Genomic DNA, 57,671 nt, shown 5'->3' with positions numbered 1-57,671 from the left:
GCTAAAGAATCTTCTCGCTCTTTAGCTGTAGAAAAAGTTGCGACATATAATACTCAATATTCAGGTCCAAAAAGCCCAATATCAATAGGGAAATTCGATAATCGTTCTAGTTATATGAATGGTATTTTCTCTGATGGTGTAGATCGTTTAGGTAATCAATCTAAAACCATTTTGATGACACATTTACAGCAAACAGGTCGTTTTAATGTATTAGACCGTGCAAATATGCAAGAGCTTAAAGAAGAAGCTGGCATTAATGGTCAGTCTCAACAGTTAAAAGGTGCAACTTATGTGATTACTGGGGTGATGTTACTGAATTTGGACGAAAAGAAGTTGGGGATCGCCAGTTATTCGGTATTTTAGGTCGTGGTAAATCACAAGTAGCATATGCCAAAGTCAATTTAAACGTTGTTAATGTTCAAACATCTGAAGTGGTATTTTCTTCACAAGGTGCTGGTGAATATGAATTATCAAATAGGGAAGTGATTGGTTTTGGTGGTACCGCTAGTTATGACTCAACATTGAATGGAAAAGTATTAGATTTAGCCATTAGAGAAGCTGTAAATAACTTAGTTTCGGGTATTGAAAGTGGTGCATGGCAGCCAGCTAAATAAGGAAATACGATGAAAATTAAATTATTGGCAGTTATGGCCGGTGCGATTTTATTAAATGGCTGTGCCAATGAACCAAAACCATTATATAACTGGGATGGTTATCAAACAACGGTTTACCAATATTATCAACAAACAGAAACTAGCCCCCAAGAACAAATTCAAGCTTTGAAAAAGAATTTGGAAATGAGCAAAGCAAAAGGTTTGGCAACTCCGCCAGGGTTACATGCACATTTAGGGTTATTGTATTCAACAACCGGAGCGGTTGATCTTGCAATGCAAGAATTCACTGCAGAAAAAGCATTGTATCCAGAATCTGCGGCTTACATGGATTTTCTCATGAAAAATAAAGGAAAAGTAAAATGAAACATTTACTTATAGTCTGCGGATTGGTGATGACATGGTTATTAACGGGATGTGCTCAGCCAACTAAAGTTGATTACACGGCATTTAATCAAAGTAAACCAAAAAGTATTCTGGTGCTATTACCACAAAATAGTTCACCAGAGATACAGGCAAGTCATGGTTTATTATCACAAGCGACCTTTCCTTTAGCTGAGGCGGGTTATTATGTGTTCCCTGTTGCTGTTGTTGAGGAAACTTTTAAGCAAAACGGGATGACAAATGCGGGTGATATTCAGGCTGTTCCTCCAGCAAAATTACGTGAAATTTTTGGTAATGATGCGGTACTTTATTTGAATATCACTGAATACGGAACAAGTTATCAGGTTATTTCCAGTGATACTCGCGTTACAGCGGATGCAAAATTGGTTGATGCTAGAACAGGGGCGTTACTATGGAGTGGCTCCGCAACTGCATCGAGTGCTGAAAATAATTCCTCGTCAAATGGTATTATTGGGGCGTTAGTGTCTGCTGTTGTTAACCAAATCGTAGATACAATGACAGATAAAAGCTATGCAATTGCAGGTATAACAAGTGTTAGGTTATTATCTGCTGGTAAGCCTAATGGTATCTTATATGGGCCTAGATCACCTAAATACGGTAAAGATGCTCAGTAATTATTAATTATTTGAATAATGGGTAAAATAGGATAAAACTATTTTACCCATTTTATTTAAGTTAAATTAATGTATTTAATTATGTTGTTATATTAAGTATATGTATTTTTTACTAATGTAGTTAAACTAAACTTAATAAAATTAAACTCTTATTTAATAAATAAATTAAGACTGTGACTTGAGTCAAGTTGTTCCAGCCTCTCTTACTAATAATGTGATAGAGGTACAATATTATGACAATAGCGATTACTTTAGTAATACAACTGTTATATATATAATAGTTGTCGGTTGTACTAATTCCTCGTTGATAGGAGTCATAGTATGTTCTTGTTAAACGAATCTCTTATTTCAAGGTATTTCTTCTATATGAAGAAATGGTTCAATATTGATATCTCTTTAGCCTTCTTTTTCCCAAATAAATAACCTTTCTATTTTCCTTTCTTAAAGTTTTTTTAACTTATTTCACTATGGGTTAAATCTCTATTATTTAATGAAAAATTAAAGGTATTATCATGGCTAAAAGAATCGTAGAACCATTCCGTATTAAAATGGTAGAAAATATCCGTATTCCATCAAGAGAAGAACGCGAAGCGGCGTTAAAAGAAGCAGGATATAACCCATTTTTACTACCAAGCAGTGCGGTTTATATTGATTTATTAACTGACTCAGGTACTAATGCGATGAGTGACCACCAGTGGGCAGCAATGATTACTGGTGATGAAGCGTACGCAGGATCTCGTAACTATTATGATTTAAAAGATAAAGTGAAAGAGATGTTTGACTATGATTATGTCATTCCTGCTCACCAAGGTCGCGGTGCTGAAAATATGTTATTCCCTGTTTTATTGAAAGTAAAACAGGAACAAGGCGGTGCTAAAAAACCGGTATTTATTTCTAATTTCCACTTTGATACAACAGCAGCACACGTTGAATTAAACGGTTGTAAGGCAATTAATATTGTTACCGAAAAAGCCTATGACTCGGATACTTATGATGATTGGAAAGGCAATTTTGATATCCAAAAATTAAAAGATAATATTGCTGAGCATGGTGCAGAAAACGTTGTTGCAATTGTATCTACTGTAACTTGTAATAGTGCGGGCGGTCAGCCAGTATCAATGGCGAATTTGAAAGAAGTTTATGAGATTGCTAAACAACATAATATCTTTGTTGTCATGGACTCGGCTCGTTTTTGTGAAAATGCGTATTTTATTAAAGAGCGTGATCCTAAATATAAAAATTCGACAATTAAAGAAATTATTCTTGATATGTACAAGTATGCTGATGCATTAACGATGTCAGCGAAAAAAGACCCACTATTAAATATCGGCGGGTTGGTTTGTATTAAAAATGACGAAAAAATCTTCACACTGGCAAGACAACGCTGTGTTCCAATGGAGGGTTTCGTGACCTATGGTGGCTTAGCGGGTCGTGATATGGCCGCAATGGTACAGGGTCTTGAAGAAGGGGCTGGTGAAGAATATCTGCATTATCGTATAGGGCAAGTTAAATACTTAGGCGACCGCTTACGCGAAGGTGGTATTTCAATTCAATATCCTACAGGCGGGCACGCAGTATTCGTCGACTGTAAAAAACTGGTTCCACATATTCCAGGTGACCAATTCCCTGCGCAAGCTGTTATAAACGCACTTTATTTGGAGTCTGGTGTTCGTGCGGTTGAAATTGGTTCATTCTTATTAGGCCGTGATCCTGAAACGGGCAAACAAAAACATGCAGACATGGAATTTATGCGATTAACTATTGCGAGACGCGTATATACCAATGACCATATGGATTACATTGCAGATGCTCTCATTGGGTTAAAAGATAAATTCGCAACTCTGAAAGGTCTTGATTTCGAATATGAACCACCAGTATTAAGGCACTTTACTGCAAGATTAAAACCAATTAAATAATAGGTCGTTCTTATGGTTCCCGTGCAATGCGGGAGCCTCATCCTTATTCTTAAGGTAAACACCATGAATAATTCGGCAGCCAAAAAAGAACCCTCCATAATGGTAGGGGGTTTTGTGCTAGGCGGTGCCATGATAGGGGCGGGTATGTTTAGTTTGCCCACTATTATGGCTGGAGCTTGGTTTATTAACTCTGTAGTTATCTTGTTAGTTGTTTGCTTTTTTATGTTTCATTCAGGGATTTATATTTTAGAATGTATATCGAAATATGGATCAGGAACGAATTACTTTTTCATATCTAAAGAATTATTACCAAAATGGGCATGCTATATAGCTAATATGGCATTAATATTTGTACTCTACATATTAATATATGCCTATATATCAGCCGCAGGTTCAGTGATTAAAGAAGCCGCCGCCATTTATGGATACAACATCAACTTAAGGTTAATATTTATTATCTTTACATTAATATTAGGTGCGAGTATTTGGTGGAGTGGCGTTGGAGCAAGCCGTTTAACATCATTATTTTTATTTATTAAAATAGTTTTATTTATTTTGGCTTTCTCTGGGTTATTTTTTATTGTAAAAACAGATTTGTTATTAACTTCACCGGTTGAGGGCGGACAAACAGCATTGCTACCTTTTGTCTTTATTATTATCCCCTATGCAATTACTTCTTTTGGTTATCATGGGAATGTTTGTAGTCTATATAAGCTTTATCATGAGAATGAAAGAAAGGTTGTTAAGAGTTGTGTTATCGGTTGTGTATTAGCACTGGTTCTCTATTTTCTTTGGATCATGGGGACAATGGGAAATCTACCACGGGCAGAGTTTTTAACAATTATTAATAAAGGCGGTAATTTAGACGCATTTATTGAATCATTATATGCAGTGCTGAATAGCAAAAATATTGCGACATTCTTACTGTGGTTTTCTATTAGTGCTGTATTCTGTTCATTCTTAGGTGTCGCAATTGGGTTATTTGATTACATTCTTGCTTCGCTAAATTTTAAAGATAACCCATCAGGTAGAATGAAATCTGCATTATTATGTTTCTTGCCTCCTCTTATTCTTTGCATGTTATTCCCAAATGGTTTTTTGATCGCAATAGCTTATGCAGGTATGGCGGCATGTATATGGGCGATTATTTGCCCTGCAGTTATGGCATTAAAGGTAAGAGAGCGTTTTCCTGAATCTAAATTTAAAGTGTGGGGCGGAAAGGGGTTAATCTATGCCGTAATCGCTTTTGGTGTCTTTGGTATTATTTGCCAATTGTTAGCGCAGTTTAATTTGTTACCGATATACCGTTAATTTTTCAAAATACAAGCTGTAAAATAACTGCAAAGGTACAGTGAGGGTTCGCTGTACCTTTTTTCTGTCCAACAATATGGCTGACTGTAAGCTAGTATTGAAATATGACCGTTTTTTTAAAGTACATTTTAATATTTTGTCCTTGATAAATAATGGGTTTAAAGGTCATTTTTTTAATCGCTTTCACCGCTTCTTCTTTAAAACCTAAATCAGGGATCTTGTTGTTTAATATTTCAACGGATTCAACTTGGCCATCTAATCCAACTAATAACCGAATTTGTATTTTAACCACTTTTGTATAGCCTAAGGAGCGAGCCTCTTTTGGATACTTAGGGGTCGCATCCTGTAAAATTGTATAGGAAATACCACTCGAACCGAGTGCGGTATAACTTCCATCACCATTAGCCGCGAATTGGTTATTACCCGATAATATATTATTCCCTTTACCACCTTGACTACTTTCTGAAGTTGATGAGGTGGTGACAGAATGATTTTTAGCAGCTGAATTGGATGGTGTTTCTTTAGCTGTTTCTAGTGAGTCTTGCTGTGTTTTATGGCTTATTTTATTGGCAATAAGCTGATTTTCTGTGTTATTTCGAGTGTCATTGTTCAGTAATTTACTTTGTTTTTCTTGTTTTTTTCCTTGTACGGGCTGACTGATCTCCGGTTTTATATTTACTTTGGTTTTCTGTGTGAGCAAAGGTGATTCAATTGTATTATCAACGGGGACATTAACAGGAGTTAATGAATTTTTAAGTTGGGTTTTTGAGGGTATTTTACTTTCATTAGGTTGAGACTTGCTAAGCTGCTTCAATTGCGAAGCAGCTTCAGCCTTCGAGGAGGATTCTGATATAACTTCTTGTAATTGCGCTTGTCTCTTACTACTCTGCTCTCCTGAGCCCCCAGCGGAGCCCATTGGTCCCCCTAGAGATAGCGTTATCGTTTCCTCACCTTCGACCATAGGTACCGCCCTACCTGCTTGTAGGGCGATAAACATAATGGCAATGATATGGATAACGAGTGACAGTGCTAAAGCAAGTTTATAACGAAAAAACGGGTTTATAGTCACTGAAACATTTCCTGTTTAAATCAATAGGTGGCTTTGATACCTGCAAAGAATGAGCGCTCATTTCCAGGAATCAATGAGCCGTAGCCTGCAGTAACATAGTCGTAGTAAGTTTTATTCATTAAGTTAGTGACCCCACCATATAATTCAATGTGTTCAATCGGTGTGTAACGAACACTCAGGTCAATGAGCTCACGTGATTTAACAACGCCATCTTCTTCTTTATTGGCATCAGAAAGGAAGTTATTGTACGAACCATAATAGGTGTACTGAATATCTCCTGATAAATCCTCAGTAAAGTCGTATTTTACTTTTAGTTTAACGGAGTGCTCTGGCACTTTAGTTAAACCACTTTTCGTGTAATCAATGGTGTTTTTGCCGTTTTCTTCCAAGAATTGGCGGCCATGGTTGTTATAATCAGAACGTCCTCTGAGCCATGAATATGATTCTTGGAAGGTGAAATCACCGAGCGTTTGCTGGAAGTCAACATCGGCTCCCCAGCGGCGAGTTTTCAACAAATTCATTGTCTTCGCATCATTGACGCTAGTGAGATAAATGCGATTTAACTGATTATTTGTATTGGATGTCCAGAACGTGACATTGACAGTACTAAACGCTAATTTGTCTCTTAAGCCGACCTCAAATAAGTCATATTTCTCATCTTCTGCCTTAGTCGGCGTGTAAATTTTTTCACCATTAACGACCGATTGGTCACTGATTTGCAAGCCATCGGGAAGGGTGTAGCCTCGTTCATATCGCCCATAAACTCGACCTGTATCGCGATAAAGGTAAGCGAGAGAAAGTTCTGCAGCGGTATTCCAACGGTCTGAAGTACCTGATCCATTTACAGTACCGCTTTTATCAAATGACCATTCAGCCAATTCACGTCTTAGCCCTTGAGTAAAAACAAATTGATCTGATTTCAGGCTGTTAAGGACATAAATTGCCTTTGTGGTTTTATCATAATCGAAATTATGAGGAACCCCATAATATCGGCCTTTACTGTCCTTTTTATAGCTTCCAATATAATGAATAGAAGCCTTTTGTTTGGAATAATCTATGCCCAAAAGTAGGTTACTATCATCAAGATAGCCGATATCTAATTTGATTTTTGTTCCGTGGCTTTTTTGATTAACTTTTTGTTCCCAGTTGGCATTGTTAGTATAAAAACCATCAGTGTAGAAAACATCAGTAGCAAAATTGAGTTTATCCGTAAATGCATTTTGGTAACTTAAATTATAGCTATCGACCTCGCGGTCACCAGTCAAATAACCGCTGATTGTTTTTTTAATTAACTTACCATTTTCATCAATACCGACAGTGACGGTTTTGTCTGGTGGAACGTAGTCTTTACCATACTTTTTGATATTACGTGATGTGAGCGTTTTTACGTATTGGGAACTTTCAGTGAGATGGCTTCCTCGCAACATCAGGCTTTGATCTGAAGTGAGATCCCATCTTCCACCTAATGAATAATATTCTGAATTACGGTAGGTATCTTTATAGTAAAGGTCACGATTTAGTTTACTGGCTGTGCCTAAAATTGAAAATTTATCATTAACCCGCGCTCCCAAATTAGCATTTAAACGGTATCCTTCTGAGTTCCATTCAGATAAAACACTTGTTTTGGGATTAGCCATACCTCTCAGGTTAGACGTGATATTAATGACTCCACCTGCAGTCCCTGAGCCGTAAATAACGCTTCCACCACCGGGAATGATTTCAATACGCTCAAGTTGTTCAACGGGAATAATATCGTAGTTAGTGGTGTAAGGGTGATTTGCTAATGTGGTAATTGGAGCCCCATCAAGTAATACTTGTAGGTTACGTTGTGAGGTTTCAGCCCCTTGTCCTCGCAAGTCTATATTACCTTGCCCAGAGGTATCGACACTAATACCAGGAACGGATTTAAGCACATCAGAGATTGTGCGATTTCCTTTACCTTGAATATCTTCTTTTGAAATAACAATAATTTGCTTGGTATCTCGTAAACGTTCTATTTCAACGTAGTCAGGCCTTGCATAACTATCTTGTAGCTCAATTGCATCGGTAGCATCTTGAAGCTGCGATGATTTAAGCTCTTTATTGGCTGCATGAGTTGTAAAAGAAAGTGTTGATAAAATAATGAAACAAATAAAATCTGGCTTAAATTTAACCATATTGTTTCCAACGGAGGAAATGTTTTTCATTGGAGTCGGTTTGCCTTTTTGTAATGATAATGCAAATGATAATCAATCTTATTATATTATTATTGATTTCAAGATCAATTAATTTAAACCAATTTATTCTATGCCTAATTATTTGATTTAAGTGGAAATAAATTGTTGACTTAGGTGGTATATGTTACTGAGGGGATGGTAGCTTTTACGTCAGGATAGACATGAAAATAGTATTCTAGATGGTTCATTTACTCAGGTTGGATTCTTGTATTTAGCGATCTACTTCAAATTACTCACATTAATCTCAAATTTTTAATTTTCTCTGATTCCCAAAATCAAATAGTAACCCCCTTGAAATATAAGTATTTTTACCTATTTAGGATAAAGAACAACCAAATCTAGCGGTTAAAATATTTTCCTATAACGCCGATAAAGTTAAATATTGTCAGATTATCCCACCAAAAGAGAAATTCTATGCAGAAACTTCGAAATTACTCAATTCGCACTGTGGTCTTCGTATTGTTAAGTATTTTGTGTCTGATCTTGGGGGGAACGAATGTATATAGTGGTTGGTCACTATCACGCATTGCTGATGGAAACGATATTGATAGGCAATTAGTACAACAAATGACGGTGATCAGTCAGGGAAATGACCAATATTTCCGTTTTGTTACACGGTTAACCCGGGTAATGGAAAGTAAAGGTGAAGGAAAAACAGTGGACTATGGCCCCGTCAGAGAGGCAATGTCCAATATGGAAAAATATTTAGAGCAGATGAAATTGATTTCCCCAGGGCCAATGACTCCTGAAATTGCAGAGCAGGTAATTAGCAGTTGGCAAGCACTACTTTATGATGGGGTAAAGCCTCAATTAGCCCTTAGTATGGAAAGTGATACCAATAAATATTTGTCCCACGCCCATAATGTCACTCCCGCATTGAGCCGAGCTTTTGGTTCTTCAATTCAAAAATTCAACCAGACAGCAGAAGAGTTGATTAGCCAAGCTCGAAATCATGTTGATAACGTGATGGATATTACGCGAGTGGTTATGATCATTACTGCAATATTAGGGATCTTCATGCTCATTTTTACGGATCGCTATATGGCAGAGATGATGCAAAAACCACTAGGTTTACTGAGACAGCATTTTATTGATATCGCAAAAGGTGATTTAAGCCATCCTGTACAGTCATTTGGAAATAGCTGTGTAGGAAAATTATTTCCAATACTTGAAGGGATGAGAAAAGATTTAAGTGAATCGGTCAATACAATCCGGCAAGGAAGTGACAATATTTATTTGGGAGCAAGTGAAATCTCAAACGGTAATAGCGACCTTTCATCTCGAACAGAAGAGCAGGCCGCTGCGTTAGAAGAGACGGCAGCGAGTATGGAGGAAATTACAGCAGCAGTTCAACTGAATATGGAAAACACACTTCAAGCTAATCAGCTAGTCGGTGAAGCGTTCGTGGTCGCTAATAAAGGGAATAGCATTGTTGATTCAGTTGTCGTTACTATGAGCGAAATATCCCAAAGTTCACAAAAAATCGCAGATATCATCAACATGATTAACGATATCAGTTTCCAAACTAATATTTTAGCGCTCAATGCTTCTATCGAAGCGGCTCGTGCGGGTGTGCATGGGCGCGGTTTCATGGTGGTCGCTGCAGAGGTACGTAAGTTAGCGAGCCATAGTGCAGAAGCAGCGATGGAAATTGAACGGTTAATTGCAGACTCAGGAACTTGTGTACAAAAAGGAACTGGTTTGGTGAACGAGATGGGCAAAACGATGGAGCATATTTTACAAGGAATCAATGAGGTGACAGCAATTATGGAGCAAATCACCGTAGCTTCAGAAGAGCAGAGCAAAGGAATCGCCCAAGTTGGAGTCGCTATTACACAGATGGACAGTGTTACGCAGCAAAATGCCTCTTTAGTTGAGCAAGTGGCTACAGCAGCCAACTCATTAGCACAGCAAACTCAAGACCTACAACAAGCGGTTCAGAAGTTTAATCTATCTGCGGCTTGATAATAAAAAGCCCTCACTGCATTACAGTGAGGGCTCACAAAAATACTGCATTAACCGACTAGGATTAGTTCATGCCGTATTTTTTCAGTTTCTTACGCAGAGTGCCGCGGTTGATACCCATCATCAGGGCTGCACGGGTCTGGTTCCCACGGGTATATTGCATAACCATGTCCAACAAAGGCTGTTCTACTTCAGCCAATACCAGCTCATATAAATCATTAACATCTTGATTATTTAATTGAGCAAAATAGTTCTTCAGTGCTTGCTTGACTGAGTCACGTAACGGTTTTTGAGTTACTTGATCTTGTGAATTTACAGTAGCAACGGTTAGTACGTCAGAATTTACGCGTTGTTCGAACATAGTTCTGTCAGCTCTTATCTTTATTTACGCAAAAATTTTCAAAAAATGCCTCCAACACCTCCAGCTGTTCGCTGGCATCCTCAATGGTGTTGAATGAGCGCCGAAACTGGTCATCAGGTGCATGTTCTTTCAAGTACCAAGAAACATGTTTGCGCGCAATACGGGCTCCTTTGCCTTGACCATAAAAGTCGTGCAATTCCTGTACATGCGCTAGCATAATACGTTGTACCTCTGCCATAGGCATCGGTGGCAATATTTCACCTGTGTCCAGATAATGCTGGATTTCCCGGAAGATCCAGGGTCTTCCCTGAGCCGCTCTGCCTACCATCAAGGCATCCGCCCCTGTGTAGTCTAAAACAGCTCTGGCTTTTAGCGGGTCAGTAATGTCGCCATTGGCAATAACCGGAATGGTAACAGTCTGCTTAACTGCCCGAATATTGTCATATTCAGCTTCCCCATTAAACAGACAGGCTCTAGTTCTGCCATGAATAGTGAGAGCTTGAATGCCGCAATCTTCGGCCAATTTGGCAATCTCTATGCAGTTTCGCTCTTCAGGTGACCAGCCTGTGCGGATCTTAAGGGTAACTGGCACATCCACTGCTTTGACGACACCTTCAAGAATCGATTTCACGATTTCTGGGTAGCGTAGCAGTGCCGAGCCTGCAAGCTTACGATTCACTTTTTTAGCTGGACAGCCCATGTTGATATCGATGATTTGAGCGCCACTCTCAACGTTGATTTGAGCCGCGGCAGCCATTTCATCGGGATCATTGCCAGCTATTTGCACTGAACGAACCCCAAGTTCATCGCGATGAACCATTCTGAGTCTAGATTTGTCGGTCTTCCAAACTTGAGGATTAGAAGAAAGCATCTCTGATACTGTCATCCCAGCACCCATGTCATAACAGAGTGACCTAAACGGTTTATCTGTAATGCCTGCCATGGGGGCAGCAATAAGACAGTTTCTCAACTGATATTGTCCGATTCGCATAACTAAATGGGGGCCATACTGTGACTGCAAGGGCGCGTATATTACGCATTTTTTACGAGATATGAAAGGACAAACTTTGAGCAAACGGTTATTTATCACTAATTTTTTTATCTTGCAGGTTTGCAATTATAAAATTAGTTATATTTAACAAATAGTTAAGTTGGTTCCATAACGATTTATTAAAATAACTGTTGTGCTGTTCAAATCTCGTGCAGAACAGATTATCGCCAGCTATTGAGCAATATTTGAGCTATAAGATAATCTATTCTGGCGTTGTTTTCAAAGAAATTATTCTCTGATTTTAATAAAAAAAATCACTAAAAATGCTTGACACCCGTAATCCGGCACCATTCTTCTTTTTCAGCGACAGGGTCAATGTCAAAAGTTGAACGGTATGCATCCGCAACACTTTCAGCTTGACTGGCGAGTACACCAGAAAGACCTAATAACCCACCCGGACGTGGTAGTACACTAATCATAGGGGCAAGTTCGCGTAATGGGCCAGCAAGGATGTTAGCAACCACGACATCGGCTTGTAAGTCATTAGGTTGGTCTTTCGGTAAGTATAGGGATAAACGCTCTGAAACACCGTTACGTTGCGCATTATCGCGGCTTGCGGTGATAGCTTGGGGGTCGATGTCGATCCCAATCGCATGAGCGGCACCTAATTTTAATGCAGCGATCGCTAAAATTCCGGATCCACAACCAAAGTCGATCACGGTTTTACCTTCGAGATCAAGGCCGTCTAACCATTGAAGACATAATGAGGTGGTTGGATGTGTTCCAGTACCAAAGGCGAGACCAGGATCTAACATCACATTAACCGCTGTTGGATCGGGTACATCACGCCAGCTTGGGCAGATCCATAAACGTTCTCCAAAGCGCATTGGATGAAAATTATCCATCCACTCTCTTTCCCAATCTTTGTCTTCTAATTGTTCGATTTTATGGATAAAACCCGTGCCCAGTAGAGGACTATTTTCTAGTTGAGCGACGACAAGTTTCATGTCGGTTTCTGCATCGTAGAGCCCGATAACATCGGTATCACCCCAAAGACGTGTTTCCCCTGGAAGTGGCTCAAACACGGGTGTGTCATGGCTATCTTGAAAAGTGACGGATACCGCCCCTGTTTCGATTAACTCATCGCCAAGGTTTTCAGCATCTTTTGCAGTTGAGTTTAGTCTTATTTGTATCCAAGGCATTGTTTTTTCTCTTCTAAAATGCTCGTCATTCTTCACGCCATAGCGTTGTTGGCTGCGCTCACTAACCCTAGTCACATACTGGTGTATGCTCCTAGGGATTAGCTCGTTTGCCGCCTATCTATGACGCGAATTATCTAGAGCATTGCATTTGTTCATTTACATTAGGTAACGCCAAATTCACCTATCAGTAGATAGGAATCAGTGAGTGCTAGTTACCTGTTCGTTTGCTGGTGATTGTACTGGATTTTTGCCAAAAAGATTACCGACAAAAAAGGCAATAAGACTAAAAATCAGTGATGGGACGATAGCGTGAAAGCCCATGATTTCAATTTTAAAACTTGCCAATATGGCATAGCTGACGCCACCGACGACCATACCACTGATTGCACCTGTTCCATTGGCTTTTTCCCAATAGAGCCCGAGGACTAATGGCCACAAGAAAACGGCTTCTAAACCACCAAAAGCCAGTAAGTTCAGCCAGATAATCATTTGAGGCGGGTTCCATGCTGCAACTAAAAGCAACGCACCTAAGACCAAAGTGGAAAGGCTAGAGATCCGCGCAAGACGCTTTTCATTTTTGATTTGCTTTGGCACAGTGTTCAGATAGATATCTTTTACGATGGTCGCTGAGGATTGCAGCAGTTGTGCGTTGATCGTCGACATAATCGCAGCCATTGGTGCTGCAAGGAAGATCCCTGCTGCGAAAGGTGGCAGAACTTGTACCATCAAGGTCGGGATCACTTGGTCTGGGATCGTGAGGTCAGGTAAAATTGCGCGACCGAGAGCGCCTGCAAAGTGCATACCAAACATCAGCACTGCCATGACGATAGTTCCCAAAATAATGCCGCGGTGAACCGCTTTACTGTCTTTATATGAAATACAACGTACTGCGGTGTGAGGTAAGCCTATCACCCCAAAACAGACCAAAACCCAAAATGACGCTAAAAATGGCCCGCTTAAAATGTCATCTGCACCTTCAGGCGATACCAATTTCGGGTCTATGCTATGCATTTTTTCTATTGCAGAGGGTAGACCACCGGCATGGTAAATAATCGCCACTAGTAGGATCACCGTGCCTAATAGCATCACTAGCCCTTGCAGTGCGTCATTTAATACGCTAGCTCTAAACCCACCAATTGCGGTGTAGAGTGCGATGGAAACCCCAAAAATTATTAACCCGTAAGTATATGGAATACCTGCTGCTGTTTCTAATAAGCGCGCACCACCAATAAATTGCACTGTCATGGCACCAAAAAAGGCAATGAGCAGGCTAACACTGGCAAACCACACTAAAAATCGGCTTTGGTAGCGTGCATACAGCATATCGTTGAGCGTAACGGCATTATAGCGACGCGCCAAAATAGCAAATTTTTTACCAAGTACGCCGAGAGAAAGCCAAATAGCAGGCAGTTGGATCATCGCCAATAGCACCCAACCTAGGCCATATTTATAGGCAGCTCCCGGCCCACCAATAAAAGAACTCGCACTAATATAGGTAGCGGTAATGGTCATCGCAAGGACAAAGCCGCCCATTGAACGATTACCTAAAAAGTATTCATTTAAAAACTCGCCTTTTGTTCGTTTTTTATATGCATAAATGGATAGCAAAAAGACGAGAGCTAGGTAGCCGACGAGAGGCAGGAGAACTTCAATCTGCATCATTCTCCTCCAGAGAGATGTCTTTAAAAATCAGTTTAACCATCATAATGCAGAGCAAAATAAAAATGATGGGTAAGATGAGACAAGACCATTCAAACCACAGTGGTAGCCCTGTAACTCCAAGTGTATTGTCCGGCAGGTAGGCACTAATAACCCAGCCGACTAGATAGGCGATAGTCAAATAAAATGACCAGCGTGCTTCTTTATTTGATTGAAGAAAACGTTTATCCACCCGTTATTCCCCTTCATTTCCATAAAAAAATAATCAGCAATTGTACGATAATCCGTGGGCTGAGTGTGAAAAATAGCAGAAGAAAAGTGCAATAAAGCGTATTTAGCATAAAAAAATACCGTAACGCAGCGCGTTACGGTATCGATTAACGATGAGTTAAACAGGTTATCGCTGACTTATTCAGCAATACCCAGTTTTTTCTCTAAATAGTGGATGTTAGTTCCGCCTTTTTGGAAATTTTCATCGCTCATAATCATTTGGTGCAGTTCAATATTGGTTTTAATACCATCGACGATAAGTTCGTTTAACGCATTTTTCATACGAGAAATAGCGATTTCACGAGTTTCACCATAAGTAATTAATTTACCAATCATTGAGTCATAATACGGAGGTACAGTGTAGCCTGCGTAAATATGAGATTCCCAACGTACGCCAAAACCACCAGGAGAGTGGAAACGGGTGATTTTGCCCGGGCTTGGGATGAAGGTATTCGGGTCTTCTGCGTTGATACGGCATTCCACAGCATGGCCGTGAACCACAATATCTTCCTGCTTCACTGATAATGGTAACCCAGATGCAACACGCAGCTGCTCTTTAATCAAGTCTACACCAGTGATCATTTCAGTGACTGGGTGCTCAACTTGAATACGGGTATTCATTTCGATGAAGTAGAACTCACCGTTTTCAAATAAGAATTCGAAAGTACCTGCACCGCGATAACCGATTTCAATACACGCATTGGCACAGCGCTCACCGATATTGCGGCGAATTTCAGGTGTAATACCTGGAGCTGGTGCTTCTTCAACCACTTTTTGGTGGCGACGCTGCATTGAACAGTCACGCTCAGCCAAGTAAACCGCATGGCCTTGGCCATCAGCCATGACTTGAATTTCAATATGACGTGGGTTTTCAAGGAATTTTTCCATGTAAACCATATCATTATTAAAAGCGGATTTCGCTTCAGCACGCGTTAGGTTGATAGAAGATTCTAAATCTTTCTCATTACGTACCACACGCATACCACGACCACCACCACCACCAGATGCTTTGATGATGACAGGGTAGCCGATACGTTTCGCGATGGCTTTATTTTTTTCAGTGTCGTTCCCTAATGGGCCATCAGAACCCGGAACGCAAGGTACACCGGCTTTTTTCATCGCGTTAATGGCAGAAACTTTATCACCCATTAGGCGGATGGTTTCAGCTTTTGGACCGATAAAAACAAAACCTGAGTTTTCAACTTGTTCTGCGAAATCTGCATTTTCAGCCAAGAAACCATATCCTGGGTGAATTGCTTGCGCACCTGAAATTTCCGCTGCTGAGATAATCGCAGGGATATTTAAGTAACTTTTCGCTGATGCTGCTGGGCCGATACAAATTGTTTCATCAGCCAGTAACACGTGTTTTAGATCGCTATCTGCCGTAGAGTGAACCGCTACTGTTTTGATGCCAAGTTCTTTACAGGCACGCAAAATACGTAATGCGATTTCTCCACGGTTAGCAATAACAATTTTTTCCAGCATGGAAACGCCTCGTTATTCGATGACAACTAATGGCTCGTCAAATTCTACTGCATCACCGTTTTGCAACAGAATGGCTTTAACAACGCCTGCTTTATCTGCTTCGATTTGGTTCATCATTTTCATCGCTTCAACGATGCAAAGTGGATCACCAACGCTGACCGTTTGACCAACTTCGACAAATGGCTTCGCTTCTGGGCTTGGTGCGCGGTAGAAAGTACCGACCATTGGTGAGCGAACTTGGTGACCTGCAACTGCGGCTGGTGCAGCTGGCGCTACCATTGCTTCAGATGGTGCAACTGCATTAGCCAGAGCAGGTTGTTGTGCAACCGGTGCTGAGTAATACTGTTGAGGTGCAGCCATAACCTGAGCAGCAGGTGAAACGCGGCTGATACGTACTGACTCTTCCCCTTCAGAAATTTCCAGTTCAGAAATGCCAGACTCTTCGACCAGCTCGATCAGCTTTTTAATTTTACGAATATCCATGGATATGATTCCGTACTCTTATATTTGGATTGAATTAATTAGGCGCAGACGGTTAACCGCTGCCTGTAAAGCAAAACTATAACCATCAGCACCTAGACCACAAATTACACCGATAGCTTTATCGGAGAAATAAGAATGTTGGCGAAATGATTCCCTAGCATGCACATTAGACAGGTGGATCTCGATAAACGGGATACTCACCGCGAGTAATGCATCACGTAGTGCAACACTGGTATGTGTGAATGCAGCCGGATTGATGAGGATAAAATCAACATCATGACGTGCAGCATGAATTTTATCGATGAGTTCAAATTCTGCGTTTGACTGAAAATGACTCAGTTTTACTCCTAGCGGGTTTGCCTCTGCCTCGAGCTTGGATACGATATCAGCAAGAGTTTGGTTGCCGTATTTATCAGGTTCCCGTGTACCTAGCAGGTTCAGGTTTGGCCCATTCAAGAGTAAAATGTGAATATCTTCTGCCATTATGCTGCTAACTCCGACGATATTATCAATAGCCCGACAACATAACGCGATGCTAAGCGTTTGTCATCTTTTATCATAAAAATAAATGGATTTTCTACTGACAAAGTCCGTCATTATAATTATTTCGTGACATATAGCAGCAAAATACTGGTCTTATCAGAGAAATTACCCGAATTTATTTTTGAAAATGTGCGGTAATCCCTATTTAGGCGGGAGTACCGCAATAAATGCGTTACTCCGCTAGTAGGTTAACTAGCGTACGCCCAGTGACTTCATTTTTTAAGAGTTTTTTTGCATATTCGACACAATCTTCTAATTTAATCTCATTGCTGACTTGCTCATAGAAAGCCGCGGGGAGAGTATCTGCAAGGCGCTGCCATACTTTAGCGCGACTTGCAGCAGGGTAGTAAACAGAATCCACACCTTGAAGGCGAACATTACGTAAAATGAATGGCATGACGCTAGTTGGTAAGTCGAAGCCACCGGCTAAACCGCAGGCAGCAACAGTACCATTATAGTGCGTTTGTGCAAGAAGATTGGCGAGTAATTCACCGCCTACAGTATCAATCGCCCCTGCCCATAGCTGTTTGTCTAATGGCTTAGCAGGGTGAGTGAAATCACTGCGAGGTAATACTCTCTTGGCACCTAAACTTTGCAGGTAACTGCTGTTTTCTTCTCGACCTGAAATCGCGACAACCTCATAACCCAGTAGAGACAGTAATTGCACGGCAGTACTACCAACACCACCGCTAGCGCCACTCACGATGACTTCGCCTTTATCTGGCGTCACACCCGCTTCTTCTAAAGCGTTTACGCAAAGCATAGCGGTAAAGCCAGCAGTGCCAATAACCATCGCTTGCTTTAAAGATAAATTCTCTGGAAGAGGCGTTAAATATTTAGCCGGAACCCTTGCTTGAGACGCTAAACCCCCCCAATGCGTTTCACCAACCCCCCATCCAGTCAGTAGCACATGTTGGCCAACTTGGAAGCGTGGGTCTTCACTGTGGTGGATCACGCCTGAAAAATCGATACCAGGTACCATCGGATATTGGCGAACAACTCCCGCCTTTCCACAAATGGCTAACCCATCTTTATAATTGAGTGTGGACCAATGAATATCGACTATAATATCACCGGCCGGGAGCATTTCTGTCGTTAGAGGTTGAATGCCAGAGATAATTTTATCTTCCGATTGTTGCAGGATGAGAGCTTTCATCTTTCACTCCTAATAAAATGATTAAATATGTACTTTAAAAGTGCCTAAAATTTGCGGGTAATTCATTGACGTAGTGACAGTGTTTAAGCTATTAATATTGTAATTAATTTGTAAAAAATAATTTTTTTCTGGCATAAATAGGCTTTTATCATGCAAAATATCGCATCTCGACGGATTCATTTTGCGTATTGACATAAATTTGCCGCGTTTTTGGTAGATAATAGAGCGAACACCCAGCGAATTCACCCAATTTGTATTGGAAATAGCCAGTGTGTAGCAATAATAAAAAGAACTAAATAATATTTGAACTTGTTGCCCCAATAACTTGTCACACTGGGAAGAAAAAGATGGAGTATATAACAACCAAAGAGTAGATGTTTTTCTGTATAATTTTATCCTGTAGGTAAAGAATACAATTAATATCTATTTTTGGGGTTTTTATCTGCTTCGTTTACATAAGAAGCATGTACAGTACGGTACGTGAAAAATAGATGAATTAACCATATTTATAGAAGCAGCTCATTAACGCCTTGAGGCAGCTTCAAGTGGTTGGTAGAGTAGACGGGTTTAAATTCGTCCCCAGCTTGCAGGATAACTCTTTCGTTATGTTTAAAAAATTTCGTGGCATGTTTTCTAATGACCTGTCTATTGACTTGGGTACGGCCAATACCCTTATTTATGTCAAAGGACAAGGCGTAAAATTAAATGAACCCTCTGTAGTTGCTATTCGTCAAGACCGCTCTGGATCGCCAAAAAGCGTTGCTGCAGTCGGTGGTGAAGCGAAGCAGATGCTGGGACGTACACCAGGCAATATTTCGGCAATCAGGCCAATGAAAGACGGTGTTATCGCTGACTTTTTCTTGACTGAAAAAATGTTACAGCACTTCATCAAACAAGTTCATAGTAACAGTTTTTTACGCCCTAGTCCGCGAGTCCTTGTTTGTGTGCCTGTTGGTGCAACACAAGTTGAGCGTAAAGCCATTCGTGAGTCCGCGCTAAGTGCGGGTGCGCGTGAAGTCTTCTTAATTGAAGAGCCGATGGCTGCAGCTATTGGTGCTGGGTTACCTGTATCAGAAGCTACAGGCTCAATGGTTGTTGATATTGGTGGTGGTACGACAGAAGTCGCTGTTATTTCTTTAAATGGCGTTGTTTACTCTTCTTCGGTACGTATTGGTGGTGACCGTTTCGATGAGTCTATCATTAACTATGTACGTCGTAATTACGGCTCGCTGATAGGTGAAGCGACAGCAGAACGCATCAAACATGGAATTGGTTCTGCTTTCCCAACCGATGAAGTTTACGAGATTGAAGTTCGCGGTCGTAACCTTGCTGAAGGTGTGCCTCGCGGATTTAAAATGAATTCCAATGAAATTTTAGAAGCATTGCAAGAACCCCTGACAGGAATTGTCAGTGCGGTAATGCTAGCACTTGAACAGTGTCCTCCTGAACTAGCCTCAGATATCTCAGAACGCGGTATGGTCTTAACGGGTGGTGGCGCGCTTCTTCGTAATTTAGATCGCTTATTGATGGAAGAAACGGGTATCCCGGTTATTGTTGCAGAAGATCCACTAACTTGTGTCGCGCGTGGCGGCGGTAAAGCGTTAGAAATGATTGATATGCACGGTGGCGACCTGTTTAGCGAAGACTAAATGGCCTTTTAGAAACGGTTGGGGAGGTTCTCCAACTGTTTCGACTATTTTTTGTTCCTCTGACATTAGCGAAACTTAGCCACACATGAAGCCAATTTTTAGGCGAGGTCCATCCCTACAGTTACGCATATTTTTTGCGGTAATCATTGCACTTGTACTGGTGGTGATTGACCATCGTTTTGAGCCTTTCAATAAAGTCCGTAACTACTTAGACACGGCGGTTAGCCCATTCTATTTTTTAGCGAATGGCCCACGCCAATTTCTAGATAATATTTCGGAAAGTTTCTCTTCAAGAGAACAACTGCAATTCGAAAACAAAGCCTTACGACAAGAGCTATTACTGAAAAAAGCGGACAACTTGCTTTTAGAGCAACTTAAGCAGGAAAATGCACGCTTAAGGGAGTTACTTGGCTCACCACTTCGCCAAGATGAACACATGATGGTAACGCAAGTTATTTCAGGCGCGAATACGCCATATCGTGACCAAGTGGTTATAGATAAAGGCAGTAATGAAGGCGTTTATGAAGGGCAGCCTGTTATTAGTGATAAAGGTGTTGTTGGCCAAGTGGTTGGGGTAAGTAATTTTAATAGCCGTGTCCTGCTAATTTGTGACACTACCCATGCATTGCCTGTGCAAGTATTACGTAATGATGTTCGTGTGATTGCAGCCGGTTCTGGATGTGCTGATGATATCCAATTAGAACCGTTACCTGAAAATACCGATATTCGTGTTGGTGACGTCCTTGTCACGTCAGGGCTAGGGGGGCGTTTCCCTGAAGGTTATCCAGTAGGGGTGGTCTCTGCCGTAAAACACGACACACAACGAGCGTATACCATCATTAGCGCGAAGCCGAGCGCCGAATTGCAGCGTTTACGTTACCTTCTGTTATTATGGGGAAATGATAACGACCCTAAAACGCCACTACAGCCTTCGGAAGTCTATCGGGCAGCAAATGAACGCTTAATGAAAGTATTGCCGCAAGTATTACCTAACCCGAATGAAATTCAGGGGCCTCCATTGCCACCCTCAATGGCTCCGACGTCACAACCATAAGTAGAGGAAACACAGTATGGTTATGGGCAAGAGAGTAAATTAGCATGGATGAGTATCGTGGAAATGGCCGCGCCATCATTTGGTTATCGTTTTTTATTGCCTTGATTTTGCAAGTCATGCCTTGGCCGGAGCAACTCAGCTTTTACCGGCCATCATGGCTTCTGTTGATTCTCACTTATTGGGTGATGGCGCTACCACACCGTGTGAGTGTTGGCACGAGCTTTATCTTAGGGATTATCGTTGATTCCATTCAGGGTTCAGCACTGGGGGTACATGCCCTCTCTTTTAGCATTATTTGCTATCTCGTCTCTTATAAGCACCAGTTGTTGCGTAATATGGCGCTGTGGCAGCAAGCGTTGGTGATTATGTTGCTGACTATCATTCAGGATCTTGCTGTTTTTTGGGCTGAATTTTTATCATCACAAGTATTATTCCATCCGCAAGTATTTTGGAATAGCTTAGTGAATGGTATTCTATGGCCATGGCTATTTTTGCTTTTACGTAAAACTCGTCGGCAATTTTCAGTATGTTAGCATGTTAGTTGTCACTCTGACTGGGAATACAGTTTATGTGTTTAATTTATCTTGCGTCTGGCTCACCCCGTCGACGTGAACTTGTTCAGCAACTTAATTATACTTTTGAAATCTTACGTCCAGAGGTAGAAGAGCTGTGGCAGGAAGGGGAGACGCCTCAAGACTATGTTCAACGTCTTGCACGAGATAAATCTTTAGCTGGTGTTGCGATAGCACCCGATAATCAACCTGTTTTGGGCGCTGATACTATTGTTGTTCTTGCAGGCAAAATTTTGGAAAAACCGCGCGATTGCCAGCATGCAGAAGAGATGCTAAGTGCGTTATCGGGAAAAACTCATCAAGTGATGACGGCGATTGCCTTATCCAACCGTCAACAGACGATACAGTCACTAATTGTGACAGATGTGACATTCCGCGAGTTATCTTTACTCGAAATACGGGATTATATACAGTCAGGAGAGCCAATGGATAAGGCTGGCGCTTATGGAATTCAAGGCATTGGTGGGCGTTTTATACGTAAAATCAATGGCAGCTACCATGGGGTTGTTGGTTTACCACTGGTTGAAACAGACGAGCTAATTCAGCGATTTTTAGCGTTAAGTGATGGTAAGGGGAAGTCATGACTGCGGAACTATTAGTGAACATTACACCATCTGAAACGCGCGTTGCTTATATTGATGGTGGGATATTACAAGAAATTCATGTTGAGCGAGAAGCAAAAAGAGGATTAGTAGGGAATATTTACAAAGGCCGCGTGAGCCGTGTCTTACCGGGGATGCAGGCGGCCTTTGTTGATATTGGTCTAGATAAAGCGGCCTTTTTGCATGCTTCGGATATTATGCCCCATACGGAATGCATTGCGGGTGACGAACAAAAAAACTTTCATGTCAGGGATATTGCTGAGCTCGTTAAGCAAGGACAAGATTTAATCGTTCAAGTCGTCAAGGACCCCCTTGGCACCAAAGGCGCTCGCCTTACTACAGATATAACTCTCCCTTCTCGCTATTTGGTCTTTATGCCAGGAGCTTCCCATGTAGGCGTTTCTCAACGCATTGAAAGTGAAGTTGAAAGAGAACGCCTAAAAGAGTGTGTTTCACAGTATTGTGATGAAAATGGTGGTTTTATCATCCGTACGGCAGCAGAAGGGGTCGGGGAAGAGGAAGTTAAACAGGATGCGGCCTTCTTAAAGCGCCTGTGGGCGAAAGTGATTGAACGAAAAAAACGTAATGTGACTCGCACAAAAATCTATGGTGAATTAGCGCTTGCTTACCGCATTATCCGTGATTTTGCAGGTGCTCATCTTGATCGTATTCGTGTTGACTCCCGTTTGACCTATACTCAATTGCAAGAGTTTATCGAAGAGTATGTACCAGAAATGACGGCTAAGCTCGAACTTTATCAAGGTAATCAGCCAATATTTGACTTGTTTGACGTTGAAAACGAAATTCAGCGAGCCATGGATCGAAAAGTGGAGCTAAAATCAGGTGGTTATTTGATTATCGACCAAACTGAAGCCATGACGACGATTGATATCAATACTGGAGCATTTGTTGGCCATCGTAATCTTGAAGAAACCATCTTCAATACTAATATCGAGGCGACTCAAGCGATAGCAAGGCAACTGCGTTTACGTAACTTAGGCGGTATTATTATTATTGACTTCATCGACATGGTTGACCCTGAACATCGTCGCCGTGTGCTAGCATCATTAGAACAGGCATTGAGCAAAGATAAAGTCAAAACCACCATTAATGGTTTTTCGCAACTGGGTTTAGTTGAAATGACGCGTAAGCGCACAAGAGAAAGCCTAGAACATGTGTTATGCGACGACTGCCCAACTTGCCAAGGGCGTGGAACCGTTAAGTCAGTAGAAACAGTTTGTTATGAAATTTTACGTGAAATAGTTCGCGTTCACCGGACTATCGATGCAGATAGGTTCTTAGTTTATGCATCCCAAGCGGTGGTTGATGTCCTTAAAGGGGATGAATCACATGCCCTTGCAGAAGTTGAAATCTTTGTTGGGAAGCAAGTTAAAGTTCAGACTGAACCTCTTTACAGTCAGGAACGTTTTGACGTCGTAATGATGTAATAAGGAGATTTGAGTGAGACGACTGCCACGTGTAGCACTGGTGACGACCGCGGTTATATTATTGCTGTGTGCATTAGTGCTGTCAGGGCTGCGTTTTCTTCTGCCAAATATTGACAACTATCGACAAGATCTGGTCGATTATGTTGAAAAAAAGACCGATGTATCTGTACAAATTGGTAAAATCGAAGGGGCTTGGCAATCTTTTGGCCCTGTACTGACGTTATCCGATGTCGCTTTACAGAGTAAAACTACGGATGTTACCGCGAATACCATTACTGTTGAATTAGATATCTGGAGCTCATTATTTTCTCTACGCTGGCGCTTTCGTGATTTAACCTTCTATCAGTTAAATGTTGATTATAAAGTTCCTTTAAGCCTTGGAGACTCCGCGAAAGGCGAGTCTTTAGATAGCATTGAAGAGCTATTTTTACGGCAATTCGACCACTTTATATTAAAAGAAAGCCAATTAACCTTCCTCACACCTTCTGAACAAAAAACAACGCTGATTTTACCCGAGCTTTCATGGCTGAATGACAATGAACGGCATCGTGCTCAAGGTTTTGTGAGTCTTGAAACCATTAATAAGCAGCATGGCTATCTGCAAGTAAAGCTTGATGTGTCAGATAAAAACGGCGTGTTAAGTGACGGCATTTTTTATCTACAAGCGGATAATATTGATATGCAGCCATGGCTTAGCCGCTGGCTGCGTGACAATACTTCATTGCGGGATGCCAATTTTAGCCTGTCTTCTTGGGTAACCCTGAGAAATCATCGAATTGACAGCGGCCTTATTCAACTACGACAAGGCGAAGCTAACTGGGGAACGGGCGAATTAGCCCAAAACCTACAAGTTAATGATTTGCTTTTGCGAATGAAAAGGCAGGGGAATGGGTGGTTATTTAACATTCCTGAGCTTGATACCTTGAAAACCAATGAGTTTATCTGGCCGCAAGGGAGCGTCTCTGTATTGTATTTGCCTGCCAGCAAAAAATATCAAGATAATGACCATTGGCGCATCCGTGCTAAAGATATTGAACTCGAACGTTTAAGCGAAGTTTTGCCCACATTTTCTTTTTTAACACCTGAAATGGTACAAGATTGGCAACATCGCCAACCAACTGGTGTAGTGAGTGAATTTGCCCTTGATATCACACAAAACATGCCTGAAAACGTACAAATCAACATGGATTGGCAAAATGTCAGCTGGAAAAAATGGAAAGAGTTGCCTTCAGTTAATCATTTTTCGGGTGTTTTAATTGGTGGCATGCAAAGTGGTAGTGCCACAGTTAGCTTGCAAGATAGTGAAGTGGACTATCGCGATGAATTTAAAGCTCCTTTTTTAATAAAGACGGCAACAGGTCAGTTCCATTGGGTAAATAATGACAGTGAATTTAAACTGTGGAGCCCATCATTAGAGGTACAAGCTCAGTCTCTTTGGGCAAATGGTGAGTTTCGTTACGCAAAAGCGAAAAAAGGAAATTATGCCGATCTCGCCATTCTTGCCGGAATTCGTTTAGATGATGCAGGGGATGCGTGGCGTTATTTCCCACAAAAATTAATGGGGCAAGATGTGGCGGATTACCTGACGAAAGCCATTATCGCAGGTAGTGTAGATAATGCGACGTTGGTCTATAAAGGTGATCCAGCTCATTTCCCATACGATAACAATGATGGGCAATTCCAAGTTTATGTCCCTCTGCGTAATGCGACATTCGAATATGACAGTGAATGGCCTGCATTATTGAACTTAGATATGGATTTAGACTTTAGGCGTGCAGGGCTATTTATGCATGCACCAACGGTAAAACTGGCGGATGCCACAGCAACCAATCTTGATGCCAATATCCCTGATTACACTAAAGAAATGCTGTATATCAATGCAGATATCAATGGAACTGGAAAACAAATCCAGCAATATTTTGTGCATACCCCGATGAACCACTCAATTGGCGATACGCTTGAAGAGTTACAAATTGGGGGAACTGTTAATGGCCAGTTAGGGTTATCTATTCCACTGGTGGCGGGTAAGGATGTTGTCGCCAAAGGAAAGGTCAATCTCAATAAAAACGATTTATATATTCAGTCAATTGATAGCACTATTTCTGCTTTGACGGGCAGCTTTGAGTTTAACAATGGAGATTTACGCGGTGAAAACCTGCGTGGACACTGGTTTGAACAGCCAATTACTGTCGATTTCACTACCACTGACCAAGCAAAAAATTATTTAGTGGATGTGAATATTAGCGGAAACTGGGCGGTGAATAAGTTGGCAATGTTACCTGCTGAGATTAAACAAAAATTATCAGGAACCACTGACTGGAAAAGCCAAGTCGCTATCACCATTCCGAATACGGCAAAAGAACCCGTTGGCTTACAAATAGACGTCACCGCAGGGCTAAAACAACTGAAAAGCCAACTACCTGCTATTGATAACGCTTTGTTAGCAGAGCTTGGGCAAATTAATGTTCAAGCAAAAGGAACCACAGAACAGTTGGTGGTTGGTGGTGATATCGGTAAGCGCATTGGTTTTAATACTCAATGGGGATTGAGTGACAAACCTCTGAGTTTATTAAAAGCCCATATTGCCCAATGGTGTGACGGTATTCCTGAACTCCCTAAAAACTCAGCTTTTATTGTCGATTTGCCAGCGATTACTGATATGAACTGGGAGAAATTAGCTGGGTTACTAGTGTCATCCCATAGCCGCGAAGGTGGTATGAATATTGGCTTGCCGGATATGCTCCAGGTCAATATTCCATCAATCTACCTCGCTGGGCAGCAATGGAACGCAGTAAACTTTTCTTATGATTTACAACGGCCTGAGCAGTTGGTCAGTATCAACAGTGAAAACCTAAAAGGCTCGTTACAAATCTTTGCTTCACAGCCTTGGCAGGTCGCTATTGATTATTTGTATTACAACCCTAGCACTTCCTCTAGTGCTCAAATCAATGACCTTGCCACAACACAATTTGATTTTAGCCAATGGCCACAATTGCAGTTTCATTGTAAAGAATGTTGGGTTGCTGGGCAGAAATTGGGTGAAATTAGTGCGAATATCCAACCTAAAGGGACGTTATTGCAACTGACCGATGGCACGCTAGATAACAGTGTTACGAAATTAACGCTAGATGCTATTTGGAATAGCGAAAACGGCAATAAAACGCAAATTGCAGGTTCATTGACCGGCGAAGCTTTTGACGAAACAGCAGCGTATTTTGGTATATTGGTTCCCATTATCCAATCACCTTATACTATTGAATTTGATTTAGATTGGGCTAATTTGCCTTGGTCACCAGATATTGCCTCTTTAAATGGTAAAATGTCTGCAAAATTGGGTAAAGGAGCGATTGCACAAATGGGGGGCGGTCGTGCAGGGCAAATATTGCGTCTAGTCAGCTTTGATGCGCTGTTGCGTAAACTACGATTTGATTTTAGCGATACATTTAGTGATGACTTTGATTTTGATTCCATTAAAGGTGATGCGACCATTAAAAATGGTGTACTGGTTTCGAAAAATACCTATGTTGATGGTTTAGTTGCCGATATTGCTTTTAATGGTCAAATTGACCTCGTTAAACGCCAAATTAATGTTGAAGCCGTCATTACACCGGAAATATCTGCTACAGTAGGAGTAGCAACCGCGTTTGTGGTAAACCCATTTGCAGGCGCTGCCGTATTTGCGGCAACGAAAGTGCTCGGTCCACTATGGAGTAAAGTTTCCGTTATTCGTTACCGAGTAACAGGTAGCTTGGACGAGCCGAAAATTGATGAAGTATTACGTCAACTGAAGGAGACTCAAGAGTAATGAAAAATGGCAACGTTGCACTTTTGCAGTTATGTAGTGGAAATAATACTAAACACAATTTGGCGCAAATCGAACAACAGATCAAACAGTTACCAGAAACTGTTGAGTTAGTACTGACACCTGAAAACGCATTGTTATTTGCAGATGCAGCGACCTATCGTAAACAAGCGGAAGAGCAAGGAAAAGGCCCTTTGCAAAAAGCGATCAGCGCAATGGCCAAACGTTATCATGTTTGGATTTTAATTGGCTCAATGCCAATGATTAGCCGTGAAGATCCCGAACGTATTACAAGTAGTAGCTTATTATTTGATGCTGAAGGAAACATTAAAGCGCGCTACGATAAAATTCATATGTTTGATGTCAATATCGAAGATGAACAAGGCACTTATAACGAATCCGTGATTTATCAGCGTGGTGAACATATTACCGTTGTTGATACGCCGGTGGGTCGCCTTGGTATGACGATTTGTTATGATTTACGCTTTCCTGGTTTATTCCAAGCATTACGTGAGCAAGGTGCAGAAATTATCTCTGTACCAGCGGCATTTACTCGTTACACCGGTCAAGCACATTGGGAGCCGTTATTACGAGCTCGTGCGATAGAAAACCAATGCTATATTTTAGCACCTGCTCAAGTCGGTGTGCACGGCACACGTCGCACGTGGGGGCATAGCCTTGCGGTTGATGGGTGGGGTAAAGTGATGAAAAAGAACGTGGATGCCGTCGCTTCTACGGTACTGAATATTAAAACAGACAGCTTGAGTGTCATGCGCGAGCAAATAAAAGTGGTGAAACACAACCGTTTTAGACCGCAATTGACATCATTGATTAAAAAAGAAACCAAAGAGTAACGAATATGAGTTTAGTTTCTGTCAGCGAACATTTGCTGGCCGCCAACCGCCTTGGGCAAGAAAATCTGTATGACATTTTAGGTTTGTTATCTGAGCGCCATCTAGATTATGCGGATCTGTTCTTTCAATCGAGCTTCCATGAGTCATGGGTGCTTGAAGATAGGATCATCAAAGATGGCTCTTACAATATCGACCAAGGTGTTGGTGTGAGAGCTGTTAGTGGTGAAAAAACGGGTTTTGCTTATGCAGACCAAATTTCGCTACACGCGCTGACACAAAGTGCTACCGCTGCACGCAGCATTGTGAATGAGCAAGGCTCTGGTAAATCACAAATTTTAACTAACGTTGAATATAAAAAATTGTATTCAGTGGCAGATCCACTGCAAAGCTTATCGCGGGAACAAAAAATTGATTTGCTGCATCGTGTTGACCAAGTTGCACGCGCAGAAGACCCGCGTGTCATTGAGGTCAATGCTAGTTTAACCGGTGTTTATGAGCAAGTGTTAGTCGCCGCAACAGATGGTACTTTGGCGGCAGATATTCGCCCGTTAGTGCGTTTGTCAGTCAGCGTGCTGGTGGAACATGACGGCAAGCGCGAACGCGGTGCAAGTGGCGGTGGTGGTCGTTATGGTTATGAATATTTCTTGGAAATTCACCAAGGGCAAGTAGTTGCTGAACAATATGCACGCGAAGCGGTGCGTATGGCACTGGTGAACTTGTCTGCAGTTGCGGCTCCTGCGGGAATGATGCCTGTTGTGCTAGGTGCCGGTTGGCCTGGGGTTCTATTGCATGAAGCGGTGGGGCATGGTTTAGAGGGTGACTTTAACCGTCGCGGCACATCTGTATTTTCAGGCCAAATTGGTGAACAAGTCGCATCACCACTGTGTACCGTCGTGGATGATGGTACGATAGCGGGCCGTCGTGGCTCTCTCGCTATTGATGACGAAGGGGTGCCTGGGCAGTATAACGTCCTAATAGAAAATGGTATTTTACGTAATTATATTCAAGATAAACTGAATGCACGCCTGATGGGAGTTACTCCAACAGGTAATGCACGTCGTGAATCTTATGCGCACTTACCTATGCCGCGTATGACCAATACCTACATGTTAGCAGGTACATCAACGCCAGAGGAAATTATTGCAAGTGTGGATAAAGGCATTTATGCGCCAAACTTTGGTGGTGGTCAGGTAGATATCACCTCAGGTAAATTTGTATTTTCAACATCAGAAGCTTACCTAATTGAAAAGGGTAAGATTACTTCTCCTGTGAAGGGAGCGACGTTAATAGGCTCGGGTGTTGAAGCTATGCAGCAGATTTCAATGGTTGGTAATGACTTAGCGCTAGATAAAGGCGTTGGTGTTTGTGGTAAAGAAGGCCAAAGTGTTCCTGTTGGTGTAGGCCAACCTACATTAAAACTGGACAAACTGACCGTTGGCGGTACCGCATAATCGTTTATGGCGATATAAACTAGGCTCTGCTCGCCCTGGTGACAATTTCTTGTCGGTGTTGTGACTAGGGCGATTGTGTGCCTGCAAAGCACAAAACAACTGAGGTGTTATGAATAAACGTTTTTTACCTGTCGTATTGATGGCTATTTTGATTGTGATTAGCCTTTATTTCAATGGTGGAGATAAAACACCATCTGAACCATCCATTAATCAAAGCAATCCACCTTCTCGTGAAGCGATAACACCAAAAGAAACACCACAACCGATTGATAAGCTAACTGCACAAGACAACGTGGTTAGTTTTATGGAAAAATATCAAAAACTTCCAGCTTTCTATATGACGAAGAAACAAGCCCGTGAAGCCGGATGGGATGCGAAAAAAGGTAACCTTTGCGATGTGTTACCTGGAAGAGCAATTGGCGGAGACCGTTTTTCTAACCGTGAAAAAAGTTTGCCAATTGCACAAGGGCGTCAGTGGTTTGAAGCAGATATCAATTATCGCTGTGGTCATCGCGGGGCAGACCGTTTGCTGTACTCATCGGATGGGATGATTTTTGTGACTCATGACCACTATAAGAGCTTTACTCAAGTCCACTAAAGGAAAATCATAATGAGCAAACAGGTGAGCTTTGATTTCAGACATATAAACTCATTGAATGATTTTTATGATCAATTTGCTCAACAATTTTCCCTTCCTGATTGGTTTGGCTATAATCTTGATGCCCTGTGGGACATGGTTTCCGCAGGCATTGAGTTGCCTGTAACCATCACGTTTTCACATATGACGGCCGAACAACGTATAAAATTCGCAGATGTTATTGATGTGATGAATGACGCACAAGATATGTGGGAAGAAGAGTTCGTTTTTGCTTTAGATATAACAAAAAGCTCTAACTAATATTCCTATCACTCATGGTAAAGTCTAAATAAGATAACTGAGCTGATAGGGGTCTTTAGGATGAATAACGTTACCTGCACTGCATTTCCGCTAAAAGAAAAAAAATTCCTTATTGTTCACGGCTATACGGCATCCCCTGATAAAAATTGGTTTCCATGGTTGAAATCAGAGCTTGAAGCCTTAGGCGCTTTTGTTAACGTCCCCACCATGCCTGATTCTTTAACTCCCGACCCTAAAAGGTGGCAGCAGCGCTTACAACACTTACCTTTTGATATTGATGAAAATACGGTTTTGATTGGTCATAGCTTAGGTTGCATTACCGCATTACGATTTTTGCAAAATACGAGGCAATCAGTAGCAGGTTATGTATTGGTATCAGGGTTTGATGAAACGCAAGAAACATTGCCAGAATTACAGCATCACACCCTTGAGCCATTGAATTATGATGAACTCATACAGATAGCAAATAATCGAATATCGATTATATCAACCAATGATGAAATTGTGTCACCAAGGTCTTCGAAAGCATTGGCAGAGGCTTTAAAAACACAGGTTATTATTGAAGAATCTGCCGGGCATTTCCTTGATAGAGAAGGCTATACTGAGTTCAAAACACTACTTGATACAATCAAAGCGCATTTTAGCTAGTTATGGCTGGTAAGAATACTAGGTACATTTACCAAGAAAAATCCCCTAGCCGTAGCATAGGGGATAATTTATTAAGCCATTTCAGACAGATCTTTCAAATATTGAAAGATTTGGCGATAGGCTTTTGGCGGTTTATTGCCTTCACGCTCTTTTTTCGCATTACGGACTAATGCACGCAATTGTTGCCTGTCTGTTTGTGGGAACAGGGCAACTACGTCTTCAATGACTTCATCACCGCCATCTAATAAACGGGTTCGTAAGTCTTCCAGTTTATGTAAAATGACTACTTGTTGGTTGTGACGGTTTTTAAGCTTATCCAGAGCCTCTGTAATCGGCTCAACCTCACGTGAACGTAATAACTTACCAATCAATTGTAATTGGCGACGACGGCCTTCACGTTTGATTTTTTGAGCAAGTTCAATAGCTTCAAGTAATTGAGTATCTAACGGAATACGTTCTAATTCACTTTTACTTAAATCAACGAGCTCAGCCCCTAATTTTTTGAGGATCTCAGCATCGCGCTTAATTTCGCTTTTACTGACCCAAATGATTTCCTCGTCTTCTTCGTCTTGCGGCGCTGGGATATCATCCAGCCAGTCATCAGGCTGTTTGGCCATATCGATTTTCCTTTTTACCGAACACAGTGGTTTAATTACGCGTAATTAATATGATTTACTGTGTTGTGAGTGTTAACATTCATCTATTATATATTGTAACTGGGAAAACCCCTCTATGACTACCTAGCATTTACGTGTTAGGGCAGAAAATCACGTTTCCCCCATATTATTGATTGGACTAAAGCATGAGTGTAACTGAACAAGTCAATGAACAACGTAAAAAACTCGAAGAAGCCGTCGCACACGCATTAGAATTTGCAAAAACACGTTGTGATGCTGCGGAAGTCGCAGTAAACAAAAGCACAGGAATTAGTGTGAGTACCCGCCAAGGGGAAGTCGAAAATGTTGAGTTTAACAGTGATGGGGCATTAGGGATCACCGTTTATCATCAACAACGTAAAGGTAGTGCCTCTTCTACAGATTTAAGCCCTGAAGCGATTGAACGCACCGTTCAGGCGGCAATTAATATCGCTAATTACACCTCAGAAGACCCGTGTGCAGGGCCGGCAGACAAATCTTTGTTGGCTTTTGAAGCTCCTGACCTCAATTTGTTTCAAGCGAGCGAACTTTCTCCCGAAGAAGCTATCCGCTTAGCATCAGTTGCAGAAATGTCAGCATTAAATGCAGACCCCCGCATTGTGAATACCGAAGGCGGCAGTTTTAATGGGCACTATGGTGTACGTGTGTTTGGCAACTCCCATGGTATGCTGCAAAGCTACTGCTCAAGCCGCTATTCGATGTCGAGTTGTGTGATTGCAGAGCAAAATGGTGAGATGGAACGTGATTACGCTTATACGATCGGTCGTAGCTTAGGTGCATTACAGTCCCCTGAGTGGGTAGGGCAGGAATGCGCTCGACGCACCTTATCTCGTTTATCACCTCGTAAATTACCTACGATGAAAGCGCCTGTTATTTTTGCGGCCGAAGTGGCAACAGGTCTATTTGGCCACTTAGTTGGTGCTATTAGTGGCAGCAGTATTTACCGTAAATCTTCTTTCTTATTAGATAGCCTAGGAAAACAAATTCTACCAAGCTGGCTAACTATCAATGAGCAACCGCATTTAATGGGTGGATTAGCATCATCACCTTTTGATAGCGAAGGTGTTCGCACTTGTGAACGCAATATCGTCGAAAATGGTGTTCTACAAACGTGGTTGATGACCAGCTATTCAGCAAGAAAGCTAGGTTTACAAAGCACTGGCCACGCGGGCGGCATCCATAATTGGCGTATTGCAGGCCAAGGGCTTTCATTTGATGCATTACTGAAACAAATGGGAACAGGGCTAATCGTTACTGAGTTAATGGGTCAAGGGGTGAGTGGGATTACAGGAGATTATTCTCGTGGCGCTTCAGGTTTTTGGGTCGAAAATGGTGAGATTCAGTACCCAGTGAGTGAAATTACTATTGCTGGAAACCTAAAAGATATGTGGGCGAATATGGTGACTATCGCTGATGATATTGAAACTCGCAGTAATATTCAGTGTGGTTCGGTATTGATCCCAGAAATGAGTATTGCAGGAGAGTAACTCCTTTTATTCTTCCTCTGTTTTGTGTGAAACAAGGCGCCTAATACATTTGTTATTGGGCGTTTTTTATTCTATAAAATAGTATTTACCACTGTCACTGCGGTGTCGTCGCTCTGTCGTCATGCTGTCGTGGTCATGATTGCATTATGCTGACAGTATAGCCATCTCCTAAGATCATTCGATTTTTAAGGTAGGTTATGATGGAAAATAAAATTAAACAATTGAGATTAGCGCGAGCTTGGTCTCAAGAACAGCTCGCTCTACTATCATCACTGAGCACAAGAACTATCCAACGAATTGAAAACGGTGAAGTACCTAGCTTAGAAACACTCAGTGCATTAGCATCAGTATTTAATGTGAGTGTGTCTGAACTGACATCTACACCTTTACCCGAAAGTATTGAGCTAGATCATCGGATAGAAGAGGCTAAAAAGCGGGTAAGAAATGAAACAAAGTTACTTAAAAATATAATAACAGCGATTATTGTATGCGTAATACTGTATACCGCTAATTATATTTATACACCAGAGAGCCATTGGCCTATTTGGGTTAGTGCTATTTGGGGCGGGTTGTTAGCGATAAAGGTAATCAAACTGTTTTTATTGGATAAGCTCTTTCACCAATGGGAAAATAATAGATTGATAAATATGACTAAAAAGCACTAGCTTATATCCTTACTACCTATTAAAACAAAAAAGGCACTCAATTGAGTGCCTGAATAGGTTAGAGGACTTGCCTGAGTTTTTTAAATAAAACTTTTTTCGCTAAGCCTTCTTTAATTCAGCCGTTGTCGTGATTAACGGTGGAACTCACCAGCTGCTTCTGGTTGATAAACGATTTCAAGTACACGAACACGTGTTTGAACACCGTTTGGCAATTCCCAGCTGATTTCATCGTTTACATGCAAGCCCAACAAGGCTGCACCAATCGGAGCCATCACAGACAGTTGCTCCGCACTATCTTTCAGTGACGCAGGGTAAACTAAGGTGCGTGTGCGTTCTTCGTTGCTGATTAAATCCAAAAAGCGAACGGTACTGTTCATCGTGACCACATCCGCAGGGATTTCTTGTGGGCTAAGAATATCTGCACGGTCAAGTTCATCATTGAGCGCTTCGGCAACCGGTGTGCCCGCATAAGCCGGCTGTTCCATCAGTGCATCTAAACGTTCAGCATCTAAATCATTGATAATAATTGTTGGCTTTGTCATACCACACTCCAATAGAGACATACAAAGCAAACACCCCCCACCCATAAGGTAGGGGGTGTCGCTAGAAATAAGTTTGTTTAAAATATTAGGCGCTATACGCTTTAAAGGGAAGAGATCATGATCACGATCTCTAAGCCTGCCTAGATAAAAATCTACTGATTGACATGCTATAGCTAGCTTGAAACTCTGCTATTTTTCATCATTTCATCAACTATTCTTCGTCAAACCTGTTTTCGAATAGGTTGATAATTGCAGACAAGGCCTGATTTTCATCCGGACCGCTAACCTCGATATCAATCTTACTGCCTTGTTCTGAGTCTAACATCAACATCGCAATAACGCTATCGGCCTCCGCCTCAATTTGATTATTATTACGCAAAATAACTCTAGAGTTAAATTGTTTAACTAAATCATAGAGTAACATGGCAGGCCGTGCATGCATCCCAAGCCGATTTTTGAGCGTTATTGTGGCTTTTACGGTCATTGCTGTTATTTACGCTTTTCCAATGTTCTGTGGCGTGACTGCACATTTTTACCACGGGAACGGAAATAATCGGCAAGTTGTTCTGCGACGTATACTGAACGGTGTTTCCCTCCTGTACAGCCAATCGCAACAGTTAAATAGCTACGGTTATTGGTTTCTAACATCGGTAGCCATAATTCTAAATAACTACGAGTTTGGTAGATGAAGTTATGGACTTCAGTATGCCTATCTAAGAATGCAGCAACGGGCCGGTCAAGACCTGTCATTGGGCGTAATTTCGGATCCCAGTGCGGGTTTGGTAAAAAACGCACATCGAATACATAATCGGCATCAATAGGAATACCATGTTTGAAACCAAAGGATTCAAACACCATTGTCAGTTCACGCTCACGTTTGCCCATCAAACGTGTTCTTAGCATTTCAGCTAATTCATGAACGGACATTTCTGAGGTATCAATAACTAAATCAGCACGAGAGCGTAAAGGTTCAAGTAGCTCATTTTCCTCATCTATTGCGCTTTCAAGCGAAAGATTTTTACTTGAAAGTGGGTGCAACCGACGAGTGTCACTATAACGACGTATAAGCGTGTTACGGTCGGCATCTAGAAACAATAATTGAGGAGAGAAGGTTGATGGTAATTTATCAATCGCTTCTTCGAAAATCTCTGGATTGTCGGGCATATTACGCACGTCGATGCTTACCGCTGCTGAAATATTACGATCAGCCAGTGAATTCGCTAACTCCGGCAGTAATACAACCGGTAGGTTATCTACGCAATAGAAACCCATATCTTCCAGCGCACGTAAGGCAACGGATTTCCCCGAACCGGAACGGCCGCTGACTATCATCAGCACCATGAGCTTGCTCCCTTTTGTTTCTTAATAATGTGTTTCTTGAAAAGCAGTACTTGCCAATTAATATTACTTAGAAACCATAACAATATCATTTGCATATGGCAAGATACATAATTTATCGCTTACTCTGTAATTATGCTGTATAGCTCTTCATCACTTTGTGCACTGCGCAGGCGTTTACAGAGCGTTTTATCGGCTAATTTTTTGGCGATAAGCGACAACGTATGCAGGTGCGTTTTACATTGGTCTGATGGCACGAGTAAAGCGAAAAGCAAGTCAACAGGCTGGTTATCAATTGCATCAAAAGCAATCGGCTCTTCTAAATGTAAAAAGACACCGACAGCACGGCTACTTTCACCTTCGTTCAGCTTTCCATGAGGAATGGCAATACCGCCGCCAATACCTGTTGTGCCAACTTTTTCTCTGGTTAATAACGCTTCAAATACCGTATTTTCAGGTAATTCCAATTCAACGGCAGCCAGCTCACTAATAATTTCTAAAGCTCTTTTTTTACTGGTGCACACAATATTATTACGTGTACAGGCTGATGATAAAACAACGTTTAACTGGATTTCTATATCACTATTCATTTTATTGTTCACTTAGGACTACAAAACCAGATGATGTATCCCACCATCTGGTTTGAAACATTATTCGGCTAATTAATAAGCCGCGTCAATGTATTAATGTTGTCTCAGTTTTTCTTTATGTTTGGTTAATTGGCGCGACAGTTTGTCTACGAGTATATCTATAGCAGCGTACATATCGTTTTCTTCCGCTGATGCGTGGAGATCCGCTCCATTAACTTGCACGGTTGCTTCAGCAATTTGCTGAACTTTTTCAACTTTCAAGACAACTTGGATACCATTAATACGATCAAACAATTGCTCCAATTTTTTGAGTTTTTTCTCAACAGTCTCGCGCAATGCAGGAGTAACTTCAATATTGTGTCCAGTAATCTGAAATTCCATACAATCTTCCTTATTTTATCAATTAAACCAGCTGCTTACGCTGGTTAGAGGGCGGAATGGATAACGATTCTCGATACTTAGCAACAGTTCTGCGAGCGACTTGAATGCCTTGTTCTGCCAGCATACTCGTCAATTTACTGTCACTCAATGGTTTTGCTGGGTTTTCAGCAGCAACCAGTTTTTTCACCAATGCTCGAATTGCGGTTGAGGAGGCTTCGCCACCTGTGTCCGTATTAACATGGCTGGAGAAAAAATACTTCAACTCAAAAATGCCTCGTGGACTATGGAGAAACTTTTGAGTTGTTACTCGTGAGATGGTTGATTCATGCATGTCCACTTGATAGGCGATATCGGCCAGTATCATCGGTTTCATATATTCCTCACCCAGCTCAAAGAATTCTTGTTGCTGTTCTACAATACAAGTCGCGACTTTTAAGAGTGTCTCGTGGCGGCTTTCAAGGCTTTTAATCAACCATTTTGCATCTTGCAGATGACTACGAATATATTGCGAGTCATCTTCATTTGCTGAATTATTTAGCATCGAAGCATAATGGTTATTAATACTTAGTTTAGGGATGCTATCTGTATTTAACTCAACTTGCCAGTGCCCAGCAATTTTTTTCACTAAAACATCAGGAATGACGTATTCTGATTCCCCAGTATTGATGGATTGGCCGGGTTTTGGATTTAGCGTTAAAATCAGGTCTATCGCGGTTTTTAGCGCATCTTCTTTTAAGCGAGTTAATTTACCCAGCTGGCGAAAATCACGGTTAGCCAGCAAATCAATATGGTTACTAATAATGCGCTTTGCATCTTGTAGCCCATCAGTTTGCTGAGGATACAGCGACAATTGGATTAATAAACACTCTTTTAAATCTTGTGCTGCAACACCCAGCGGGTCGAAATGCTGAATACGCTTTAGGACAGCGATGACTTCTTCTATGCTAATTTCAGGGTTATCAATCCCTTCATGTATATCAGAAATTGCTGTTGTCAGATAACCGGAATCGTCTATTGAATCAATAATGGCAGTAGCGATTGCCCTGTCTGTATCAGTAAAAGGGGTCAGCTCAGCTTGCCATGTCAAGTAATCTTGCAGCGTTTGTGTCGTTTCACCTTGATAAACAGGCAGTTCATCAAAACTATAATCGTTACTGGTCCCTGACGGTGTTCCTGCAGTATATATTTCATCCCAATCAGCATCTAAAGGGAGCTCATCTGGCATATCATGATTTTCAAGAGCGTCTTTGGTATCGAGTTCACTGGTATCGGTATTTTCATTTAGGGAGTCAATAGATTCGGGCTCGGAATTCAACTCTTCTTGTTCAAGAAGTGGGTTGGTTTCCAAGGCAAGTTGAATTTCTTGCTGAAGCTCAAGTGTAGACAGCTGCAACAAGCGGATAGCTTGCTGCAATTGAGGGGTCATTGCAAGTTGTTGACTGACTCTAAGCTGCAAACTTTGCTTCATGAATCTGTTTTATTCTCCCTAAAAAATGACAACACGATAATTTATAACCGGAAACCTTCACCTAAGTATACACGTTTCACTTGTTCGTTCTCTAAGATCATGGTTGGTGACCCATGCGCAATTAAGTGCCCTTGGCTGACAATATAGGCTCTTTCACACACATCTAAGGTTTCCCGCACATTATGGTCGGTAATTAAAACGCCGAGGCCGTAATCTCTTAAGTGCTGAATGATTTTTTTGATATCTAAGACGGAAATAGGGTCTACACCCGCAAAAGGTTCGTCTAATAAAATAAATTTTGGGTTAGCAGCAAGTGCACGCGCAATTTCCACACGGCGGCGTTCCCCACCGGATAGCGACTGCCCCATACTATCCCGAAGATGGGTGATACTAAATTCTTCCATCAATTCCTCAGCACGTTCTTTACGTTGCTGGGAGCTCAAATCTTCGCGAATTTCTAACACAGCCATTAAGTTATCATAAACGCTGAGGCGGCGAAAAATTGAGGCTTCTTGAGGAAGATAGCCAATTCCACGACGAGCACGTTCATGCAGTGGTAGAAGGCTGATATCTTCACCATCAATCATAATTTTGCCAGCGTCCCGCTGAACAATACCCACAACCATATAAAAGGTTGTGGTTTTACCGGCACCGTTTGGTCCCAACAAGCCAACGATTTCCCCTGATTTAACTTCCAGGCTGACATCTTCAACGACCTTACGTTTTTTATAGGCTTTAGCTAGATTTTCAGCGGTTAGTGTAGCCATAACAGTTATTTACTCTTACTTGCTGATGAATTTTTATTCGCTGCTGGGCCTTTTTCTTGCAATTGGGCTGGCAGTATTACAGTGGTGACGCGTTTACCTTTATCACTAAATGCTTCCATTTGCTGCGTAGGAACCAAATAGGTAATTTTGTCACCTTGGATATTGCTGTCTAACTGCTCAAGATAAGCATTGCCTGTTAAGGTGACGAGCTGTTTATCGACCTCATAACGGGCTTTGCTGGCATGGCCTTTAATTGGTTTGCCATCATCCTGTAATTGGTAAAAGGTAACCGGGGTACCAAAGGCCTCAATCACAATTTTATCCGAGTCACTACTTGGACGTGTTACAACCACTTTATTGGCTCTGATATCAATAGAACCTTGTTTAATAACAACATCATCAGTAAAGGTGGTGACGTTTTTTTCTAAATCAAGAGATTGTTTGACCGAATTAATCGTCATTGGCTGCTGCGTATCACTTTTTAATGCCATTGCAGGTAGGCTAAGAGCCAAGATTGCACTGGCAACAGCTCCTTGAATAAAACGTTTCTTAGTTACTTGATTCATTTTAATGCTCTTCTGGTTGTAACACATAATGAGTTTTAACATCTTCGATTAATTCAGCCGTTCTTGTACGAAGGTTTCCCTTCATTTTCATACCGGTAGAATTGAGACCTTGTCCAATAATGGTCACTTTATCATCAGATGAAACGTCTTGTGTTGTCAAATTGACAACTGCACTCTCAGTTGTAATTCGTTGGATCTGCGAGTCTTTGGTTAAGCTATCAACCTGAACATCGCTATATAAATAGAGAATTCTATCGTTCGTTAACCTAGCCTTGAAAGCCTTAACCGTCCAAGTTGGCTCGCCCGCTTCGTTATAAGTGGTTAGAACCGGTTTTGAAAACCACGTGATTTTTCCTTCAGTGTAGTTATCTATTTTATCTGAAACGAGTTTATACGCTAAATTACCCGTTGGATTATAGACAAAAGTCACTGAATCATCAGTTTGATAATTAGGTTGACCATCATTAATTACTTTATCCTCTTGGTTGTCAGAATCACTACCTGCTAAATTCCAGCCGATAAGCCTTAATACAACCAAGGATAAAATAATAATTAACCACTTCTTCGCATTGCTCATGAATTCAATCTATTCGTTATATTGATAAACCTTTTGCTTCTTCCAGTTTGCCTTGAGAAAGCAAAATAAGGTCACAAAGTTCGCGGACTGCGCCTTTTCCTCCGCCAATGCGAGTCACATAATCCGCTCGCGGTAATAACAAAGGATGGGCATCCGCGACGGCGACGGATAAGCCTACTTTAGCCATAACAGGCCAGTCAATCAGATCGTCCCCAATATAAGCTATTTCTTCAGCTGATAATTGTAGTGTATCTAACAGTTCGTGATACGCCAAAAGCTTATCGCTTTGACCTTGGTAAAGATATGTAATGCCTAATGTTTGGGCCCTATCTTCAAGAAGCTTCGCTTTTCTTCCTGTAATGATGGCGACCTCAATACCGGAAGTTAATAAGCAACGTATCCCATAGCCGTCACGGACATTAAAGGCTTTGAGTTCTTCGCCATTATTTCCCATATAGACCAAGCCATCAGACATGACACCATCAACATCACAGATCAATAATTTGATTTTTTCTGCTTTGGTTAAAACAGTATTGGCAACAGGGCCATAGCAGGTTTCCAACAAGGTAGACGTCATGGTATTTCCTTATGTTATACAACACCTGCTTGAAGCAGATCATGCATATGTAGCACACCAACTAATTTGTTATCATTTGCAACTAATAACGAAGTCACATGCCGAGATTGCATTAAATTAAGCGCTTCAACCGCTAACATGGTTGGTGATACTCGAATTCCACCGGGGGTCATTAAATCAGCAATTTTAGCGTTATTCAGGTCGATTCCCATATCAAAGATACGGCGTAAATCCCCATCAGTGAAAATACCTTCAATATTCATATCATCATCACAAATAACGGTCATACCCAGTTTTTTGCGGGTAATTTCCACTAAAGCCTCGCGTAAAGACGCACTTTTAGGAATATGGGGGATTTCATCACCCGTATTCATTAAATCACGAACGAGGAGTAAAAGTTTGCGCCCAAGTGCGCCACCCGGATGCGAAAGTGCGAAATCATTCGCAGTGAAGCCGCGGGCGGTTAATAAGGCTATCGCTAATGCATCTCCCATCACGAGTGTAGCTGTTGTACTCGTGGTAGGAGCAAGCCCCAATGGACAGGCTTCTTGAGGGACTTTGATACATAAATGAACATCTGCATATTTTCCCATATTACTTTCAGGGTTGTTAGTCATACAGATTAAAGGCACTTTAATTCTTTTTAAAACAGGAAGTAAGGCTAAAATTTCTCCTGACTCACCAGAATTTGAAATGGCTAACACAACATCGTTATGAGTAATCATCCCAAGGTCACCGTGACTGGCCTCTCCCGGATGAACAAAAAATGATGGTGTTCCTGTACTCGCTAGTGTGGCGGCAATTTTACGGCCAATATGCCCCGATTTCCCCATTCCCATTACGACGACTTTACCTTCACAGTTAAAAATGAGCTGGCAAGCGCGGTCAAAGTCAGTATTGATATATTGTTCTAGGTTTTTTAAACCTTCGTGTTCGATATGGAGAACTTCTTTACCTACTTTCTGAAAATCGAAGTTTGACATTTCTAGTTCCATGCGTAGCTTTTAAGTTAATCGGATTAGCGAAATTAAATTGTATAACGAATACTTGGTATCAGTAAGTATTTTGTCAGTTAAGCTATTTTTAATGTTAGTTTTATACTTAATGAGTATTTTTCGGGACTTCAATGTAGAATTTAATACGTACAAGACGATTTCATTAGCATCTTGAACCAAAAATGGATAGGCAAATTCGAGTATCCTCAAGCTAGGTAAATCACAACATTCTAAGAGCTATCTGCTGTTAATAGTGAAAGCTTTTGCTGACTATAGGTAAATTATATTGTTTTTTCTCTGTTATCTGAAGGTAAAAACAGGGTTGTAACACTAAAAGTCATATTTTCAACGCTATAATACTATAAATTCTATTTTGTTGTGATATTTGACGATTTTCAGTTTATCTTTCGGTAACATCTGAACGGATAAAAAATATTTACGCGTGGTGTATAACGAGTTATTTAACAATGCAAGCACAGACAGACAACTTAATTGAAGTACGGAACATGTCCTTTACTCGTGGAAGCCGGAAAATATTTGAAAATATTAATCTGGCGGTTCCTCGTGGAAAAATTACGGCAATTATGGGGCCATCAGGGATTGGTAAAACCACATTACTGCGCTTGATTGGTGGGCAATTACGGCCAAATGAAGGTGAAATTTGGTTTGATGGCGACAATATTCCAGCGCTGTCACGCTCAAAGCTGTATCAATCTCGTAAAAAGATGAGCATGCTGTTTCAATCCGGGGCGTTATTCACGGATATGAACGTATTTAATAACGTGGCTTTCCCTCTACGTGAGCACACTAACTTGCCAGAATCGCTGATTCATACGACGGTGATGATGAAACTAGAGGCGGTTGGTTTACGTGGCGCTGCTCAATTAATGCCATCTGAGTTGTCAGGAGGTATGGCACGGCGTGCTGCGTTAGCACGTGCTATCGCGCTTGACCCAGATTTAATCATGTTTGATGAACCTTTTGTCGGCCAAGATCCGATTACTATGGGGGTTTTGGTTAAATTGATTGATGAGCTTAATCAAGCGCTGGGTGTCACCTGTGTCGTGGTTTCCCATGATGTTCCAGAGGTATTGAGTATTGCAGATAATGCTTATATTGTTGCGCAGCAGCATGTCATTGCTCAGGGAACGGGTGAAGAATTGCGAGAAAACCAAGACCCTCGTGTACGACAATTCCTTGATGGCATTGCTGATGGGCCTGTTCCATTCCGTTTTCCCGCCAATGATTATCTGGCTGATTTATTAGGGTAAAATAAAATGATATTAAAGGCGATAGCAGGCTTCGGACGCCGATGGATTGATATATTTTCCGCGTTTGGTCGAGCAGGTTACATGCTGTTTCGCGCCTTACTCGGTAAACCAGAGTTTCGTAAACAATGGCCATTACTGATGAAGCAATTGTACGCCATTGGTGTGCAATCATTGCTGATCATTGCTGTCTCTGGGTTATTTATTGGGATGGTTTTGGGGTTACAAGGCTATTTGGTTCTCACGACGTTTAGTGCTGAAGCTAGCTTAGGTATGATGGTGGCGCTTTCACTATTGCGTGAATTAGGCCCTGTTGTAACCGCATTGTTGTTTGCTGGACGAGCGGGCTCTGCATTAACTGCTGAAATTGGCTTAATGAAAGCGACAGAACAAATTTCTAGCCTTGAAATGATGGCGGTTGACCCTCTAAGGCGCGTTATCGCGCCACGTTTTTGGGCTGGTTTTATTAGTATGCCGTTGTTATCTCTAATTTTTGTTGCTGTCGGTATTTTAGGTGGCGCACTAGTTGGGGTTGACTGGAAGGGGATTGATGAGGGCTTTTTCTGGGCTTCAATGCAATCTTCCGTTGATTGGCGGCTAGATTTAGTCAACTGTGTGATTAAAAGCTTAGTCTTTGCTATCACAGTTACTTGGATCGCATTATTTAATGGCTATGATGCCATCCCAACTTCGGAGGGGATAAGCCAAGCTACAACAAGAACAGTTGTGCATGCGTCATTGTCTGTTTTAGGACTGGATTTCGTACTTACCGCACTGATGTTTGGGAACTAAGTCATGCAAAGTAAAAAAAGTGAAATATGGGTTGGTTGTTTTATGTTGCTGGCGATTGCCGCAATTATCTTTTTGTGTTTAAAAGTCGCTGATTTAAAATCGATAGGAAGCCAATCCACCTATCAAATTTCAGCATCTTTTGAAAATATTGGTGGCTTAAAAGAAGGCTCGCCAATCAAAGTGGGTGGTGTGGTGATTGGTCGAGTTGCCAGTATCACGCTAGATAAAAAGAACTATGTTCCTGAAGTTAAAATTGATTTATTGAGTGAATACGACAATATTCCTGATTCGAGCTCACTATCAATTCGGACGTCAGGGTTGTTGGGAGAACAATATATTGCGATGAATATTGGTCCAGATGACGAAGAATTAGGTATCGCAATCTTAAAAAATGGCGGGCGTCTTGAAGATACTAAGCCGGCTATGGTATTAGAAGACTTAATTGGCCAGTTTTTATATAAAAGTGGTGATAGCCAAGGTGCAGAGCCAGAGTCAACTGCACAGTAATTTGGTGTTCCCTTTGAAGAATAAAGGAATGAATTATGTTTAAACGTTTAATGATGGTTGCTATGTTGGCAATCGCGCCATTTGCCATGGCAGTAGACCAAACCAACCCTTATAAATTAATGGATGAAGCGGCGGCGAAAACGTTTAACCGCTTGAAATCAGAGCAACCGAAAATTAAGCAAGACCCCGAGTATCTTAGAACAATTGTTCGTGAGGAATTATTACCTTATGTACAAGTTAAATATGCAGGGGCTTTGGTGTTAGGAACCTATTATAAAGGGGCAACTCCAGCACAGCGTGAGGCTTATTTCAACGCATTTGAAGATTACCTCGAACAAGTCTATGGTCAAGCATTGGCAATGTACCATGGCCAAACGTATCAAATAGCCCCAGAGCAACCTTTGGGAGATAAAAACATTGTCGCCATTCGCGTGACTATTGTTGATACCAACGGCCGTCCTCCCGTCCGTTTAGATTTCCAATGGCGTAAAAATAGTAAAACAGGTTACTGGCAAGCTTACGACATGATTGCAGAAGGCGTGAGTATGATCACGACTAAGCAAAATGAGTGGGGTGATATTTTACGTAAGCAAGGTGTCGATGGCTTAACAAAACAGTTAGAAATCAGTGCAAAAGCGCCAATTACTTTAGAAGAGAAAAAGTAATATGAGTCAGTTGTTAGCATGGGAACTCAATGAAACAACACTTTATCTCACCGGGACGTTAGACCGTGATTCGCTAATGTCGTTTTGGGATAAAAAAGACTCATCGCTGGAACGCATTGAAAATATAGATGTTTCTGGTCTCAAACATGTTGACTCAACAGGGTTGGCGATGCTAGTTCGCTTAAAAGGTGAATTCCAAGCTAAAAACCGTTCACTGAATATAACCGGTGTCAGTGATAACTTGAACACATTGATTGAGCTATACGGGGTTCAAGGGGTTATCCTCAATTAGGTTAAATATCCTAAATTGGGTCAAGTTATGTAAAAATAAGCGCCTCTATGTGCTTTTCGGCACGAGAGGCGTTTTCTTTGGTTTAAGTGTTAAGCCTAATCCTTTAGGATAGAGGATTGAGCTCTGACTGTTCTTATTGCGATGCCTCTGTATGCTATGCATGCAATTTGCACTATTTAGAGTAAAATTATAAATCACAAATAATTAATAAATTGAGTCATTATGGATACCAACGAAATTAAGCAAGTATTGATGGAAAAATTGTCTCTGAATGAGGCTATTGTTACTGGTGATGGTAGCCACTTTCAGGTTATCGCGGTCGGTGACATGTTTGACGGTATGAGCCGTGTTAAGCAACAGCAAGCAATTTATGCGCCTTTAATGGAGTATATTGCGGATAACCGCATTCATGCTTTGTCTATTAAAGCGTACACCCCTGCGCAATGGGAGCGCGATCGTAAACTTAGTGGCCTTTGATTACAAAGCCTAAGCGAACAGACTGTAAAATTCGACATACGAGAATACTTGAATGGATAAGTTTTTAGTTAAAGGACCAACCCGCTTACAGGGTGAGGTCACTATATCTGGCGCAAAAAATGCGGCATTACCAATTCTGTTCGCTGCTCTGTTGGCTGAAGAGCCAGTAGAAATACAGAATGTCCCTCATTTGAGGGATATCGACACAACGATTAAATTACTGAATCAACTTGGTACTAAAGTACAACGCAATGGCTCAGTGTACGTCGATGCAAGCACTGTAACGACATACTGTGCACCTTATGACCTTGTTAAAACCATGCGTGCATCCATTTGGGCTTTGGCGCCATTGGTCGCTCGTTTTGGTCATGGTGAAGTTTCTTTACCAGGCGGCTGTGCTATCGGTGCTCGTCCAGTTGATTTACATATTTCAGGTTTAGAGCAATTAGGCGCAAAGATTGCTTTAGAAGATGGTTATGTAAAAGCAACGGTCGATGGCCGCTTAAAAGGTGCTTGCATTGTGATGGATAAAGTCAGTGTGGGTGCGACAGTCTCTATTATGACGGCTGCGACTTTAGCTGAAGGAACCACAACAATTGAAAATGCGGCACGTGAACCTGAAATTGAAGATACTGCTAATTTCTTAAATACCCTTGGTGCAAAAATTACGGGTGCAGGGACTGACCGTATTGTTATTGAAGGTGTTGAACGTTTAGGTGGGGGTGTTTATAAAGTACTACCTGACCGTATTGAAACGGGAACATTTTTAATTGCAGCCGCGGTTTCGCGCGGCAAGGTTATCTGTCGTAATGCTCGTCCAGACACTTTAGATGCGGTGTTAGCTAAATTGCGTGAAGCAGGAGCTAAAATTGAAATTGGTGATGACTGGATTAGCCTAGATATGGAAGGCAAACGCCCGAAAGCAGTGACATTACGTACGGCGCCACACCCAGGGTTCCCAACGGATATGCAAGCACAGTTTAGCTTACTTAATCTTGTTGCTGATGGTGCTGGCATGATCACTGAAACGATTTTTGAGAATCGTTTTATGCATATCCCTGAGCTAATCCGTATGGGTGCTCATGCTGAAATTGAAAGTAATACTGTGTTATGTCATGGTGTTGAAAAATTAACCAGCGCACAGGTGATGGCAACAGATTTACGAGCTTCTGCGAGTTTAGTTATAGCGGGCTGTATTGCGGAAGGGACAACGACAGTTGACCGTATTTATCATATTGACCGTGGTTATGAGCATATCGAAGATAAACTACGTAGCTTAGGTGCTGATATTCAGCGCGTGCACTCAGATGATTAATACCTTGATAAGGTAAATAGGCTGGTGGCTTTATTTACCTATTCGATGAATCAAAAAAGGTTGTTCGATATCGAACAACCTTTTTTATGCAAATGTATTTCTAATGATTACCCAGCCTGTTCTTCAGGAATTTCTTCGATAATCACATCAATATTTTTAATTTCGCCATCTCGTAAAATTTGTACTGCCGTTTTACTTCCGGGACGGATTTCTGCAACTAAATCCATAGTTTCCGCGGCTGAAATAGCCGGTTTACCATCAACCGATAAAATAATATCCCCTTGCAGTATACCAGCCTTAGCCGCTGGCCCATTTGGGGCAACTTGGAAAACCCGTAAGCCTTGTATTTGATTGATATTATTGTTATTTGACCTAATTTGAGGCAATTCGCGTGCGGTAATACCAATATAACCGCGGATCACTCGGCCATCACGAATTAGCTTATCCATGATTTTGGTGGCTAGTGCGGTAGGAATAGCAAAGCTTAGCCCTTCAGAACTAATGCCTTGACCTGCAGTGAAAGAAAGCGTGTTGATGCCTACTAACTCACCTTCGGTATTAATTAATGCTCCGCCAGAGTTACCTGAGTTGATTGAGGCGTCGGTTTGAAGAAAGTTTTGTCGGCGAGTAGAGCTTAACCCAACACGACCTGTCGCACTGATAATCCCCTGAGTAACGGTTTGACCTATGTTATAAGGATTTCCAATTGCCAGTACGACATCACCAACATGAGTGACTCGTTGCGTATTAATTGGAATAACAGGTAAGTTATCGGCATCAATTTTCAATACGGCGAGGTCAGTCAATGGGTCTGAGCCAACTAGGAGGGCATCAAAAATAGCACCATCTTGTAAAGCTACTAAAATTTGGTCTGGGTTATCAACCACATGTTTATTCGTGATGATGTAGCCATTTTGGCTCATGATCACACCTGAACCGAGGGATTTTAATTCACGTCCTGATTGAGAAAAACTGCCTTTTGAACTGCTATAAACATAGACCACTGCAGGTGCAGCACGACGTACCGCTTTATTATAACTGACGGGCTCACTATTTGTTTTACCATATAATAAGTCGGCTAAACCTTGAGGGCGCAAAGAAGGAACCGCAACGATAATAATCAATGCAGTCAACAGGCCAAGCATGACAGATAAAGTTAGCTTCTTCACCATAGGATATAGAATATTTAGTTATTGCTTAAACATGTTCAGAGCATAACATAAAAAAACAGGTACAGCAGAGTGATACTGTACCTGTTTTATTGGTTTTCAGATGGTTTTTGATGAATTAATTTCTCATCAGTAAATATAAGGTTTCACCATCACGCAATACTTTCATGGCTAATACCGGAGGTTTAGCATCGATAATCTTACGGAATTGTTCAATCGTCTCAACACGAGCGTCATTGACACCAAAGATTAAATCGCCTTTTACTAGGCCAATGGCAGCCGCCGGTGATTTAGGCGCGACGCTATCAACTTGAACACCTTTGGTGTTGCTTACCGTTGCATTCGAAATCGTTGCACCTAATAAAGATTCACTCAATTTTTCGGCTTTAGTTGCAGAGCCTTCGTCGTTCTCGAGAACCACTTTGACTTCCATTGGTTTACCTGAGCGAATCAAGCCAATAGTAATTTCTTTACCAATTTGGCTAGTACCGATTTTAGCTCTTAACTCTGCAAAGCTATTAATACGTTTACCATCAACAGAGACTAAAACGTCACCGGATTTAATGCCTGCTTTAGCTGCGGATGATTTAGGTAAAACTTCGCTCACGAAAGCGCCACGCTGTGCATCAATATTGAATGCTTTAGCGATATCGGAGTTCATTTCAGTACCTTTGATACCTAAGATCCCGCGTTTTACTTCACCATGCTTAATTAACTGCTCGCTAAGGTTTTTAGCCATATTACTTGGGATCGCGAAGCCGATACCGATATTACCGCCGCCAGGTGCTAAGATTGCGGTATTGATACCGATTAATTCACCGTTTAGGTTAACGAGTGCGCCGCCAGAGTTACCACGGTTAATGGAAGCATCGGTCTGGATAAAGTTTTCTAGACCTTCAAGGTTCAAACCGCTACGGCCTAATGCGGAGATAATGCCTGATGTCGCTGTTTGCCCTAAACCAAATGGGTTACCGACGGCAACCGCAAAATCACCCACACGTAATTTGTCGGAGTCTGCAATACTAACAGCTGTTAAGTTTTTGATATCTTTTGCATTACTGATTTTCAATAACGCGATATCTGTTTGCGGGTCTTTACCAATTAAGTTAACGGCAATTTCACGGCCATCATTTAATTGAATTTGAATTTTGTCAGCGCCATCAATAACATGGTTATTGGTTAAAATATAACCTTGCTGAGCATCAATAATGACCCCCGAACCTAAGCCTTCAAATGGACGTACGCTTTGTTGCTGTTGTGGTACATTTGGGCCAAAAAAGAATTTAAGTTCTTCTGGAATTTGCTGGTTTTGTACGCGCGTACCCGACACGTGAATATTAACTACAGCAGGCAATACTTTTTCAAGCATTGGAGCTAAGCTAGGCATGTTCTGGCTTTGTGCTGTTGCAGGTAAAGTTGCAGGTAATGCTGCGCTACTTACGGCAGGGATAGCCGCTAAAGATAAACCTAAACTCATTGCTACCGCGGTAAGAAAAAAGTTTTTTCTTTTCATAATTTAGTCGATTCTCTCAAGAATAAATTATCAACTCATTGTAGATACAATTTTAGAATAAACACAATGCGTTGAGATAATATTGGTTGGTATCAGATTCAATTTTACTGATGACTATGACTACCGATTATGCGCAAAAGTTCCCCTTACGGGTAGCGAATATCCACTCTTTTACATCTATTTACATGCAACTTAAGTGAAACCATAACTTCTATACAGTAGGTAAATAAATTATTAATTTATATTTGGATGGAAATCTTGTTCAGAATTATTAAATAAAAATTTAATCATGAAAGATACACGGAAAGCGACTAAATTTAGTGTATTTGGTAGAAAATCACCAGTAAGTGGTGCTTACTGGTGATAAAAGATAAAAACTTACTTCTCTTTCTCTTCGATAGGCCTGAAAAGACCCGATGCACCATCTGAGTAATCTCTTGGTGGCATTTTAACTGGCGCTTGATCGTTATCTGCTTCAGATTCGGTTAAACGATAGTTAAATGGGTTGTCTTGCGCTGGCATATCAGGCATTAATTCAGACGAACTTTGTGCCATGTGTTGATAAAGCTGACGGTAATCACGCGCCATTTTATCCAATAATTCTGCGCTACGAGCAAAATGGCTCACAAGCTCTTTACGGTACTCTTCAAGTTCAGTACTTTTTTTGTCTAGCTCAGCCTGCGCTGTTTTTTGCTGGCGAAGCTTTGGGTTGCCATAGCGCACAACTAATGCACCGATGATAAAACCCACAATCAATCCGATTAATGCATACTCCCAGGTCATGCTGACTCCTTCATTACTTCAATGTTCACAGATTCAATGTTCGCAGAAACGTAGTGTTGTTACCGTTACTATACCTTAAATAATTCAAGTTGCATGTAAGCGTCAAGTAAAGCGTCTTAACATATTGTAATTTGACTAGTTAAGTGATGACAAAATCGACAAGCTTTGAATTAGACAGGCTAAATTAGTCAACAACTTATTAAGATATTAAGAGTGGAATCTTAAATCGAATTTCCTTACTCTATAGCGGCTCGTTAACCGAAAGTTAAATGATAACTGAATCTGGTTATAATAAAGGCAGTGTATATCAAATAACGGTAAAAAAACCGAAAAATTTTTAAGGATTATTCAGTTAATGTCGCCGATGACCCCTATAATGCGTTATCAACAAGCGCTAGCTGATGGAAACTATCAGCCAGATGACGTACAAAAGCTCGCTGTAGAACGCCTAGATAAAATATATCAGCAGCTTGTTGATGCAACCTCTTCCACTTTACAAGATAAGCCTTCAGGTTTAAAGCAGCGCTTTAACCGCCTTCTAGGTAAAACGTCAACAGTACCGGTTGTCCCCATACAAGGGCTATATATGTGGGGCGGGGTGGGGCGTGGAAAGACGTGGCTAATGGATATGTTTTATGAAAGTTTACCGGGTACGCGTAAACTTCGCTTACATTTTCATCGCTTTATGAAAAAAGTACAAGAAGATTTGATGGCACTGCAAGGGCAAGAGAACCCACTAGATATCATTGCGGATGAGTTTAAAAAACAAACAGATGTCTTGTGTTTTGATGAATTTTTTGTGTCAGATATTACAGACGCTATGATCCTAGGCACTTTACTAGAAGGGCTCTTTGCTCGGGGCATCACTCTTGTCGCCACTTCAAATATCATCCCTGATAATCTTTATCGAAATGGCTTGCAGCGGGCACGTTTTTTACCTGCGATTGAGCAAATTAAAAAATACTGTGATGTGATGAATGTCGATGCAGGTATTGATTACCGTTTAAGAACTTTAACGCAAGCACATTTATTTTTATCGCCAATTAACCATGAAAACCGACAACATCTTGATGAGGTGTTTGTGAAATTGGCAGGAAAAGAAGGTGAGGTGAACCCTGTTTTAGAGGTTAACCACCGAAAAATGCCCGTTATCCGTGCTGCAGAAGGTGTTCTTGCGATAGGCTTCAAAGTATTGTGTGAGGAGCCTCGTAGTCAAAATGACTATATTTACCTGTCCAACTGTTATCACACCGTCTTACTGTACGATGTACCTGTGATGGGAACCAACGATGAAAACCCGGCTCGGCGGTTTTTAGCGTTAATTGATGAGTTTTACGAACGAAAAGTTAAATTAGTGATTAACGCTGAAGTGCCAATGGAATCGCTGTATCAGGGGCAATTGTTAGCATTCGAATACCAACGTTGCTTATCTCGATTGCAAGAAATGCAAAGTGAAGAGTACCTGAAAATACCGCATTTAACTTAAGGTTAACGATAAAACCGAGTTGTTAGCGAACAAATCATCTAAATCGCATAATTTAAATACAAGATGCGATGTTTATTTGAGCAAACGTAAAAAAAATGCATTTGGGGTCGATTTTTGTTTCTGACTTCTCTATAATCTTGCGACCCCACGTTACAGCGTTGTTTTTTATTTCCCAAAAAATAACGCATTAATGCCAGTTAGGCTGCTCGAAGGGGTAGGTTTACTGGACAAAGAGTCGTGTGAACCTCAGAAAGCTTATGAACATGAGTGTTCACCAACGTGTAACTTCAATATTGGGTAAGTTTTAATGAAAACTTTTACAGCTAAACCAGAGACCGTAAAACGCGACTGGTACGTTGTTGATGCAGATGGCAAAACTTTAGGCCGTCTTGCAACTGAAATTGCTAGCCGTCTGCGCGGTAAGCATAAAGCGGAATATACTCCGCACGTGGATACTGGTGATTACATCATCGTTCTGAATGCAGAAAAAATTGCTGTTACCGGCAATAAACGCGAAGACAAAATCTACTATCGCCATACTGGCCATGTAGGTGGAATCAAGCAAGCAACTTTCGAAGAAATGATTGCTCGCAGTCCTGAGCGTGTGCTTGAAATCGCGGTTAAAGGCATGTTGCCAAAAGGACCTCTGGGTCGTGCAATGTACCGTAAACTGAAAGTTTACGCAGGTAATGAGCACAACCACGCGGCTCAACAACCGCAAGTTCTTGACATTTAATCGGGATTATAGCAATGGCTGAAAATCAATACTACGGCACTGGTCGCCGCAAAAGCTCATCTGCTCGTGTCTTTATTAAGCCGGGTAGCGGTAACATCACAATCAATCAACGTACACTGGAACAATACTTTGGTCGCGAAACTGCGCGCATGGTAGTTCGTCAGCCGTTAGAATTGGTTGAAATGTTGGAAAAACTGGATCTGTACATCACTGTTAAAGGTGGTGGTATTTCAGGTCAGGCAGGCGCAATCCGTCACGGTATTACACGTGCACTGATGGCTTATGATGAGACTCTTCGTTCTGATCTGCGTAAAGCTGGTTTCGTTACCCGTGATGCGCGTTCTGTTGAACGTAAAAAAGTGGGTCTGCGCAAAGCACGTCGTCGTCCACAGTTCTCCAAACGTTAATTTATTACCCTTTGGGTATAAAATTGATGAAAAAACCCGTCTTATGGCGGGTTTTTTATTGCCTATTGTTTTACTTACATTTTTATTATTTATGACAGGTAACAGTGTCTAATTATGACTCTTTATAAAAGAACGAATATAATCTAAAGTTAAACATCATAATTTAGTCTAAAATAATCACTAGTGAGCGATACTGAGATACTTTAATTAAACATAGTCCAAACTATAGAGTTAACTTTAAGGTTTTTATTCTGTATTTTTTGTTTTTATATTGCCATAACTCTAAATTTTTTACTATTTTATCCTTAAAATGAAATAAATCTATGATTTTTTCGATGTAGCCCCCCTAAGTTGTACAAAATCTGTTAGAATACGCCCCTGTTTTTTTATTTCGCATTTCTCGCCTTTACTGTGCGGGAGGGTTGTGTTGACTTCCAATATGGATAAATGAAAGTTAAACACAGGGGATTTTAAAATGGGTAATGGGTAATTAAAAATTAATTACATTTCGTCCATTTTGTATTTTGGAGGTTTTAATGGCTGTCGCTCCTAATAAACGCTCGGTAATGACATTGTTCTCTGGCCCTACTGACATTTTTAGCCATCAGGTACGGATTGTTCTGGCTGAAAAAGGGGTAAGTGTTGAAATTGAACATGTTGAACCCGGTCATCTGCCTCAAGATCTGATCGATCTCAACCCATACCAGAGTGTTCCAACATTAGTCGATCGTGACCTGACTCTCTATGACCCACACATTATCATGGAATATCTTGATGAGCGTTTTCCTCATCCACCATTAATGCCTGTTTACCCAGTTGCACGTGGGACGAGTCGTCAATTGATGCACCGTATTCAAAGCGATTGGTATTCATTAATGAGCAAAATAGAGAACGGTAGTGCGCAAGAGGCAGCAAATGCCCGCCGTCAACTATCTGAAGAGCTGATCGCGGTTTCACCTGTTTTTGCTGAAATGGAATTCTTCATGAGCGAAGAATTTAGTCTCGTAGATTGCTATTTAGCGCCGTTACTATGGCGTTTACCTGTACTTGGTATTGAATTGAACCCATCTAGTAGCAAATACTTGCAGTTGTATATGCAACGTGTATTTGCACGTGACGCATTTTTAGCATCGTTGACTGAATCTGAGCGCGAAATGCGTTTGTCTACAAGAGGCTAAAAGAATGATGGAAATGACAGCAATGTCACCACGTCGCCCTTATTTGTTACGCGCTCACTATGAGTGGTTGCTCGATAACGATATGACTCCGCATTTGGTGGTTGATGTCACCGTTCCTGCTGTTAACGTTCCTATGGAATTTGCTCGTGATGGGCAAATTGTATTGAATGTTGCGCCAAGAGCTGTTGGTAATTTTGAAATAACCAATGAAGAAGTGCGTTTTAATGCTCGCTTTGGTGGAATACCTCGCCAAGTTTATGTCCCAATGGCCGCAATTATGGCGGTATATGCACGTGAAAATGGGGCTGGAATGATGTTTGAGCCTGAAGCTGCGTATGATGCAGAGTTATCAGCAGGTTTTGAACAAGTTGAAGAGCTTGAAGACAACATTGCTTTAGTTCATGAAGCTGAATCTGTGGATGAAAATTCACATGAGCCATCAGATGATGAGCCACCGCGGCCACCAAAAGGTCGGCCTTCATTAAGGATTGTCAAATAATCCATTGGTCAGGTTAACAGTATATTAATCAACAGAGGGCAAAACCCTCTGTTTTTTTATATCAATGAGAAATTAAACTTCTAGAAATAATAAAATACCTTCGGCAGCATTACGCCCATCAGCAACAGCAGTCACAACAAGATCTGAGCCTCTGATTATATCCCCTCCGGCAAATACTTTTTCATGAGAAGTTTGAAACGGAAATCGGCTATTACGGTTTGCTAAAATATGACCATACTTATCACGCTTAATTAACGGTTTTTCTAACCAAGTTTGGTTATGAGGGGCAAATCCATAAGCGACAATTATGGTGTCGGTTTCGATAAAAAAGGTTGAATCTTCAAGTGGTTCTACTTGATAACGACCATTTTCTAATTCGCCATTTTGTGTACGAGTGGCATAAACGCCTATAAGTTGTTGCTGCTCATTAACGACAAATTCAGTGACTTGTATATTAAAATGGAACTGAGTGCCTTCTTCTAACGCATTGGCGACTTCTTTTTGTGAGGCTGGCATACTTTGTTCATCTCTACGATAGAGACAGCTAACCTGCTTTGCGCCTTGACGAATAGCGGTACGTACACAATCCATCGCGGTATCTCCACCTCCTAATACGATAACTCTTTTTGAGTGTAAATTAACATAGGGTTCGTTTTTAGAGATGGGAAGTTGCATTAAATGGCGTGTATTTGCGATTAGATAGGGAAGTGCTTCAAAAACGCCCTGAATCGATTTTTTAGGTAAGTTGCCTCGAATTGCTTGGTAAGTACCTGTACCAATAAAAATGGCGTCATAACTGCAAAGAAGCTCATCTAGAGAGACATCTATACCTACCTCGGTATTTAATTGAAATTGAATGCCCATTTCTGTAAATATTTCCCGTCGTTGGATCATCAGTTCCTTTTCTAGCTTAAATGACGGAATACCAAAGGTTAGTAGCCCACCTATTTCAGGGTGCTTATCAAAAACGACGACATTTACACCATTACGAATAAGCACATTGGCGCAAGAAAGACCCGCCGGGCCTGCGCCAACAATGGCGACACGTTTGTTAACGGGGCTAATATGGGAAAGGTTTGGGCGCCACCCCATCGCAAAAGCAGCATCATTAATATACCGCTCAATATGACCGATAGTGATAGAACCAGTTGTATCATTAAGTACACATGCTAATTCGCACAGTTTTTCTTGTGGGCAAACACGCCCACAAATTTCAGGTAAACTATTGGTATGATGAGATAATTCAGCAGCTTCGATAATTTTTCCTTCAGCAGCAAGCCTGAGCCACTTTGATATTGGATTATGTAGTGGGCACCTCCATTCACAAAATGGGCTACCACAAGATAGACAGCGGCTCGCTTGCTGTTGTGCATCGACGGCATTATCGGGCGCATAGATTTCAGTAAACGCTATTTTGCGGATTGCCAGCGCTTTTTTGGGCGGCTCGCGACGTTGGGAACCGAAAATATTTGAATTCATGGCATTCCTTACTGAATTTTGTCTGATTTTACTTGAGATAGCAGGGGCTTTTTCTTTGATTTTAGCGGTCTTGCCCAAGGAACAATAGCGTTATTATTTTGATTTTTATGTAATTATGATTAAAAACTATCCAAGGTAAATTTTTACTTTATCTAACACAAAGAAAATACCTGATTGTTTTTTATCATTAATAGTAAAAAATGGCTATTGAATGAGCGGGATCGACATTTCGAGTGAATAATCATCCGAAACTGCCTTGTTTGATATATGATTCAAAGAGAATTTAACTAAGGGGTGGTTATGAAAGTACTTCGCGGCCTTGCGCAATACTATGTCGATTTAATGATGAAGCTCGGGTTAGTGCGTTTTTCCCTATTACTCGCATCGGCACTGGTTGTTCTCGCCATGATAATGCAAATGGCAGTGACAATTTTTTTAAGAGGGCATGTTGATAGCCTCGATATGGTCGGGTCAATTTTCTTTGGGTTAATCATCACTCCGTTAGCCGTTTATTTTTTGTCCGTGGTGGTTGAGCAACTTGAGGAATCTCGGCAGCGTTTATCGCGAATGGTTGATAAACTTGAAGTTATGAGAAAGCGTGATGCTGATTTAAACACTCAATTACAGGGAAATATTGAACAGCTTAACCTTGAAATTCAAGAGCGAGAAAAGGCTGAGCGTGCTCATTTAGAGCTCCTTGAACAATTAAAGCAAGAAATGAAATATCGTGAGCAAACACAAATTGAACTTGAGCAGCAATCTGTTTTACTTCGTTCATTTCTTGATGCCTCACCTGACTTGGTTTATTACCGCAACGAAAATAATGAGTTTTCAGGTTGTAACCGGGCAATGGAACTGTTGACTGGAAAAAGTGAAAAACACTTAGTTGGGTTAACTCCGTTAGATATTTATGATGTTGAAATTGCCTCTAAGGTTATGGAAACCGATGAAAAAGTTTTTCGTCATAATGTTTCTCTTACCTATGAGCAATGGTTGGTATATCCAGACGGCCGTAAAGCCTGTTTTGAACTCCGTAAAGTGCCTTTTTATGATCGAGTTGGCAAACGACATGGTCTGATGGGCTTTGGGCGCGATATAACGGAACGTAAACGCTACCAGGAGGCGTTAGAGAACGCGAGTAGGGAGAAAACCACCTTTATTTCTACAATCAGCCACGAGCTTCGTACACCCCTTAACGGCATTGTTGGCTTGAGCCGGATTTTATTAGACACAGATTTAACTTCGGAACAATCTAGCTATT

At 41.3% G+C, this 57,671-nt stretch carries 58 protein-coding genes and 1 pseudogene (2 of these 59 cut by a window edge); 32 read left to right on the top strand and 27 right to left on the bottom strand.

Going from position 1 to position 57,671, the window contains the following annotated elements; genetic code table 11:
* From P3L37_RS16040 to P3L37_RS16020, 5 genes and pseudogenes are all read left to right on the top strand, one after another.
* Window positions 1-614, top strand: a pseudogene (locus P3L37_RS16040) (CsgG/HfaB family protein); it begins 63 nt to the left of the window's first position.
* Window positions 615-623: 9 nt separating this feature from the next.
* On the top strand, window positions 624-977 hold the full coding sequence (locus P3L37_RS16035; RefSeq protein ID WP_004908184.1) for a DUF4810 domain-containing protein: 354 nt from the start codon (window positions 624-626) through the stop codon (window positions 975-977).
* Entirely contained in the window at window positions 974-1,630 is a 657-nt protein-coding gene (locus P3L37_RS16030; protein ID WP_004908185.1) for a DUF799 domain-containing protein, read from the top strand. The genes P3L37_RS16035 and P3L37_RS16030 overlap by 4 nt, the downstream gene beginning before the upstream one ends.
* A gap of 512 nt (window positions 1,631-2,142) precedes the next feature.
* Window positions 2,143-3,546 (top strand): tryptophanase, encoded by a 1,404-nt coding sequence (locus P3L37_RS16025; protein WP_004908186.1) that lies wholly within the window; start codon window positions 2,143-2,145, stop codon window positions 3,544-3,546.
* A gap of 63 nt (window positions 3,547-3,609) precedes the next feature.
* Window positions 3,610-4,857 carry an aromatic amino acid transporter gene (locus P3L37_RS16020; RefSeq protein WP_004908187.1) on the top strand — a complete coding sequence of 416 codons (1,248 nt, stop codon included), beginning with the start codon at window positions 3,610-3,612 and terminating at the stop codon, window positions 4,855-4,857.
* Between the two features lie 91 nt (window positions 4,858-4,948).
* On the opposite strand, the gene P3L37_RS16015 is transcribed toward P3L37_RS16020, so the two are convergent.
* Both P3L37_RS16015 and P3L37_RS16010 read right to left on the bottom strand, forming a co-directional pair.
* Window positions 4,949-5,926, bottom strand: coding sequence for an energy transducer TonB (locus tag P3L37_RS16015; protein WP_272667406.1), 978 nt, complete (start codon window positions 5,924-5,926; stop codon window positions 4,949-4,951).
* A gap of 20 nt (window positions 5,927-5,946) precedes the next feature.
* The gene (locus P3L37_RS16010; RefSeq protein WP_272667404.1) at window positions 5,947-8,082 is read right to left on the bottom strand and encodes a TonB-dependent receptor; all 2,136 of its coding nucleotides are present in this window, start codon (window positions 8,080-8,082) and stop codon (window positions 5,947-5,949) included.
* Between the two features lie 474 nt (window positions 8,083-8,556).
* Between P3L37_RS16010 and P3L37_RS16005 the strand changes: the two genes are divergently transcribed.
* A complete protein-coding gene (locus P3L37_RS16005) occupies window positions 8,557-10,107 on the top strand; it encodes a methyl-accepting chemotaxis protein (protein WP_110731668.1) in 1,551 nt (516 codons plus the stop codon).
* A 64-nt stretch (window positions 10,108-10,171) separates the two neighbouring features.
* Here P3L37_RS16005 and fis read toward each other — a convergent pair whose 3' ends face one another.
* The 9 genes from fis to P3L37_RS15960 all read right to left on the bottom strand — a co-directional run bounded on the left by fis (window position 10,172) and on the right by P3L37_RS15960 (window position 18,257).
* A complete protein-coding gene (gene fis, locus P3L37_RS16000; RefSeq protein WP_004258438.1) occupies window positions 10,172-10,468 on the bottom strand; it encodes a DNA-binding transcriptional regulator Fis in 297 nt (98 codons plus the stop codon).
* A gap of 7 nt (window positions 10,469-10,475) precedes the next feature.
* On the bottom strand, window positions 10,476-11,459 hold the full coding sequence (dusB, locus tag P3L37_RS15995) for a tRNA dihydrouridine synthase DusB (RefSeq protein WP_004908195.1): 984 nt from the start codon (window positions 11,457-11,459) through the stop codon (window positions 10,476-10,478).
* Between the two features lie 317 nt (window positions 11,460-11,776).
* Complete coding sequence (gene prmA / locus P3L37_RS15990) at window positions 11,777-12,661, bottom strand: 50S ribosomal protein L11 methyltransferase (RefSeq protein ID WP_004908197.1); 885 nt, start codon at window positions 12,659-12,661, stop codon at window positions 11,777-11,779.
* 198 nt (window positions 12,662-12,859) lie between these two features.
* Window positions 12,860-14,320: a sodium/pantothenate symporter gene (gene panF, locus P3L37_RS15985; protein WP_004908200.1), complete on the bottom strand. Its 1,461-nt coding sequence runs from the start codon at window positions 14,318-14,320 to the stop codon at window positions 12,860-12,862.
* Window positions 14,310-14,552, bottom strand: a complete 243-nt coding sequence (locus tag P3L37_RS15980; RefSeq protein ID WP_004908202.1) for a DUF997 family protein — start codon at window positions 14,550-14,552, stop codon at window positions 14,310-14,312. Before P3L37_RS15980 ends, panF begins: the two co-directional genes overlap by 11 nt.
* Window positions 14,553-14,728: 176 nt before the next feature.
* A complete protein-coding gene (gene accC, locus P3L37_RS15975; protein WP_004908205.1) occupies window positions 14,729-16,075 on the bottom strand; it encodes an acetyl-CoA carboxylase biotin carboxylase subunit in 1,347 nt (448 codons plus the stop codon).
* Window positions 16,076-16,087: 12 nt separating this feature from the next.
* A complete protein-coding gene (gene accB, locus P3L37_RS15970) occupies window positions 16,088-16,558 on the bottom strand; it encodes an acetyl-CoA carboxylase biotin carboxyl carrier protein (RefSeq protein ID WP_004908206.1) in 471 nt (156 codons plus the stop codon).
* An 18-nt stretch (window positions 16,559-16,576) separates the two neighbouring features.
* Window positions 16,577-17,041, bottom strand: a complete 465-nt coding sequence (gene aroQ, locus P3L37_RS15965; protein ID WP_004908209.1) for a type II 3-dehydroquinate dehydratase — start codon at window positions 17,039-17,041, stop codon at window positions 16,577-16,579.
* A 232-nt stretch (window positions 17,042-17,273) separates the two neighbouring features.
* Window positions 17,274-18,257, bottom strand: a complete 984-nt coding sequence (locus P3L37_RS15960; RefSeq protein ID WP_109911671.1) for an oxidoreductase — start codon at window positions 18,255-18,257, stop codon at window positions 17,274-17,276.
* A gap of 605 nt (window positions 18,258-18,862) precedes the next feature.
* Here P3L37_RS15960 and P3L37_RS15955 point away from each other — a divergent pair.
* From P3L37_RS15955 to P3L37_RS15905, 11 genes are all read left to right on the top strand, one after another.
* Window positions 18,863-19,906, top strand: a complete 1,044-nt coding sequence (locus tag P3L37_RS15955; protein ID WP_004908213.1) for a rod shape-determining protein — start codon at window positions 18,863-18,865, stop codon at window positions 19,904-19,906.
* Between the two features lie 85 nt (window positions 19,907-19,991).
* Window positions 19,992-20,960, top strand: a complete 969-nt coding sequence (mreC, locus tag P3L37_RS15950; protein ID WP_109911672.1) for a rod shape-determining protein MreC — start codon at window positions 19,992-19,994, stop codon at window positions 20,958-20,960.
* A gap of 44 nt (window positions 20,961-21,004) precedes the next feature.
* Window positions 21,005-21,493, top strand: a complete 489-nt coding sequence (gene mreD / locus P3L37_RS15945) for a rod shape-determining protein MreD (protein ID WP_004908217.1) — start codon at window positions 21,005-21,007, stop codon at window positions 21,491-21,493.
* Window positions 21,494-21,528: 35 nt separating this feature from the next.
* Entirely contained in the window at window positions 21,529-22,116 is a 588-nt protein-coding gene (locus tag P3L37_RS15940) for a Maf family protein (protein ID WP_109911673.1), read from the top strand.
* Entirely contained in the window at window positions 22,113-23,582 is a 1,470-nt protein-coding gene (gene rng / locus P3L37_RS15935) for a ribonuclease G (protein WP_004908223.1), read from the top strand. The genes P3L37_RS15940 and rng overlap by 4 nt, the downstream gene beginning before the upstream one ends.
* A 13-nt stretch (window positions 23,583-23,595) precedes the next feature.
* Complete coding sequence (gene yhdP / locus P3L37_RS15930) at window positions 23,596-27,387, top strand: AsmA2 domain-containing protein YhdP (protein WP_109911674.1); 3,792 nt, start codon at window positions 23,596-23,598, stop codon at window positions 27,385-27,387.
* Window positions 27,387-28,238 carry a deaminated glutathione amidase gene (nit1, locus tag P3L37_RS15925; RefSeq protein ID WP_004908231.1) on the top strand — a complete coding sequence of 284 codons (852 nt, stop codon included), beginning with the start codon at window positions 27,387-27,389 and terminating at the stop codon, window positions 28,236-28,238. Before yhdP ends, nit1 begins: the two co-directional genes overlap by 1 nt.
* Window positions 28,239-28,243: 5 nt before the next feature.
* Window positions 28,244-29,689 (top strand): metalloprotease TldD, encoded by a 1,446-nt coding sequence (gene tldD, locus P3L37_RS15920; RefSeq protein ID WP_004908235.1) that lies wholly within the window; start codon window positions 28,244-28,246, stop codon window positions 29,687-29,689.
* Window positions 29,690-29,798: 109 nt separating this feature from the next.
* Window positions 29,799-30,287, top strand: coding sequence for a ribonuclease domain-containing protein (locus P3L37_RS15915; RefSeq protein WP_110731670.1), 489 nt, complete (start codon window positions 29,799-29,801; stop codon window positions 30,285-30,287).
* Between the two features lie 12 nt (window positions 30,288-30,299).
* On the top strand, window positions 30,300-30,587 hold the full coding sequence (locus P3L37_RS15910) for a barstar family protein (protein WP_109911675.1): 288 nt from the start codon (window positions 30,300-30,302) through the stop codon (window positions 30,585-30,587).
* Between the two features lie 60 nt (window positions 30,588-30,647).
* Window positions 30,648-31,235: an RBBP9/YdeN family alpha/beta hydrolase gene (locus tag P3L37_RS15905; RefSeq protein ID WP_004908243.1), complete on the top strand. Its 588-nt coding sequence runs from the start codon at window positions 30,648-30,650 to the stop codon at window positions 31,233-31,235.
* A 71-nt stretch (window positions 31,236-31,306) separates the two neighbouring features.
* Here P3L37_RS15905 and yjgA read toward each other — a convergent pair whose 3' ends face one another.
* Complete coding sequence (yjgA, locus tag P3L37_RS15900) at window positions 31,307-31,852, bottom strand: ribosome biogenesis factor YjgA (RefSeq protein WP_004258329.1); 546 nt, start codon at window positions 31,850-31,852, stop codon at window positions 31,307-31,309.
* Between the two features lie 185 nt (window positions 31,853-32,037).
* Here yjgA and pmbA point away from each other — a divergent pair, with 185 nt between their 5' ends.
* Together pmbA and P3L37_RS15890 are read left to right on the top strand one after the other, a co-directional pair.
* Window positions 32,038-33,378, top strand: coding sequence for a metalloprotease PmbA (pmbA, locus tag P3L37_RS15895; protein ID WP_110731671.1), 1,341 nt, complete (start codon window positions 32,038-32,040; stop codon window positions 33,376-33,378).
* Between the two features lie 197 nt (window positions 33,379-33,575).
* Window positions 33,576-34,043, top strand: a complete 468-nt coding sequence (locus P3L37_RS15890) for a helix-turn-helix domain-containing protein (RefSeq protein WP_109911678.1) — start codon at window positions 33,576-33,578, stop codon at window positions 34,041-34,043.
* 131 nt (window positions 34,044-34,174) lie between these two features.
* Here P3L37_RS15890 and rnk read toward each other — a convergent pair whose 3' ends face one another.
* The 11 genes from rnk to kdsD form a co-directional block, all read right to left on the bottom strand.
* Window positions 34,175-34,585, bottom strand: a complete 411-nt coding sequence (gene rnk / locus P3L37_RS15885; RefSeq protein ID WP_004908251.1) for a nucleoside diphosphate kinase regulator — start codon at window positions 34,583-34,585, stop codon at window positions 34,175-34,177.
* Window positions 34,586-34,796: 211 nt separating this feature from the next.
* On the bottom strand, window positions 34,797-35,069 hold the full coding sequence (npr, locus tag P3L37_RS15880) for a PTS phosphocarrier protein NPr (protein ID WP_004258320.1): 273 nt from the start codon (window positions 35,067-35,069) through the stop codon (window positions 34,797-34,799).
* A gap of 5 nt (window positions 35,070-35,074) precedes the next feature.
* Window positions 35,075-35,926, bottom strand: coding sequence for an RNase adapter RapZ (gene rapZ, locus P3L37_RS15875; RefSeq protein ID WP_004258318.1), 852 nt, complete (start codon window positions 35,924-35,926; stop codon window positions 35,075-35,077).
* Between the two features lie 119 nt (window positions 35,927-36,045).
* Entirely contained in the window at window positions 36,046-36,513 is a 468-nt protein-coding gene (gene ptsN / locus P3L37_RS15870; protein ID WP_004258311.1) for a PTS IIA-like nitrogen regulatory protein PtsN, read from the bottom strand.
* Window positions 36,514-36,606: 93 nt separating this feature from the next.
* Window positions 36,607-36,894 carry a ribosome hibernation promoting factor gene (gene hpf / locus P3L37_RS15865; protein ID WP_004258306.1) on the bottom strand — a complete coding sequence of 96 codons (288 nt, stop codon included), beginning with the start codon at window positions 36,892-36,894 and terminating at the stop codon, window positions 36,607-36,609.
* Between the two features lie 22 nt (window positions 36,895-36,916).
* Window positions 36,917-38,362 carry an RNA polymerase factor sigma-54 gene (rpoN, locus tag P3L37_RS15860; RefSeq protein WP_109911679.1) on the bottom strand — a complete coding sequence of 482 codons (1,446 nt, stop codon included), beginning with the start codon at window positions 38,360-38,362 and terminating at the stop codon, window positions 36,917-36,919.
* 41 nt (window positions 38,363-38,403) lie between these two features.
* Window positions 38,404-39,129: an LPS export ABC transporter ATP-binding protein gene (gene lptB / locus P3L37_RS15855; protein WP_004908261.1), complete on the bottom strand. Its 726-nt coding sequence runs from the start codon at window positions 39,127-39,129 to the stop codon at window positions 38,404-38,406.
* Between the two features lie 5 nt (window positions 39,130-39,134).
* On the bottom strand, window positions 39,135-39,695 hold the full coding sequence (gene lptA, locus P3L37_RS15850) for a lipopolysaccharide ABC transporter substrate-binding protein LptA (RefSeq protein WP_004908264.1): 561 nt from the start codon (window positions 39,693-39,695) through the stop codon (window positions 39,135-39,137).
* A 1-nt stretch (window position 39,696) separates the two neighbouring features.
* Window positions 39,697-40,272, bottom strand: a complete 576-nt coding sequence (gene lptC, locus P3L37_RS15845) for an LPS export ABC transporter periplasmic protein LptC (protein WP_272667403.1) — start codon at window positions 40,270-40,272, stop codon at window positions 39,697-39,699.
* A gap of 16 nt (window positions 40,273-40,288) precedes the next feature.
* Window positions 40,289-40,849, bottom strand: coding sequence for a 3-deoxy-manno-octulosonate-8-phosphatase KdsC (gene kdsC, locus P3L37_RS15840; protein WP_004908270.1), 561 nt, complete (start codon window positions 40,847-40,849; stop codon window positions 40,289-40,291).
* Window positions 40,850-40,863: 14 nt separating this feature from the next.
* Complete coding sequence (kdsD, locus tag P3L37_RS15835; RefSeq protein WP_004908272.1) at window positions 40,864-41,832, bottom strand: arabinose-5-phosphate isomerase KdsD; 969 nt, start codon at window positions 41,830-41,832, stop codon at window positions 40,864-40,866.
* Window positions 41,833-42,311: 479 nt separating this feature from the next.
* Between kdsD and mlaF the strand changes: the two genes are divergently transcribed.
* From mlaF to murA, 7 genes are all read left to right on the top strand, one after another.
* On the top strand, window positions 42,312-43,115 hold the full coding sequence (mlaF, locus tag P3L37_RS15830; protein WP_004908275.1) for a phospholipid ABC transporter ATP-binding protein MlaF: 804 nt from the start codon (window positions 42,312-42,314) through the stop codon (window positions 43,113-43,115).
* Window positions 43,116-43,121: 6 nt separating this feature from the next.
* Complete coding sequence (gene mlaE / locus P3L37_RS15825) at window positions 43,122-43,904, top strand: lipid asymmetry maintenance ABC transporter permease subunit MlaE (RefSeq protein WP_004908276.1); 783 nt, start codon at window positions 43,122-43,124, stop codon at window positions 43,902-43,904.
* A 3-nt stretch (window positions 43,905-43,907) separates the two neighbouring features.
* Window positions 43,908-44,411: an outer membrane lipid asymmetry maintenance protein MlaD gene (mlaD, locus tag P3L37_RS15820; protein ID WP_102137924.1), complete on the top strand. Its 504-nt coding sequence runs from the start codon at window positions 43,908-43,910 to the stop codon at window positions 44,409-44,411.
* Window positions 44,412-44,446: 35 nt separating this feature from the next.
* Window positions 44,447-45,076: a phospholipid-binding protein MlaC gene (gene mlaC, locus P3L37_RS15815; RefSeq protein WP_004908281.1), complete on the top strand. Its 630-nt coding sequence runs from the start codon at window positions 44,447-44,449 to the stop codon at window positions 45,074-45,076.
* Window position 45,077: 1 nt separating this feature from the next.
* Window positions 45,078-45,368, top strand: a complete 291-nt coding sequence (mlaB, locus tag P3L37_RS15810) for a lipid asymmetry maintenance protein MlaB (protein ID WP_109911682.1) — start codon at window positions 45,078-45,080, stop codon at window positions 45,366-45,368.
* A gap of 222 nt (window positions 45,369-45,590) precedes the next feature.
* Window positions 45,591-45,845 (top strand): BolA family iron metabolism protein IbaG, encoded by a 255-nt coding sequence (ibaG, locus tag P3L37_RS15805; protein ID WP_004258269.1) that lies wholly within the window; start codon window positions 45,591-45,593, stop codon window positions 45,843-45,845.
* Window positions 45,846-45,897: 52 nt separating this feature from the next.
* The gene (gene murA, locus P3L37_RS15800) at window positions 45,898-47,160 is read left to right on the top strand and encodes a UDP-N-acetylglucosamine 1-carboxyvinyltransferase (RefSeq protein WP_109911683.1); all 1,263 of its coding nucleotides are present in this window, start codon (window positions 45,898-45,900) and stop codon (window positions 47,158-47,160) included.
* A gap of 107 nt (window positions 47,161-47,267) precedes the next feature.
* Here the strand turns inward: murA and degS are convergent, their stop codons facing one another.
* The 3 genes from degS to zapG form a co-directional block, all read right to left on the bottom strand.
* A complete protein-coding gene (gene degS / locus P3L37_RS15795; protein ID WP_109911684.1) occupies window positions 47,268-48,332 on the bottom strand; it encodes an outer membrane-stress sensor serine endopeptidase DegS in 1,065 nt (354 codons plus the stop codon).
* A gap of 115 nt (window positions 48,333-48,447) precedes the next feature.
* Window positions 48,448-49,842, bottom strand: a complete 1,395-nt coding sequence (locus tag P3L37_RS15790; protein ID WP_004908295.1) for a Do family serine endopeptidase — start codon at window positions 49,840-49,842, stop codon at window positions 48,448-48,450.
* 378 nt (window positions 49,843-50,220) lie between these two features.
* Entirely contained in the window at window positions 50,221-50,625 is a 405-nt protein-coding gene (gene zapG / locus P3L37_RS15785) for a Z-ring associated protein ZapG (RefSeq protein ID WP_004908297.1), read from the bottom strand.
* 355 nt (window positions 50,626-50,980) lie between these two features.
* Here zapG and zapE point away from each other — a divergent pair, with 355 nt between their 5' ends.
* From zapE to sspB, 5 genes are all read left to right on the top strand, one after another.
* Window positions 50,981-52,111 carry a cell division protein ZapE gene (zapE, locus tag P3L37_RS15780; RefSeq protein ID WP_117162555.1) on the top strand — a complete coding sequence of 377 codons (1,131 nt, stop codon included), beginning with the start codon at window positions 50,981-50,983 and terminating at the stop codon, window positions 52,109-52,111.
* Window positions 52,112-52,418: 307 nt separating this feature from the next.
* Entirely contained in the window at window positions 52,419-52,847 is a 429-nt protein-coding gene (gene rplM, locus P3L37_RS15775; RefSeq protein WP_004258237.1) for a 50S ribosomal protein L13, read from the top strand.
* 14 nt (window positions 52,848-52,861) lie between these two features.
* Window positions 52,862-53,254 (top strand): 30S ribosomal protein S9, encoded by a 393-nt coding sequence (gene rpsI, locus P3L37_RS15770; protein ID WP_004258235.1) that lies wholly within the window; start codon window positions 52,862-52,864, stop codon window positions 53,252-53,254.
* 536 nt (window positions 53,255-53,790) lie between these two features.
* The gene (gene sspA, locus P3L37_RS15765; RefSeq protein WP_004908304.1) at window positions 53,791-54,432 is read left to right on the top strand and encodes a stringent starvation protein SspA; all 642 of its coding nucleotides are present in this window, start codon (window positions 53,791-53,793) and stop codon (window positions 54,430-54,432) included.
* A gap of 7 nt (window positions 54,433-54,439) precedes the next feature.
* The gene (sspB, locus tag P3L37_RS15760; protein ID WP_004908309.1) at window positions 54,440-54,931 is read left to right on the top strand and encodes a ClpXP protease specificity-enhancing factor; all 492 of its coding nucleotides are present in this window, start codon (window positions 54,440-54,442) and stop codon (window positions 54,929-54,931) included.
* Between the two features lie 72 nt (window positions 54,932-55,003).
* Here sspB and P3L37_RS15755 read toward each other — a convergent pair whose 3' ends face one another.
* The gene (locus P3L37_RS15755) at window positions 55,004-56,410 is read right to left on the bottom strand and encodes an FAD-dependent oxidoreductase (protein ID WP_272667402.1); all 1,407 of its coding nucleotides are present in this window, start codon (window positions 56,408-56,410) and stop codon (window positions 55,004-55,006) included.
* A 300-nt stretch (window positions 56,411-56,710) separates the two neighbouring features.
* Between P3L37_RS15755 and arcB the strand changes: the two genes are divergently transcribed.
* Window positions 56,711-57,671: the beginning of an aerobic respiration two-component sensor histidine kinase ArcB gene (arcB, locus tag P3L37_RS15750; RefSeq protein WP_004908312.1), read on the top strand. The gene runs 1,385 nt beyond the window's last position; only the first 961 of its 2,346 coding nucleotides appear in the window; its start codon is at window positions 56,711-56,713; the stop codon falls past the right edge of the window.

This window comes from Providencia sp. PROV114 (assembly GCF_032704305.1).
Taxonomy (GTDB): Bacteria; Pseudomonadota; Gammaproteobacteria; order Enterobacterales; family Enterobacteriaceae; genus Providencia; species Providencia rettgeri.
The sequence above is the reverse complement of the archived record's forward strand: the minus strand, read 5'-3'. Positions and strand labels throughout refer to the sequence as shown.

Excerpts from the sequence above, each read along its gene's own strand:
- P3L37_RS15940 (WP_109911673.1), top strand. The coding sequence starts at position 21,529 with ATGTGTTTAATTTATCTTGCGTCTGGCTCACCCCGTCGACGTGAACTT.
- mlaB (WP_109911682.1), top strand. The coding sequence starts at position 45,078 with ATGAGTCAGTTGTTAGCATGGGAACTCAATGAAACAACACTTTATCTC.
- mlaF (WP_004908275.1), top strand. The coding sequence starts at position 42,312 with ATGCAAGCACAGACAGACAACTTAATTGAAGTACGGAACATGTCCTTT.
- kdsD (WP_004908272.1), bottom strand. The coding sequence starts at position 41,832 with ATGTCAAACTTCGATTTTCAGAAAGTAGGTAAAGAAGTTCTCCATATC.
- P3L37_RS16025 (WP_004908186.1), top strand. The coding sequence starts at position 2,143 with ATGGCTAAAAGAATCGTAGAACCATTCCGTATTAAAATGGTAGAAAAT.
- mreD (WP_004908217.1), top strand. The coding sequence starts at position 21,005 with ATGGATGAGTATCGTGGAAATGGCCGCGCCATCATTTGGTTATCGTTT.
- degS (WP_109911684.1), bottom strand. The coding sequence starts at position 48,332 with ATGGTGAAGAAGCTAACTTTATCTGTCATGCTTGGCCTGTTGACTGCA.
- rpsI (WP_004258235.1), top strand. The coding sequence starts at position 52,862 with ATGGCTGAAAATCAATACTACGGCACTGGTCGCCGCAAAAGCTCATCT.
- ptsN (WP_004258311.1), bottom strand. The coding sequence starts at position 36,513 with ATGAATAGTGATATAGAAATCCAGTTAAACGTTGTTTTATCATCAGCC.
- pmbA (WP_110731671.1), top strand. The coding sequence starts at position 32,038 with ATGAGTGTAACTGAACAAGTCAATGAACAACGTAAAAAACTCGAAGAA.
- P3L37_RS15910 (WP_109911675.1), top strand. The coding sequence starts at position 30,300 with ATGAGCAAACAGGTGAGCTTTGATTTCAGACATATAAACTCATTGAAT.
- nit1 (WP_004908231.1), top strand. The coding sequence starts at position 27,387 with ATGAAAAATGGCAACGTTGCACTTTTGCAGTTATGTAGTGGAAATAAT.
- P3L37_RS16010 (WP_272667404.1), bottom strand. The coding sequence starts at position 8,082 with ATGGTTAAATTTAAGCCAGATTTTATTTGTTTCATTATTTTATCAACA.
- mlaE (WP_004908276.1), top strand. The coding sequence starts at position 43,122 with ATGATATTAAAGGCGATAGCAGGCTTCGGACGCCGATGGATTGATATA.
- yjgA (WP_004258329.1), bottom strand. The coding sequence starts at position 31,852 with ATGGCCAAACAGCCTGATGACTGGCTGGATGATATCCCAGCGCCGCAA.
- dusB (WP_004908195.1), bottom strand. The coding sequence starts at position 11,459 with ATGCGAATCGGACAATATCAGTTGAGAAACTGTCTTATTGCTGCCCCC.
- P3L37_RS16005 (WP_110731668.1), top strand. The coding sequence starts at position 8,557 with ATGCAGAAACTTCGAAATTACTCAATTCGCACTGTGGTCTTCGTATTG.
- accC (WP_004908205.1), bottom strand. The coding sequence starts at position 16,075 with ATGCTGGAAAAAATTGTTATTGCTAACCGTGGAGAAATCGCATTACGT.
- P3L37_RS15790 (WP_004908295.1), bottom strand. The coding sequence starts at position 49,842 with ATGAAAAGAAAAAACTTTTTTCTTACCGCGGTAGCAATGAGTTTAGGT.
- P3L37_RS16020 (WP_004908187.1), top strand. The coding sequence starts at position 3,610 with ATGAATAATTCGGCAGCCAAAAAAGAACCCTCCATAATGGTAGGGGGT.
- lptA (WP_004908264.1), bottom strand. The coding sequence starts at position 39,695 with ATGAATCAAGTAACTAAGAAACGTTTTATTCAAGGAGCTGTTGCCAGT.
- P3L37_RS15960 (WP_109911671.1), bottom strand. The coding sequence starts at position 18,257 with ATGAAAGCTCTCATCCTGCAACAATCGGAAGATAAAATTATCTCTGGC.
- tldD (WP_004908235.1), top strand. The coding sequence starts at position 28,244 with ATGAGTTTAGTTTCTGTCAGCGAACATTTGCTGGCCGCCAACCGCCTT.
- P3L37_RS15905 (WP_004908243.1), top strand. The coding sequence starts at position 30,648 with ATGAATAACGTTACCTGCACTGCATTTCCGCTAAAAGAAAAAAAATTC.
- P3L37_RS16035 (WP_004908184.1), top strand. The coding sequence starts at position 624 with ATGAAAATTAAATTATTGGCAGTTATGGCCGGTGCGATTTTATTAAAT.
- zapG (WP_004908297.1), bottom strand. The coding sequence starts at position 50,625 with ATGACCTGGGAGTATGCATTAATCGGATTGATTGTGGGTTTTATCATC.
- kdsC (WP_004908270.1), bottom strand. The coding sequence starts at position 40,849 with ATGACGTCTACCTTGTTGGAAACCTGCTATGGCCCTGTTGCCAATACT.
- fis (WP_004258438.1), bottom strand. The coding sequence starts at position 10,468 with ATGTTCGAACAACGCGTAAATTCTGACGTACTAACCGTTGCTACTGTA.
- panF (WP_004908200.1), bottom strand. The coding sequence starts at position 14,320 with ATGCAGATTGAAGTTCTCCTGCCTCTCGTCGGCTACCTAGCTCTCGTC.
- rplM (WP_004258237.1), top strand. The coding sequence starts at position 52,419 with ATGAAAACTTTTACAGCTAAACCAGAGACCGTAAAACGCGACTGGTAC.
- lptC (WP_272667403.1), bottom strand. The coding sequence starts at position 40,272 with ATGAGCAATGCGAAGAAGTGGTTAATTATTATTTTATCCTTGGTTGTA.
- sspB (WP_004908309.1), top strand. The coding sequence starts at position 54,440 with ATGGAAATGACAGCAATGTCACCACGTCGCCCTTATTTGTTACGCGCT.
- P3L37_RS15915 (WP_110731670.1), top strand. The coding sequence starts at position 29,799 with ATGAATAAACGTTTTTTACCTGTCGTATTGATGGCTATTTTGATTGTG.
- murA (WP_109911683.1), top strand. The coding sequence starts at position 45,898 with ATGGATAAGTTTTTAGTTAAAGGACCAACCCGCTTACAGGGTGAGGTC.
- aroQ (WP_004908209.1), bottom strand. The coding sequence starts at position 17,041 with ATGGCAGAAGATATTCACATTTTACTCTTGAATGGGCCAAACCTGAAC.
- npr (WP_004258320.1), bottom strand. The coding sequence starts at position 35,069 with ATGACCGTAAAAGCCACAATAACGCTCAAAAATCGGCTTGGGATGCAT.
- sspA (WP_004908304.1), top strand. The coding sequence starts at position 53,791 with ATGGCTGTCGCTCCTAATAAACGCTCGGTAATGACATTGTTCTCTGGC.
- hpf (WP_004258306.1), bottom strand. The coding sequence starts at position 36,894 with ATGGAATTTCAGATTACTGGACACAATATTGAAGTTACTCCTGCATTG.
- mreC (WP_109911672.1), top strand. The coding sequence starts at position 19,992 with ATGAAGCCAATTTTTAGGCGAGGTCCATCCCTACAGTTACGCATATTT.
- prmA (WP_004908197.1), bottom strand. The coding sequence starts at position 12,661 with ATGCCTTGGATACAAATAAGACTAAACTCAACTGCAAAAGATGCTGAA.
- P3L37_RS15755 (WP_272667402.1), bottom strand. The coding sequence starts at position 56,410 with ATGAATTCAAATATTTTCGGTTCCCAACGTCGCGAGCCGCCCAAAAAA.
- accB (WP_004908206.1), bottom strand. The coding sequence starts at position 16,558 with ATGGATATTCGTAAAATTAAAAAGCTGATCGAGCTGGTCGAAGAGTCT.
- rpoN (WP_109911679.1), bottom strand. The coding sequence starts at position 38,362 with ATGAAGCAAAGTTTGCAGCTTAGAGTCAGTCAACAACTTGCAATGACC.
- ibaG (WP_004258269.1), top strand. The coding sequence starts at position 45,591 with ATGGATACCAACGAAATTAAGCAAGTATTGATGGAAAAATTGTCTCTG.
- lptB (WP_004908261.1), bottom strand. The coding sequence starts at position 39,129 with ATGGCTACACTAACCGCTGAAAATCTAGCTAAAGCCTATAAAAAACGT.
- rapZ (WP_004258318.1), bottom strand. The coding sequence starts at position 35,926 with ATGGTGCTGATGATAGTCAGCGGCCGTTCCGGTTCGGGGAAATCCGTT.
- rnk (WP_004908251.1), bottom strand. The coding sequence starts at position 34,585 with ATGACAAAGCCAACAATTATTATCAATGATTTAGATGCTGAACGTTTA.
- P3L37_RS15890 (WP_109911678.1), top strand. The coding sequence starts at position 33,576 with ATGATGGAAAATAAAATTAAACAATTGAGATTAGCGCGAGCTTGGTCT.
- zapE (WP_117162555.1), top strand. The coding sequence starts at position 50,981 with ATGTCGCCGATGACCCCTATAATGCGTTATCAACAAGCGCTAGCTGAT.
- mlaC (WP_004908281.1), top strand. The coding sequence starts at position 44,447 with ATGTTTAAACGTTTAATGATGGTTGCTATGTTGGCAATCGCGCCATTT.
- P3L37_RS16030 (WP_004908185.1), top strand. The coding sequence starts at position 974 with ATGAAACATTTACTTATAGTCTGCGGATTGGTGATGACATGGTTATTA.
- P3L37_RS15955 (WP_004908213.1), top strand. The coding sequence starts at position 18,863 with ATGTTTAAAAAATTTCGTGGCATGTTTTCTAATGACCTGTCTATTGAC.
- mlaD (WP_102137924.1), top strand. The coding sequence starts at position 43,908 with ATGCAAAGTAAAAAAAGTGAAATATGGGTTGGTTGTTTTATGTTGCTG.
- rng (WP_004908223.1), top strand. The coding sequence starts at position 22,113 with ATGACTGCGGAACTATTAGTGAACATTACACCATCTGAAACGCGCGTT.